Here is a 57,671-nt window from a genome sequence, read left to right as displayed (position 1 = left end):
AGCTATCGAAGTATTTAGGATCAGGCCAGAAGTGAACAGATGTACCGCTATTGCGATGACCACAAGTGCCAGTCACAGTCAGTTCTGTTACTGCATGACCACCTTCTAAGGCAATTTCGTGCACTTGCCCTTCACGGCGAACGGTCACTTCTACACGTTTAGACAGTGCGTTTACTACCGAGATACCAACCCCGTGCAAACCACCTGAAAACTTGTAGTTGTTGTTTGAGAATTTACCGCCTGAGTGGAGCTTAGTTAAAATCAGCTCAACACCCGAGATCCCTTTTTCAGGGTGAATATCAACCGGCATACCACGGCCGTCATCGGTAACTTCTAATGATTGGTCAGCATGAAGCACGACTTTAATTTTCTTAGCGTGCCCCGCTAATGCTTCATCGACCGAGTTATCAATGACTTCTTGTGCAAGGTGGTTCGGTCTTTCTGTCTCTGTATACATACCTGGGCGGTGTCGCACAGGATCGAGACCTTCAAGTACCTCGAGGTCTTTTGCATTATATTGTTCAGTCATAATACGGAGTTTACTCAAAAAGTTTGCGTCAGTTCGCGGGCTCTAGTTTCACTAAAGCAAAATTATTACTATGAACCTTCATAGTAGAGCGAACGAGCGAAGTATTGGGGAATATAGTCTGGAAGCTGAGTAATGATGTCAAGCTAGTTCAAAAACTAAGACATCAAACTATGATATTTCACCATTGATAGATGAAATAACAGGCAAACAAGAGAAAATCACTCTGTTGGTGAAACAGGTTAAAGGTTTAGAAAGGTGACAATTTGTTGTGGGTAGCGCTCAAAATCAACAAAGCTATGATCACCACCCTCTTCTACTGTTTGTGTTGCACCTTGGTACTTCTCTACCGCTTGTCGGTAATCCAGAACTTCGTCTTCCGTTTGCTGAAGTAACCAGAAGTCACTCGGCTTAGCGAGAGCCGGAACCTCTAATGCCTTCAGTTCATCAATGTGTTTTGTTTCTAACACATATCGTTCATCTGTGTATGGGTTTACTTGCTCACCTAAATAATCAGCAAGAAGCTCATACGGCTTCACTGCTGGGTTTACCACCACCGCTTTGAAACCATAGTGACTATTCAGCCATGTTGAAAGATAACCACCCAACGAGCTACCGACTAACGCGATCTGATATTGATCTTTATATTGCTCCACCAGCTGCTGCAAATGAAGTGCAGCTTGTTGAGGGAAGCTCGGCAGTTGAGGGGTAACGACTTTAATATCCGTACGGTGCTGAGCACAGTAATCCGCCATCACATTCGCTTTGTGAGAACGTGACGAACTGTTAAAACCGTGAATATAGAGCAGCAGTGATGGCTTACCGGCTTGCTCATTAGAATCAGACATTAGTATCCTCCAGCAGCAAAATCAGGTAGGAATTGCCCATGAGGTAAACGGCGAACTTCTGTCGTAACCGTGCCATCTTGGTGTAATTCAATCTCTCGCCAGCCTGGAGATAATGTATCAACAGCAAAGTCGTTCGAGTTTGGTTTGAATTGAACACAAGTCGATGGGGTTGCCATGACTTGTACACCATGATGATTGCGATTCATGTCTTGATGAACGTGACCACAAAGTACCGCTTTCACATTGGTATGCTGTTGAACCACATCCCAAAACTGCTCAGCATCTTTCAAGTTGTGCTGGTCAAGCCATGCACTACCCACCAGTAAAGGGTGGTGATGCAAAAGAACCAAGGTATTTCGCTCGGGGAACTCAGAGAGCTTTTGTTCCAGCAGATCAAGTTGTTGATCGCTCAAACGCCCATGCGGCACACCAACCACTTGAGAATCCAGCATGACCATCTGCCAGTTATCGCCTAGCAGAACATGATCAACACATTGAATTTGTGGCGATGGCAATACACTGCCCATATTAGGTTTGAAGTCGTGATTCCCTGGCAACCAGTAACATGGTTTTGCCAAAGGTTGAATGCCCGACTCAAACTTTTGGTACGATTCAGCACTGTGGTCCTGCGAAATATCGCCGGTAGCTAAGATCGCTTGATAGTCAAAGTTGTGGCTAACAATGCCATCGACTACAGCACGAAAGCTATCTTGTGTGTTGATGCTTAATAAGCTGCCATTGCTCGGTGCAAATAAATGCGTGTCCGTTAGCTGCACAAGCTTAATACTGCTCTCATCAAATTTTGAAGTGTGTGATAATTCCAAAATAACAAATCCAGATACGTTACTGTTTAGACTTTAAAAGTGTTCTTAAAATAGGCTCAATTAAAAAGGAATTGGCGTGCGGCTGATACCAGTTTTTAAACAAAACGTTAACCATTCCCCAAGAAATTTATTCAATTGAAATTTCTCATCCTTTTGCAGAAGCTTAGTGTTGGGATAGTCATATTTCGCTTTGACACGTGAAAAATCCCCGCTAGCGCACACTTCTGCAACTCGAGCGTCGTGATATAGCCTGACAGACATTTTTGGCAAAGGAAACACTGGCATCGCGTCACTCTGACATATATCTATTAATGTGGTGTATTTTGTGACCTCATTCACTGTCAATTGATACACCATATTAACGGCTTGGTAACAGCGAACGTCACCAACCTCATGCCCAACCGGTAACAAAGCGTTAAGTTTGGCATAATTGGTTTCGTAAACTCGCATCAATTCAGCAAGATCAACATGATACGGTTTTTTGACCGCTATATTTGGCATAACGTTAATCTATCCACTCTGACTGTAATTCTTGGTAGTTCAATTGTAGCCACTGCAGCGCAATGATCGTGGCCCCGTTTTCAAACACACCCTCTTTTACTAACTGATAAGCCGCCTCGCGACTCATCACTTGCACGCGAATATCTTCACCTTCGTAGTCCAATCCGTGTACACCCTTTGCTGTAGTGGCATCAACGCAACCAACAAAGACGTCGAGTTTTTCTGAACAGCCTCCAGATGAAGGGTAATACGAAGTAATCGGTAATACAGATCCGACTTCGACTCCAGCCTCTTCCATTGCTTCGCGACGAGCGACATCTTGTGGGGATTCGTCCGTATCAATGATCCCAGCAACAATTTCGTATTGCCACGGGTTCTGATGCTCTAAAGCGCCAACACGGATCTGCTCCACGATCACAACTTCATCGCGGGCAGGATCGTAAGGTAACAAAGCGGCGGCATGACCACGCTCAAACATCTCGCGTTCTATTGGTTGGCTCCAACCTCCCTCAAACAACTTATGCTTGAATGTGTATTTAACCATTTTGAAAAAACCACGAAACAGCGTCTCTTTTGAGACTATTTCCACATCTTGCGGAGTAAACTCATGTCGTTGATTGTCATACTGTTGCATTTGGTACCTCACTAAGTGATCTTTACAGTTTACTCATTGTCCGAGTTAACTACCAAGGATTAGGTTCAACTTTTTATATAAATTTTATAATTAAAGTTAAGTTTTAAAAAATAAATATTGCACAAGTGGACAGTTAAATGTAAAAAAGTGCAAAGTTTCGAGTAAATTACCACCAAATTGGGTTAAACTCTTTTAAAGAAAATTCCATTAAAGGCAGGAATAGGAAAATGAAAAAACTGCTTCCACTATTTATCAGTGCAGCAATTGGCAGCCTGAGTTCGTCAGCTTTTGCTGATACGCTAGCTGAAGTTTACGACCAAGCAAAACAGAACGATCCACAACTTCTTCGTTCAGCAGCGCAGCGCGATGCCGCTTTTGAAGCAGTAACGTCAAGCCGTAGCTCTTTGTTACCGCAAATCAATCTAAACGCGAACTACGATATTAATCGTGGTGAACGTGATTACGATTCAACAGGCAACTCAAATATTGACAACAATAATTGGGGTGTTGGTGTTGGCTTCACACAAGAGCTTTACCAACGTTCTTCTTGGATCACGCTAGATACAGCTGAGAAAACTGCTCGTCAATCTGATTCAGCGTACGCGGCAGAGCAACAAGCTTTGATCCTTCGTGTTGCGACAGCATACTTCGAAGTACTTCGAGCTCAGGATAATCTAGAGTTTGTTCGTGCAGAAAAAGCCGCGGTTGCTCGTCAACTAGAGCAAACTAAGCAACGTTTTGAAGTAGGTCTTTCAGCAATCACCGATGTACATGATGCGCAAGCTCAGTACGATGGCGTTTTAGCTGACGAAGTTTTAGCAGAGAACACTCTGATTAATAACTACGAAGGTCTACGTGAGATTACAGGTCAGGAACACTCTAACCTAAGCATCCTAGATACTGATCGTTTCTCGGCAAGCAAGTCTTCTGAATCAGCTGCAGCACTCGTTGAACAAGCACAAGAGAAAAACCTGAGTCTATTGGCATCGCGTATTTCTCAAGACATCGCTAAAGACAACATCTCTCTAGCAAGCTCTGGTCATCTACCTAGTCTAACATTAGATGGTAGCTACGCATTTGCAGGTCAAACTGATACCGCTAATACTCCAACAGGAAATGGCGACTACGACCAAGATAACCTAAACATTGGTTTGAACTTAGTTGTTCCTCTATACACCGGTGGTAGCACAACTTCTTTGACTAAACAGGCTGAATACAACTACGTTGCAGCAAGTGAAGATCTAGAAGCAACTTACCGTAGCGTTGTAAAAGACGTGCGTGCATTCAACAACAACATCACAGCTTCGATCGGTGCTCTACGCGCTTACGAACAATCTGTGGTTTCAGCTCAGTCTGCTCTAGAAGCAACAGAAGCTGGTTTTGATGTGGGTACTCGTACTATCGTTGACGTACTAGATTCGACTCGTCGTCTATACGATGCGAACAAAAACCTTTCAGATGCTCGTTACAACTACATCCTAAGTGTTCTTCAGCTTCGTCAAGCGGTTGGTACACTAAGCGAACAAGACATCGTTGATGTAAATGCAGGTCTAAAAGTAGCAAGCAAGTAATTAATTAATTAATTAATTATGAAATCCTAATTTAAGACTCTAATCAGAGTCTTAAATAAAGTGACTAGATTACCGTTACAAAAATGCCGCTCATTGAGCGGCATTTTTATTATCTATCAAAAGCTAGATTTATCGTCTGACTATAAGCTTGAGGCTAAAGGTTTGATACTCGAAGGCTAAGGGTTAACCTCGGCCACCTTTAATCGCTTTGATGATTTCAGTCGTAGAGCAACCATCTTCAAAGTTAAGCACTTTAACTTCGCCACCAGCCGCAATCACTTCCGCACCGCCAGCGATATCTTCAGGTTTATAATCACCACCTTTCACCAAAATGCTTGGCAATACTTCAGAGATCAAACGTTGAGGCGTATCTTCAGAAAAAGGAACAACCCAATCAACCGCACCTAAACCAGCCAATACCGCCATACGACGATCGGTTGGGTTCACTGGGCGACCAGGGCCTTTCAAACGTTTCACTGAGTCATCCGTATTAACGGCAACGATCAAACGATCGCCTAACTCAGCTGCGTGGTTCATGTAAGAGACATGTCCAGCATGAAGAATATCAAAGCAGCCATTGGTCATAACCACTTTCTCGCCTTTCGCACGAGCTCGCTTAACCGCTTCAACTAGGGCAGCTTCAGAGATCACACCGTAATCTGTGTCTTGGCTACCATGAATTGCTTCAGCTAGCTCTATCGTGGATAACGTTGACGTACCTAGCTTACCAACAACGACACCAGCTGCAGCGTTCGCTAGTGCACACGCCTCATCCAATGGCTTGCCAGCAGCAACAGACGCAGCCAGTACTGAGATAACGGTATCGCCAGCACCAGTAACGTCATAAACTTCTTTCGCTTGAGTAGGCAAATGGAATGGTGCCTGACCTTTACGAAGCAGCGTCATACCATGCTCACTGCGAGTCACCAACAAAGCTTCAAAGTCGTACTTTTCAATCAAGGCGATGCCTTTCTCAATAAGATCTTCTTCAGACTTAACCTTGCCTGCAACCAACTCAAATTCCGACATGTTTGGCGTAAGCAAAGTTGCACCACGGTAACGTTCTAAATCAGCGCCTTTCGGGTCGATGAATACTGGAACATTGGCCGCACGAGCTTTTTGGATAAAGCTCTGTACGTGCTCAAGTGCACCTTTCGCGTAATCAGATAGGATGACCGAACGTACATTAGGTAGCGCTTGTTCCATGCGAGACAAGACCAACTCAGGATCCGTATTCTCAAATTTGTCTTCAAAATCAAGACGAATCAGTTGCTGACCTCGGCTCATCACTCGTAGTTTAGTGATGGTTGGGTAATCGTCCAACTCAACAAAGTCGCACTTAACATTGAGCGCACCTAAGGTATTTTTTAACACCTCAGCGGGTTCATCTTTACCAGTCAAACCAACGACATGAGCATGACCACCAAGAGAAGCAATATTCATTGCTACGTTGGCAGCACCACCTGGGCGCTCCTCGTTATTTTCTACTTTCACAACGGGTACAGGTGCTTCTGGTGAAATACGGCCAGTTGGGCCATACCAGTAACGATCAAGCATTACATCACCGACAATAAGAACACCTGATTGGCTGTAGTCAGGTAGAATTGGTTTCATTATTGATCTCCAAAAATCAAATCTGGCTAGAGTCTAGCACACTGATTACAGAGGCTAAACCATAGAAAAATTAGCAAACGCTTACCGAAATAGACACGGTGTCATGCAAGCAATAACTAGGGTTAAACTTCCATCCATTGCTTCCATGCTTGAATAACATGTTGTCTTTCACTTTCAAACTTATCAATCGCCACGTCTGCATCTAGGTTGAGTAAGTTTCGGTGATGAATTTCATCACGCAGTGTCGTATACGCATTGGTTAATACAACGCCTTGTTGCTCATCCATAATCCCTTGCGACAACAAGCTTTCAAAGATTCGCACATTGTCACACCAACGAGTGAGCTTAGGTTTTTCGTTGCTGTATCTCAACACTAAGTATTGAGCTAAGAACTCGACGTCAGTAATACCACCTGCATCCTGTTTAAGCATAAATCGGTCAGCTTTTTTTCCGCCTAAATGCCCGCGCATCTTCTCACGCATATCCACAACAGACTTTTTAAGCGTCGCTTCATCACGCGGTAAGCACAACACCTCGTGGCGCGTTTTGTTAAACGCAGACGCCAATAGCTCATCGCCATAGATCATACGAGCGCGAGTCAGAGCTTGATGCTCCCATGTCCAAGCGTCTTGGTGCTGATACTCATCAAACGCATCTGTAGGGCTAACCAACAGGCCAGACGCACCTGAAGGACGTAAACGTGTGTCGACCTCATACAAAATACCAGAAGCGGTTCTCGTCGAGAAAATATGGATGATGCGCTGTGCCAATCTTAGGTAAAACTGGCGTCCATCAATCTCTTTCTTACCATCAGTATAGATGTGTACCGGACAGTCGTGCATGAACACAATATCAAGATCGGAGTTATAGCCCAGCTCCCAACCGCCGACCTTGCCATAGCCGACAACCGCAAAACCGCGCCCTTCTCGGTCTTTCACATGAGTGGGTTCACCGAACTTAGCTGACACTTGCAGCCACGCTTGGTTAACACCTGCCTCAACAATCGCTTCCGCTAAATAGGTAAGGTGATCACTGACCTTCATTACAGGTAAAGCGCCCGCAATATCTGCGGCAGCAATTCTCAGAATACAAGTCTGCTTAAACTGACGCAGACCTTCCATCTGCTGCTCCATATCGTCTTCAGGAATACGAGCAAGATAATCACGCAACTCTGTTTTATACGACTCTAATGGCACAGGGTTATAGAGTTGCTGAGGGTCGATAAGTTCATCTAAAAGAATAGGATAACGACCAAGCTGCTCCGAGATCATCGGGCTGGCGGTACATAAACGAACGAGCTGAGTCAGAGCAGCAGGATGTTCATCAAGTAGCTCTAAATACGTGGTTCGAGTGACTATCTTTTGCAGCAGATGCAATACTCTAGATAAACCAAACTCGGCATCTTTGGCGGTATACAAGGCTTGGAATACTTTAGGCATCAAACGGTTGAGAACTTCGCGTCCACGAGGGCCAAGGGTTTTCTTAGCCAAATCCGCCTTAAATTGAATGATCGTTTTAGCCGCTTGAGGTGGGCTAGCTACCGCTATGTCATGTTCTAATACATGCTCAATCACATCCGGCTTATGAGCCATATCCCACAACTCACTAAAGTGACTCGCAATTGGATTGGCGTCTTCTTCTTCGACCCCAATCAAGTCTTCAAATACGGTGTGTACATTCGCCATATGCGCACGAGTCGCGTCAATCAAACCATCCCAATCAGCAAATTGCATCGCTATCGCTAGCTGTAATTGCTCTTGCTCGCTGTCAGGCAGGGTCTGGGTCTGCTTATCGCCCATCGCTTGCAACAGATTTTCAAGGCGACGTAAAAACAGGTAAGCATCACGTAAATGACCCACCTCTTCAGTTTCTAGCAAACTCAGAGCTTCAATCGCACCTAGCGTTTCAAGTAGACCTCGTCCACGAAGGCTTGGCTCACGACCGCCCCTGATCAGCTGAAAGACTTGAGCGATGAACTCCACTTCACGGATGCCACCAGAACCCAGTTTGATGTTGTTCGATAAGCCACGACGACGAACCTCACTGCCAATCATCGACTTCATGCGTCTTAACGATTGAATGGCACTGAAGTCGATATAACGACGAAACACAAATGGGCGTAACATCTGGCGAAGTTCTTGGTACTGAGGATACATTTCACAGCCCATGACTCGCGCCTTAACCATCGCGTAGCGTTCCCAGTCACGACCTTGCTCTTGGTAATAGTCTTCCAGCGCAGCATAGCTCATCACCAATGGGCCGCTCTCACCGAATGGACGCAGGCGCATGTCGACGCGATAACAGAACCCATCAAACGTTTGTTGATCGAGCGCCTTGATAATGCGCTGCCCTAGGCGAGTGAAAAACTGGGCGTTAGCGATACTTCGTCGCGCACCTTGTGTTTCACCATTTTCAGGGTAAGTAAAAATCAGGTCGATATCCGAAGAGAAGTTAAGCTCTCCGCCACCGAGCTTGCCCATGCCAATGATCAGCATAGGTTGTGCTTCGCCTTGTTCATTGCAAGGAGTGCCCCACTCCTTACAGCAAATGTCGTATTGCCATTGGTAGGTCTCGAAGATCATCGCCTCAGCCAACATCGATAAATTGCTTAAGCTCTGCTCAAGTTGCCAAGAACCCATAAAGTCGCGCCAAGCAATGTAGGTCATTTCTCGGTTGCGGAATTGACGCAACACTCGTTGGCCACTCATTTCATCAGCACAACCAGAAAGAAGCTCTGCTAATCGCTCACGATACCCTTGAGCACGTTCATTGCACTTAAGCATGTCCGGTAAAGCGCTCGATAAAACCGAATCACGCTGCAGGCATTCACCAATGAAGCCGCTCAAACCTAATACATACTTAAGATCGTCAACAAGTGGCTCAGGCCACGCATTAATGGCTTCACTTTGATGTTCTAGTAAATGCTCAAAAGCAGACTGCGAATGAGTGACGAGTTGAGGAGGCAATGGCATGTTTCTTCCTTGTGTAAGCTGTACGCTGAACGTTCGGGTTATCGGCTCAGTTCTTCAATAACGGGTTTTCATAACTAAAGGTAAGTTATACCAAAGTTACGCCAATAAAAAACGCCCACATTAGCAATGTGGGCGTTTTATCGATTAACTTATCTGGTTGAGCTTATATCTGAGAAAAGGTCTCAGAGAATAAGCCTTTACGGGTAGGACCAAGTGCCAAGGATTAAACCTTAAACTGCTTAATCTTGCCGTCGAGTTCTTGTGCGTTACTTTCCATAAGCTGAGAAGTCTCAAGAAGTTCACCAACGACGACTACAGATGCTTCAACAAGCTCACGAACATTAGTCAGGTTGACGCTCATCTCTTCAGCCACACTGCTCTGTTGACCCGCTGCTGTTGCGATCTGGAAGTTCATATCATTGATTTGGTTTACTTGGCTCACGATGCCGTCCAGCTCAGACCCGGCATTAGTCACCAGATCCACACCTTCAGCCGCTTCCACAACACTCTTTTCCATCAGCTCTACCGCAGAATTGGCACTGCTTTGTAGGTGGCTGATCATGTCCTGAATTTCTACTGTCGCTTGTTGGGTACGCTGTGCAAGGTTACGAACCTCATCAGCAACCACAGCAAAACCGCGACCCGCTTCACCCGCACGCGCCGCTTCAATCGCTGCGTTTAATGCCAGTAAGTTGGTTTGTTCTGAAATGCCTTGGATAGTGCCAACAACGCTACCAATTGAGTCAACACGCTCTTCGACTTGGTTTACCGCTGCAGCAGAGGCTGCGATGTCTGAAGAAAGCTCACTCATCTTAGAGACAGAACCCTGAACGAACTTCTGACCCGTCAATGCTTGGCCTGATGCTTGTTCAGTCAATGAAGAAGCACTTTGTGCATGCTCAGCTACAGTTTGTACGGTAGAAGTCATTTCGCTCATAGCTGTCGCTAACTGATCGATTTCATTGAACTCTTCTTGAGCCGAGTCTTTGGTTTCTGACATGCTGATTGTCATCACTTCCGTCAGAGCAAACAGCTCATCTGAAGACGCAATCTGAGCTTTAACCATGTCGTGCAACTGAACTCGTGTTTTCTCTAGTTCACGAGCTACATCGCCGTATTCATCTTTACAATCCATATGAATGGGCACTGACAGGTTCTTATCTGCCATAGTTTTGATTGCATCATTTAAGTATTGAGTTTGGCGCAACATAACGCGCGCCGCGGCTAATAGAAGAACCACAAACACAATGATCATCAAGGCTGTTTGCCAAGCCACTTGAACTAGGTAAGTCTCGTAATGCTGCTGTGCAACTTGAGCATTGTTCGTTACTGCAAGCAATGAATCGTAAAACGTGCTCGCGTCCCATAGCTGCTTCGAAATGATCAAGATAGTGCTGAATATCATCAGCATGACCATTTTTGGAACGAGACGAACGTCAGAGATTACCCTTTCCCACGGCTTGAATGACAGTTTAGTCATTGTCAGTTCTCCATTAACTCTTATATATTGATGGCTTCTATATCCGCGAGATGGCTATTTCAGTCAAAGTTCGCGATTTATTTTGAGCCTCGTATGAATGTTAAATAGTATCAAAGACACAACCAAGCCGATGAGCTTATTATCACTGATTCTCTCTTTCTTAGCGTTATTTGTGATCTCAGGCTTATTGTTTGCACCGATTGATAAAGAATCGAAACAAGTCCTTATCGGCCTCGATTTTATAATCTGTAGTGTTTTTCTTTTTCAGCTCACAATTGATCTATTCAGATCACAAAACAAGAAAGAATACCTAAAAGTACACTGGATCGATTTCTTAGCAAGCATCCCGATGGTCGAGCCGCTTCGTTTCGCTCGCATTTTTCAGATCTTGCGTGTAATTCTCGTTCTGCGCTCGGGTAAACGGGTTTTCAGAGAGCTATTTCGCAATCGAAAAGAGACCACTCTAGCTTCGATCATTCTGCTGCTGGTCATTCTCTTAACCATAGGTGCAGGAACAATACTTCTGTTAGAACACAAAGATCCTAATGCCAACATTACCACTGGCCAAGATGCTTTATGGTGGGCTTTCGTTACCATCAGTACTGTGGGGTATGGCGACCATTATCCAGTAACGAGTTCAGGAAAATTAGTGGCGTCTTTGGTTATTATTTGTGGCGTGGGTGTGTTTGGTATGATTTCAGGCTTGATTACTTCTTTAATCACCTCTCCTACTCATCATGAGAATCAAAGGGCTGAAAACAAAGAGAAGCATCTTGAAAAGATCATAGAGCAGCAACAGAAAATCCTCGAACGACTAGAGAAGCTCGAGCAACAAACAAAAAAATAGGGCCGAAGCCCTATTTAAAAATTCATACTTATCTTGATACCGGCAGTGAGTCTAGTCTTGCCAGTATGGCTCAACTTCGACACTGATTTGGCGCGTCTGCTCCATAGCATGCAGGATAGACACCTCTTGACGAGCCAACCAACGCTCTAGCTGAACCTTCTCATCGCCTTCTAACTTGTCAGTTAACGGCTCTAATGTTTTAAGTGCCAGCAAGTCATCAATGCCTTGCACCATATCGGCCCATGGCAAACGGAAGCTGTTGCGCTCATCGTCGTCATACAAACTCGCGAAACCGACACCAGAATATAGATTGCGCATCAAACGGTATTGTTGATCAATGTACGCTTGGCTGGTCATAACTCGCTCTGGCGGGAAAGCTTCCATCAAGTCTGCCCATGTACGATCGAGTTGCTGCACGGAAAACCATTCGATACCACGACCCATTTGCTCACGCGCTTTCTCATCTAAGAATGGCTGCCAACCACGAGACAAGATCCAACGGCTTAGGTCTAGCAACAAACCGGTATAACGAGCAGAGCTCAATAAGGTAAGCAGGTCTTCACGATCAGGAAGCTGTTCCTGCATCTCTTTCAGCTCAGCCACTAAGAACTTGCGCGCATCAAGTTTACGCAGCACGTGGCCTTTATCTTCCAGTAAGTCTTCGAAGTGGTCATAGCTTTTCAGCCAATCGAGCTCTTGCTCAAGCCACTTTAGTTCCTGACGTAAAATAGCACTCGCGCGTCTTGGCACGATGCCGCCATAAATAGTGAAGGTTTGACGGATAAAACTCAGCGAGTGACTGATCTCATGTAGCGCTTCAATTGATTGGCGCTCGGTGAAGATCTGCTCGTGATAATGCCAATGAGCGAGAGCATGCTCTAAAGATTGAATGAAACACGATTCAACGGTATCCGTTTTGCCAGTATCAACTAATGTCAAAGGAGTAACTTCATCTCCTTGATAACCTTGAGCAAGACGATAGCCCTTAGCCGCTTTGCTAAGGTTGCCTAAGCGCATGCCGCCTTGCTCGCAGAATTGACGAGACAAAGTAAACAGAGCATCGGTTTGACCTGATTTAAGTTCTAATTCGACTTCGCAAATGGGTTCTTGTAGGCCACCAGACTCGACAAAACCTTGGTCAAATGCCACTTCGACTTGGCTGCCATCAGGCATACCCACCAGCCACTGTTCACGAGTGAAGTTGGTAGAGAACAAAGGCGTCAGCTCTGCTTGTAAGGTTTCAATGTCCTTACCTGCTGGCCAAATATCCTCAGGATGTAAGGATAACTTAGGCTCATTGCTGTCGTGTTCTGCGTTGTATTCTGGTCTTTGATGCAGGCCAGCAACCACACGACCTGCGGTCTTAACGGTTTGTACAAACACGTCATCAAAACGTCGAATGCGCAAGCCTGTATCGTGCTTGCGTAGCCAGTTGTCAGGGGTGTCAAAGTAGATGTTACCTAGCTCACGACAACTGTGCTGAAGTACTTTAGTTTCAGCAATTTTATTGCGTAAAGTCTCTGAAAAATCAGGAGAAACAAAAAACTTCAGTTCTATCTCGGTTTCCATAGTTATACCTTTCTGTGAAGATAGGGACAGGATATTGCCAATTTGAAAAGTCAGCAAGTCAGAAATATCGCCCTTATGATGATCTAAAACAGTTTTAATGAGACATTGATTAGGTTAACATGCGCGACTTTGTAGCCATCGCTTAACATTTCACCATGAATATGGTGTATGTTGTTTTAAGGTTATTATTTATTAGGTTGGATGACCATGCCAGTAAATACAATTATGGGGTTATTTGCAAAGTCCCCAATTAAACCTTTGCAGCGTCACGTAGTATGCGTGAACGAATGTTGTTCTCACCTAGTTAATTTCTTTGAAGTTTCTTCAAAAGGTGACTGGGAGAAAGCTTCTGAAATTCGAGCTCAGATTTCTCACCTTGAGAAAGAAGCTGACGTACTAAAACGTGAAATTCGCCTTAAACTTCCTCGCGGTTTGTTTATGCCAGTTGATCGCACCGACATGTTGGAGCTTTTAACTCAACAAGACAAACTAGCAAACCTAGCGAAAGACATTGCTGGCCGTGTATATGGTCGTCAACTTGTCATTCCTGCTCCAATGCAACAGAACTTCATCGCTTACGTTAAACGTTGTCTAGATGCAGCGAACCAAGCACAAAACGTAATCAATGAATTAGACGAATTGCTTGAAACGGGCTTTAAAGGCCGTGAAGTAACACTCGTTGCTGAAATGATTCATCAATTAGATGTAATTGAAGATGACACGGACGCGATGCAGATCGAACTACGCCAACAATTGATGGCGATAGAAGAAGGTCTGAATCCAGTTGACATCATGTTCTTGTACAAGATTCTTGAATGGGTTGGTGGTATTGCAGATCAAGCACAGCGTGTTGGCGCTCGTCTTGAAGTAATGCTTTCTCGATCTTAAATCATACGTTAACCATATAACGAAGAGCACTTTTTAACCAAACCACTTATGCGCTGAGTATTCCTCTCGCTGAGCGGTTTTTTGCGTCTAAATTTGTTCCGCTTGTTATCAAACAACTAGGTATTACGATGGATATCCTTGCTAACTACGGCACTGTCCTGATTATTGTTGCAGCAGCTTTCGGTTTCTTGATGGCTATTGGTATTGGTGCAAATGACGTTGCGAATGCAATGGGCACTTCAGTAGGCTCTAAAGCTCTAACCGTTAAACAAGCGATCATTATCGCAATGATCTTTGAATTCGCAGGTGCTTACCTTGCGGGCGGCGAAGTAACAGACACGATCCGTAAAGGTGTTATCGAAACGTCTCTATTCGCTCATCAACCTGATGTACTTGTGTACGGCATGATGTCTGCACTACTAGCTGCTGGTACATGGTTGCTTCTAGCATCATACATGGGCTGGCCAGTATCAACGACTCACTCAATCATCGGTGCAATCATCGGTTTCGCTTGTGTGTCTGTAGGTACAGAAGCAGTAGACTGGAACAGCGTTCAAGGTATTGTGGGTAGTTGGATTGTCACACCGTTGATTTCCGGCATCTTCGCCTATCTCATTTTTGTAAGTGCCCAACGACTGATATTCGATACAGAAAATCCGTTGTTTAACGCTAAGCGTTTTGTGCCTGTGTACATGTTCATTACGACAATGGTCATTGCACTTGTAACGATCAAAAAAGGTCTTAAGCACGTTGGCCTTCACCTAACCGGCACTGAAGCATGGTTATGGGCAGCAGGTGTTTCTGCTCTCGTCATGATTGGCGGTTACTTATACATTCAGAAGAAATTTGCTAACCGCGAAGAAGACCATGGCTTTGCTGGCGTTGAAGGTATCTTCAGCGTACTTATGGTTATCACAGCTTGTGCAATGGCATTCGCACACGGTTCAAACGACGTAGCTAACGCGATTGGCCCACTGTCTGCTGTTGTTTCAACTGTTGAGCACATGGGTGAAATCTCAGGTAAGAGCACTATCGCATGGTGGATTCTTCCACTAGGTGGTATTGGTATCGTTGTTGGTCTTGCTACCATGGGTCATAAAGTAATGGCGACTGTGGGTACTGGCATTACAGAACTAACACCTAGCCGTGGTTTCGCAGCTCAGCTTGCAACTGCATGTACTGTTGTTCTTGCTTCAGGTACTGGCCTTCCAATCTCAACCACACAAACATTGGTTGGTGCGGTATTAGGTGTAGGTTTTGCTCGTGGTATCGCAGCTCTAAACCTAGGCGTTGTGCGTAACATCGTTGCTTCTTGGATTGTAACGCTACCTGCTGGTGCACTACTTGCAGTTGTGTTCTTCTACGCAATTCAAGCTATGTTCACCATGTAATAGCCCTGACGTTAGTAAATATTAGCGTCAGAAAACGGTGAGCTTCGGTAACGATATGTAAATACCATGTCATTATTGACTCAAACGCACAGAAAGGGAGGCTTTGCCTCCCTTCTTTGTTGCACCGCATAAAGAAACTAAATATTATTTGCTCATTGAGGCTGACTCATACGCCTACCCAATTTGAATCGTTAAGGGATTTACTGTGAAAAAACTGATTAGCTTAGTTTTGCTCGCAATGCTTGCGGCTCCAGCTGCCTTTGCACAAGACCGTTATATTGCTGACAAACTATTTACTTATATGCATTCTGGCCCAAACAACACATTCCGTATTATCGGTAGTGTTGATGCTGGTGAAAAGATTACTTACCTACAAACTAACAAGAGCACGGGTTACACTCAGGTTCAAGACAACCGCGGCCGTAAAGGCTGGGTAGAAAGTAAGTTTGTAAGCACTCAAGAAAGCATGGCTCTGCGCATGCCAAAGCTAGAGAAAGAACTGACTGACGTAAAAGGTAAGCTTGCAAATGCTCGCCAAAGTGCAGACAGCGAGAAAGCTGGCCTAGCGAGCTCTCTAGACTCTCGTAACAAGCAAATTGCTGAACTTGAGCAAAACTACAGCGAGATTAGCCAACAGCTAACGAGCTCTCAAACAGAGAACCGTGAGCTACGCGCTAAGCTAGACACACAAAAAGATGATCTACTACTGAAGTACTTCATGTACGGTGGTGGTGTTGCTGGTATTGGTCTACTTCTTGGACTTATCCTTCCGCACATTATGCCTCGTCGCAGAAAGTCACCAAACGGCTGGTCGTAAGCTGACCGCTTTTCCTGTTTGGTTTATATTGCGCTAAACAGAGTAAATTCAGTATCGAATATCAAAAAAGGAGCACCTCGGTGCTCCTTTTTATTTGTCTTGGTTTCGCGTTCAAATATCCACTCAGTGCGAGAGGAAAGCGAACCCCTATTACACTAGCCTTTCCACTCATACAGAGCTGGGATTTCTATCTTCTGCTGATTAAACTCGATGATCACCGACTGTGGCTTAATCTCTAGCAACTGGATGTCTTGTCCAATCCAATCCCCTTGCGCCACCTCATGACCATTCACTTTGACCCAACGTTTCGTTTCACTACTCGAGTACATATGAGTTTGTAAATCTAACTTTGGTAGCACCCCAGACAAACTACTGCCATGAGATTCTAACTCGATGACTGGAGATTCCATGCTTGTAGCCGGTCTAGAATCCATTGGCTCAGGCGCACTTTGTTGATCTTCCATAATAGACTCAAGCTTCAATGCTAAGTCTGGTGGTAGCTCAGTAAGGTCGAGTCCTTGCAGTAAATCACGGTCTGATTGCAACTCATTACTGCTGTCACGTGAATTTGATTGTGTCGGTGAAGATTCAAAGCTCTCTAAACTAGGTTCTGAACCTAACTCTGAACTGGATTCAGAGACATCAGCAAGTGCAAGCATGGCGTTCGAATCATCCATATCAGCGGTACCGTTGATATTCACTTGTGCATACACCTCTTTACGCGGCAATGCTTTTAACTCGTTACTTGTCGGTGCTGTGCGAATCAAGAATGGCGACTCATCTTGTGTGACTGCCACGGTTTCATTGGTTACTGGTGCCTTTGAAGCGATCGTTTTATCCTCAGGCTTCGGAGGCATTGATTCAGTAGACTGGCTGAGTACTTGAGCTGGGGAAGTATAAGATTGATAAACCAACGCCCCACCGACCAACAAAGAAGGAACTAATAGCAGAAGAAGCCCTATGGCGAGCGACGAACCTCTCTTTTTACTGATAGCCACAGCAGAATTAGGTACATGATGGCTTTGGTAGCCTCTAAGCTCGGATTGTTTGAGCTCTTGCATAATGCGTGACATTAGCTAGCTCCTCCGTCGAGTGACATCAACTTAGGTGAATCCAGTTGAGCTAACCTTTGCAATCTTGCCAATGTACGTTTGCCCGCAATACCGTCCACAGACATCCCCTGCCAAGTTTGAAAGGCTTCGACTTTCATTTTTAATTCATTATCAAACACATCATTTCCTGAGACGACTTCACCTAACACTTCAGACAACAGTAAATCCAATAATGTTACGGCTTCGCCTTGATAACCCTCTTTTAGGGTTTCTCTCAGTGGTTGTTTCCAAATAGCGACATAATCGCCTTGCCACACTTGCTCTAACGAGCGCTTAGGCATCACCAACAACTTCTCGTTAATGAGTAGTTCAACCGAGTCGTCAGACTCTCCATAAAGCACGGCGAATACCGACTCTTGTTTGAGTTCAAGGTTGAGAACTACAGGTACCCCAAGATCCAATAAATCCGTTAGGTTGGCCTGTTGTTGCTCACACACGAACACACTCTGAGGTTCACTTAAACACAAACCATCACGCAAAGAGGATTGATATCCCCATAAGGTATAGAGATCTTTAATCGCAAGAGAACGGTTAGTCCCCTGCATTAAATGCTGTTGAATATCTTGTGGTAATGCAAACTTTGAAGGCTTCGGCTCTGCCGCTAACTTCGCCGTATCTGCCACCAATGAGCGTTGTGCATGTGCCAGCACTTCGGTTTTAGCTTCGTTTGAAGTGTTAGTCGATAGCCATGACGCTATGTATGACGGGGCAAAATTAAAAGTAGTAAAGGCTAAGCCAATGCTTAACGTCGCTAAACCGGCATATTTGAGTAGTTTTGGCGCCACGGTAACCGCGTGCTGTTTTTCAACATGATACACATCAGCCTGAAAAGCCATGATCTGCTGACAAGCTCGGTTAACCGTCTCATTAGAGGGCGTTTGCTCACCATCATGAAAAGCCAATTGCAGGGCTTTATCACACACCAAATTGATCAGTCTTGGGATACCATGAGTATATTGAGCGATCAGCTTGATAGAACGATTCGAAAACAACATCTGCTCGCCACCTGCCGTTTCCAAACGAAACGCGATGTACTTGCCAGTCTCTTCAGTATTAAGAGGCAGTAAGTGATAACGACCTGTAATGCGCTGTGCAAGCTGGCGTAGCTGAGTGGTCTGTAAATGCTGTTGCAATTCCGGTTGACCAACCAACAGCACTTTTAACAACTTACGACTGTCTGTTTCTAGATTGGTTAGAAGGCGTAGCTGCTCCAACACATCGGCTGCGAGATGTTGGGCCTCGTCAATAACCAGTAAGGTTTGAATACCTTCAGCATGGTTATCCAACAGGAAATAATGAATCGCTTGGCTAAGCTGTTTTAGCGATGCTCGTTCAGGGTACTCGACCTCGAACTCATCACAAATCGCTTCCAGTAAATCCGTATTGGAAAACGTAGGGTTAAGTATAAGGCCAGCTTGAGTCTGATTATCGAGTGATGACAACATCGCTTTGGCGACCGTTGTTTTTCCGGTACCCACTTCACCAGTAAGCATCGCAAAGCCCCCACCCTCGCCTAAACCGGCTTGTAGGTTCTGCATCGCTTCTTGGTGACGTTGACTCAAAAACAAATAGCGAGAATTTGGTACAATCGAAAATGGCATCTCAACGAAGCCAAAATATTCCTTATACATGTGCTGCCCTATAATTACGATTAATGGAAAGTACCATTGCTCGCAGTAAAGTCCAGCAGTGATAAAACATTTCGAGGTGATAAGTTGCAAATATACGATAGCCTACCAAAAGAGCGTGGGCTACAACGCTACCTAGTCGGTGGAGCGGTACGCGATAAGCTGCTCAATATTGATAGCTATGATAGAGATTGGGTCGTGGTAGGAAGTACCCCTCAAGAAATGGAAAGCCTTGGCTTTACTGCTGTCGGGAAAGATTTCCCTGTATTCTTACACCCAAAAACCAAAGAAGAGCACGCACTGGCTCGTACTGAGAGAAAATCAGGTTCGGGCTACACTGGTTTCGAGTGTTACTTTGCTCCGGACGTGAGTTTGGAAGAAGACCTGATGCGCCGAGATCTCACGATCAACGCCATCGCTCAAGATGATAAAGGCGATCTCTACGATCCTTATCATGGGCAGCAAGATCTTGATGACCGCATTCTAAGACACGTCTCGGACGCTTTTATTGAAGATCCTCTTCGTGTGCTCCGTGTGGCTCGCTTCGCCGCCAAACTTCATCATCTCAATTTTACGATTGCTCCAGAAACTATGGTGATGATGAGTGAGATCGTTCAATCTGGTGAGCTGACACATCTTACGGCAGAACGAGTTTGGCAAGAGTGGCACAAGTCGCTTAGCACGCCACACCCTGAGGTGTTCCTTTCCGTTTTAAGAGAATGTGGCGCATTGGCGGTTGTTTTGCCTGAGATTGACGCTCTATTTGGCGTACCTCAACCTGAAAAATGGCACCCAGAGATCGATACTGGCATTCACACTCTGATGGTTGCTCAGCAAGCTGCGCTATTAAGCTCATCGTTACCAGTACGTTTTGCCGCTCAAGTGCATGACTTGGGTAAAGGCGTCACACCACAAGCCGAATGGCCAAGCCACAAAATGCATTGTCATACTGGTTTGAAGATCATTAAGAAGCTATGTGAAAGAGTAAGAGTGCCTAATGAATTCAGAGACCTCGCGTTGTTAGTGTGTGAGCAACACTCTAATATCCATCGCGCAGGAGAACTCAAACCTACAACTTTCCTCAAGGTTCTGAACAAGTTTGATGTTTGGCGTAAACCAGACAGGCTCAATGACATCTTGCTTTGCTGCCAAGCCGATCATGCTGGCCGTAAAGGATTAGAAGATCAGCCTTACCCTCAGAAAGCGCGTTTTGAAGTGGCTTACCAAGCAGCGCTTCAAGTCGAAGTGAAGTCGATTATTACCGATGGTTTTCAAGGTAAAGATATTCGAGAAGAACAAGAGAAACGCAGAGCTGCCGCGATTGAGAGTGCGTTATCAGAACTTTCTAATAGTTAATCTTCACTACGCCAGTAAACACGCATTAAAAAACCCGCGACTAAGCGGGTTTTTCGTTTCAACTTGTAGGGTGCTGCATAAGCACTTGTTACTGCATCATCAAGAAAGCAAACAGACCAAAACCTAAAATCAGGCGATAGATAACAAACGGTGTCATACCCATACGCGAGATAAGCTTCAAGAAGAAGTGAATACAGATATAAGCACTGATGAAAGACACCGCAACACCCGTTAGTAGAGTGCCAACATGGATTGGGTCACCGCTTGTCACCAACTTAAGACCTAAGTAACCACCAGCTAGAGTGATGATTGGGATAGACATCAAGAAAGAGAATCGAGCAGCGGCTTCACGTGTAAAACCAAGATAAAGCGCGGCCGTAATCGTCGCACCAGAACGCGATGTTCCAGGGATGATCGCCATTGCCTGAGCAAGACCGATAAACAACGCCTTTTTCCAGCCCGCTTGGTATTCGTCATCACGCAGGCTTGAGTTCTTATCCACCCACCATAACAGTAGACCAAAGATGATGGTGGTCGTTGCAATCACCCACGCACTGCGTAAGTAGATCTCAACGATATCTTTCATCAACAAACCAAAGATACATGCAGGAATGGTCGCGAGAATGATCATCCACGCTAGCTTCGCTTCTTTGCTGCGATCGCCCTTAAAAATAGATCCAAAGAAAGCGCCCAAAAGAGACACCACTTCTTTGCGGAAATAAATAACCACGGCAGCCAAAGTACCGACATGGACCGCGACATCAAAAGCCAAACCTTGATCTTCCCAACCTAAAACAGCAGAAGGAAGGATTAAGTGTGCCGAACTGGAAATAGGCAGAAATTCAGTAAAGCCTTGTACCAACGCCAATATAAACGCTTCAAAATAACTCATTACTTACCTTAAAAATTATAGTGTTATGTCTACGACAGAGAGCGAGTCTAATTGCTGCATATTCTGCCATATTTCACCGACGGTTCTTCCGTCTTGCGGGATCACTCTCGCAGGACAAAGATCATAAAGCGGTTGTGTTACAAAAGGATATTTATAGATGTCACTGCGTGGTAATTCTGGATCACTCGCAGAAACCGCCTCACCAAACAGCACAATATCAAGATCGAGTTTACGGTCTTGAAGTTTATGAGCATCTTGGGAGCGACCCCATTTAAACTCAATTTTACGTAACTGTTGTGAAAACTCCGTCAATGACAACGGAGTATCAAGCTCTATCACAAAGTTATAAAACGAGTGGCTTTCAAACCCAACAGGCTCACAGTGATAGATTTTAGAGCATTTAAGGTTAGTCCCTAACGATTGAAGCTCTGTCCATGCCACCTTTGCATGCTTGTCGCGGTCTATGTTCGTGCCAACACCAACATAGGCTATTGTCATGCCTGACCTCTTTCGATGATCACGCCCACTGCTTTTGCTTGAGGCACTGCGCCAGGCTTCGCTAAACGGATTTTAATCCAAGGCACTGAGAACTGAGTCATGATCAATTCAGCCACTTCTTCCGCTACGCGCTCCACTAATAGGAAACGGCCATTCGCAATATGATCCAGCACAGCAGTACTTACCGTCGAGTAGTCCAAAGCATCAACCACATCGTCACTTTTACCCGCAGGACGATTGTCATGAGCCATTTCAATATCAAGCACAAGTTTTTGTTTAATCTCTTGTTCCCAATCGTAAACACCGATCGTTGTAATTACTTCTAGCTGTTCAATGAAAACTTTATCCAGTGCCATGACTTGTCCTTTTAGAGGTCGGATACCCATATGGGGGAAAAAAACGTATTATTTGCGTAATTCCGGATATGATATCAATTACTCTGGGATTGAGCATTATTTTCCCATCGTTAGGCTTATAACCGTTAAGGACAGACATGACCCCTTTGGCTCTCATCATGATCATTGCTGCCTATTTACTAGGTTCAATCTCGAGTGCGGTCTTGATATGCCGAGTTTTAAGGCTCCCTGATCCTCGAACGGTAGGTTCTAACAACCCTGGAGCAACCAATGTTCTGCGTGTTGGCGGTAAAGGCGCAGCTGCTGCTGTCCTTTTGTGTGACATGCTTAAAGGTACCATTCCAGTCTGGCTTGGCTACTACCTCAAAATCGACCCGATCATTTTAGGTGTTGTCGCGATAGCGGCGTGTCTTGGTCATATGTATCCAATCTTCTTCCACTTCAAAGGTGGTAAAGGCGTCGCAACCGCACTCGGAGCCATCGCCCCAATTGGATTCGATTTAACAGGCATGATCATGGCGACTTGGTTAGTGGTAGCATTTTTGTTTCGCTACTCTTCATTGGCGGCACTAGTCACCGTCTTACTTGCGCCTTTCTACGCTTGGTTAGTCAAACCACAATATACGCTGCCCGTAGCCATGCTGTGTTGCTTGATTGTGTTGCGTCACCATCAGAATATCCGCCGTCTTCTCGATGGCAGCGAGCCAAAACTCGGACAAAAAAAATCGGCTTAAACTGTCATGTCTAAGCCGAACCATTTTTAAACCGAGATAAATTCAAACCGACACAAATCTCAGTCGATCAATACTATTCAGTATTTAAGAACTTACAGCAGATGTTTATCTAAAAACGTCTTCAGCATTGTGTTCACAAACTCTGGTTGCTCTAGCGAGCTAATATGACCAGCACCAGGAATCACCACTAACTCACTGCCCGTAATACAGTCATGCATTAGGTATGACTCCAGTGCCGGACGTGGCTTGTCTTCTTGCCCTACAGCAATCAAAACTGGCAGTGCAAAGTTCTCTACCGCTTCAATCATATCGCGACGCCCAAATACCATTCGACCGATTCGCGCGACTTCTTCCGCTGTATCACCCTGAAGTTCAGACAAATGCTGAGTAAAGCTCTCAACCAAAGCTGGTGAGTTTGTTTGAGCATCATTGGCGAAGAACAGTGGAACCACGGCTTCAACAATCGGTTGAGGAACCATTTTGGTTTGAGTAATGGTGTCTAACATGCTGAAGTATTTAGCATGGGCAACTTCTGGCTCTAAACCAACAAAGGTATCCATAAGTACCAAAGACTTGATTCGTGCAGGTGCTAACTCCGCTAATTCTGTTCCCCACATACCGCCAACCGACAGGCCGATAACGGAAAACTCTTCGATTTCTAAATGATCAAGCAGATCCAAAATGTGTTGAGCGTAATCTTTCAGGTTACGCATCGAGTTTGGCGCGGCTTGTGATTCACCATGAGACCAAAGCTCTGGGACGATACAGCGATACTGAGCTTTTAGAGCCTCGACCTGTGGCTGCCACATTGCACTATCCCAAAGGTAGCTGTGACCGAATACAACAACAGGGCCTTGGCCTTCATCTAGGTACGTCATCGACTGGTTATCTACAGTGAACTTATTCATTTTCTTCCCTAATCTCTATCAGCAATTATTTATCGACATATCGTCGGTAAGCTAGGATATAAAAACGGCCGCACAAGGCGACCGTTTATCGAAATACTATGATTTCTTACGCAATTGGCTCTAGTTGGTCAATTGGCCAACGCGGCGTGGCATGAACAGACAAATCAGCCGTTTCACCATTTTTAAGGCGTTGCATACCAGCGTAAGCAATCATCGCACCGTTATCAGTACAGAACTCAGTTCGTGGGTAGTAAACCTCACCACCGATTTTCTTCGCCAGCGCTTCAAGCTCAATACGTAGCTGTTTGTTGGCACTTACGCCACCAGCAATCACTATACGTTTCATGCCCGTTTCCGCCAAGGCACGCTTACATTTAATTACCAAGGTCGCACAAACGGCTTCTTGGAAAGCGTAAGCGATATCAGCACGTGTCTGATCGTCGTTGTCATTCGCACGAATGGTGTTCGCAGCAAATGTCTTTAGACCAGAAAAGCTCATATCGAGTCCTGGACGATCGGTCATTGGACGCGGGAACTTAAAACGACCTGGTGTGCCTTTTTCTGCTAAACGAGACAGCAATGGACCACCTGGGTAATCTAAGCCCATCAACTTCGCGGTTTTATCAAATGCTTCACCGGCAGCATCATCAATCGATTCACCAAGAATTCGATACTCGCCGATGCCTTTCACTTCTACCATCATGGTATGTCCGCCAGAAACCAGCAGAGCGACAAATGGGAATGGTGGCGGGTTATCTTCTAGCATCGGAGCAAGAAGGTGACCTTCCATGTGGTGAACAGGTACAGCTGGCACACCCCAAGCATAAGCGATACTGCGACCAATGGTTGCACCAACCAGTAGAGCGCCGACTAAACCAGGCCCTGCAGTGTAAGCCACACCATCAATGTCTTTTGACGTGAGATTCGCTTCAGCCAATGCCGCTTTAATCAGTGGAATGGTCTTTTTTACGTGGTCACGCGATGCCAACTCAGGAACCACACCACCATAATCGGCGTGCAGTTTAACTTGACTGTATAATTGATGAGAAAGCAGGCCTTGCTCATCATCATAAATCGCAATTCCTGTCTCATCACAAGAGGTTTCAATACCAATAATGCGCATAATTTTCTCGGCACGCTTTCGTCTAAAATGGGAAATTAGCGCAATATTACCCTGCCTAAGCTCTTCAAACAAATATTGTACAGACTATAATCGACAAAGTGCTTTACAAAGCCACTGTGATCGGATTAAAATTCCGCACCATTTTTGATCAAGCTGGTTAATGGCCAAACGCGAATAGAGAGTTAGCTCGATGGGTAACTTCTCTGATTTGGTACTGAGTGACCAGCGATAATGAATAACCCCTGAGGTGAAAGGCATATGCCAATAGTTAAAGTACGTGAAAACGAACCGTTCGACGTTGCACTACGTCGTTTCAAGCGCTCTTGTGAAAAAGCAGGTATCCTTTCTGAAGTGCGTCGTCGTGAGCATTACGAAAAGCCAACTACAGTTCGCAAACGCGCTAAAGCAGCAGCTCAAAAGCGTCACGCTAAGAAGCTAGCTCGCGAAAACGCACGTCGCGTTCGCCTGTACTAATAACTTAATCCATAAGGACTGAGTTATGGCTCTTATTGAACAACTCAAAGAAGAGCAAAAATTAGCGATGAAAGCCAAGGACAAACCGCGCCTTGGCACTATCCGCTTAGCTCTTTCAGCAATTAAGCAACGTGAAGTTGACGAACGGATCACTCTGAACGACGACGACATAATTGCTATATTAGTTAAAATGGTTAAGCAACGTCGCGATTCTGTTGCTCAATATGAATCAGCAAATCGTCAAGATCTTGCTGACGTGGAAAAAGCAGAAATTACTGTACTTGAAGGCTTTATGCCTCAACCGTTAACTGAAGAAGAAGTTGTTGCACTACTTGATAGCGCAATCGCGGAAGCTCAACCTGCGGGCATGCAAGACATGAGTAAAGTAATGGCTATCTTGAAACCACAAATTCAAGGGCGTGCAGATATGGGAAAAGTTAGTGGTTTAGTTCGTTCTAAACTCGCTTAATCCCAAATCAAATTGCAACAAGCCGTGCAATCCTTCGGAACGCACGGCTTGTTTGTATCTGTAACCTATTCAAACTATTATTATCCACACTCTCAGTTAGTGCATTTTTCTAAGGTTTTATGGCAGGACACATCCCGCGTAGTTTCATCGATGATCTCCTAGCGCGTCTCGACATTGTCGACATTGTGGACGCACGCGTGAAACTTAAGAAAAAAGGCAAAAACTATGGTGCTTGTTGTCCATTTCACAACGAGAAGACCCCTTCTTTTAGCGTAAGCCAAGAAAAACAGTTTTATCACTGCTTTGGTTGTGGCGTGCATGGCAATGCCATCGACTTCATTATGGAGTTCGAACGTCTCGACTTTGTTGAAGCCATTGAAGAACTTGCCTCATTTTTAGGCCTTGATGTTCCTAGAGAACAGCGCAGTGGTGAAATATCCACGGCACCAAGAGCCAACAGCGAACAAAAACGTAACCTCTACGATTTGATGGGCGGCATCAGTAATTTTTACCGCTCTCAACTGAAAATCTCAGCTAACAAGCCTGCGATTGATTACCTAAAGAATCGTGGACTGTCTGGTGAAATCGTCCAGAAGTTTGGCATTGGCTACGTCGCTGATGAATGGGACTTGGTTCGTAAGAATTTTGGGCAACAAAAAGAAGCCCAAGACATGCTCGTTACTGGCGGCATGTTGATAGAAAACGATAAAGGTAACCGATACGACCGATTCCGTGGACGTGTCATGTTCCCGATTCGTGATCGTCGTGGTCGAGTGATTGGTTTTGGTGGTCGTGTCTTAGAAGACGGCACACCGAAATACCTGAACTCACCAGAAACGCCTATCTTCCATAAAGGCAAAGAGCTTTACGGCCTTTATGAAGTGCTGCAAGCCTACCGTGAACCGCCGCAAATACTTGTGGTTGAAGGTTACATGGATGTCGTGGCATTAGCGCAATATGGTGTTGATTACTCAGTGGCATCCCTGGGCACCTCGACAACCGGTGACCATGTTCAAATGTTGTTCCGCCAAACCAGCACAGTGGTTTGTTGTTATGACGGTGACCGAGCAGGTAAAGAAGCAGCGTGGCGTGCACTCGAAAATGCGCTTGAATACCTGAAAACAGGTAACACGCTCAAGTTTCTGTTTTTACCCGACGGCGAAGACCCAGATAGCTATATAAGAGAGAATGGCCAAGAGGCCTTCGAACAACTGGTACAGAATGCGACACCGCTTTCGACTTACTTGTTCGACAATCTTATTGAGATACACAAGTTGAACTTGGGAACAACGGAAGGGAAATCGGCACTGCGAGCACACGCAAGCGCCTTGATTAACAAAATCCCTGACAGTTATTTCCAAGAACTGCTCGAAAAATTATTGGATGAGCGTACTGGATTTGATAACCAACTGAGACGAGCTCGTGTTCATACTAAGAACCCGACACCTCAGCCGCATAAAGAGCTGAAACGCACTCCAATGCGAGAAGTTATCGCTTTGCTTATCCAAAATCCGAGCTATGCTGATATGGTACCGGATTTATCAAGTGTCAAAGGCTTACAGTTGCCTGGACTAAGTTTATTCGTCGAAGTACTTGATAAATGCCACGCGCATCCCCATATCAACACAGGCCAATTATTAGAGCATTGGCGACACAATAAACATGAGGCTCTTCTGTCTCGTCTCGCGAGCTGGGAAATCCCCCTCGACGAAGACAATCAAGAAGACATATTTTTAGATTCATTGGACAACATACTTGCCCAGTGCGTTGAAAAACAAATTGAAAACCTGCAGGCCAAAGCAAGAAGCGTCGGTTTATCAGCCGAAGAAAAAAGGGAGCTACTAGCTTTAATGCTAGATCTAAAAGCGTAACCCTGTTTGATTAGTCAGCATTTAATAAATTTGTTAACATAATTGGTTTGCATTTGAGAATGCAACGTCCTTCACCAGACCTGAAGTTGGATATCATCTATGGATCAAAATCCGCAGTCACAGCTTAAATTACTTGTTATTAAAGGCAAGGAACAAGGCTATCTGACCTACGCCGAAGTAAACGACCACCTACCTGCAGAAATCGTGGATTCTGAACAGGTAGAAGACATCATTCAAATGATCAACGACATGGGTATCAAGGTAGTAGAAACTGCACCTGACGCTGATGATCTAGCTCTTAATGATGACGATGCCAATATAGATGAAGATGCAGCTGAAGCTGCTGCTGCTGCGCTTTCAAGCGTAGAAAGCGAGATTGGCCGTACTACTGACCCAGTTCGCATGTACATGCGTGAAATGGGTACGGTTGAGCTACTGACTCGTGAAGGCGAGATCGACATTGCGAAGCGCATTGAAGATGGTATTAATACCGTTCAACTATCTGTTGCTGAATACCCAGGTACAATTCCATACATCTTGGAACAGTTTGACCGCGTACTCGCTGAAGAGATTCGTTTAACAGACCTAATCAATGGCTTTGTTGACCCAGACGACGATGGCACAGCTGCGCCAACGGCGACTCACATCGGTTCAGAACTTGCTAAAACTGATCTAGAAGACGAAGACAAAGAAGAAGCAGAAGACGACGAGGAAGAAGAAGAGGAAGATACAGGTATTGATCCTGAACTTGCTCTTGAGAAGTTCACAGCACTTCGCACTAGCTACCAAAACCGTCAACTAGCAATCAATGAATACGGCCATGAAAGCCCGAAAGCGACACTTGCAACGACAATGATGCAAGACGTATTCAAAGAGTTCCGTCTAACGCCAAAACAGTTTGATTACCTAGTAAACGAACTGCGTACTTCAATGGATCGCGTACGTACTCAAGAACGCCTAATCATGCGTCAAACGGTTGAGTACGGCAAAATGCCGAAGAAATCTTTCATTGCTCTATTTACAGGCAATGAATCTAGCGAAGCATGGTTGGACGAAGTGTTAGCTTCAGACAAACCATACGCGGAAAAGATCAAACGAAACGAGAACGATATCCGTCGCTCAATCCAAAAACTGGATATGATCGAGAAAGAGACATCTCTTACTGTTCAAAGCATTAAAGATATCAGCCGTCGTATGTCTATCGGTGAAGCGAAAGCTCGTCGTGCGAAGAAAGAGATGGTTGAAGCCAACTTACGTCTAGTAATCTCGATTGCTAAGAAGTACACAAACCGTGGCCTACAATTCCTGGATCTAATCCAAGAAGGTAACATCGGTCTGATGAAAGCTGTAGATAAGTTTGAATACCGTCGTGGTTACAAATTCTCTACTTACGCTACTTGGTGGATCCGTCAAGCAATCACTCGTTCGATTGCCGACCAAGCTCGTACTATCCGTATTCCGGTTCACATGATCGAAACGATCAACAAACTAAACCGTATCTCTCGTCAAATGCTACAAGAGATGGGTCGTGAACCACTTCCGGAAGAACTGGCTGAGCGCATGCAAATGCCTGAAGACAAGATCCGTAAAGTGCTGAAAATCGCTAAAGAGCCAATCTCAATGGAGACACCAATCGGTGACGACGAAGATTCGCACCTAGGTGATTTCATCGAGGATACAACTCTAGAACTTCCTTTAGATTCTGCAACGGCAACAAGCCTACGCGGCGCAACTAAAGACGTTCTTGCGGGCCTAACACCTCGTGAAGCGAAAGTACTGCGTATGCGTTTCGGTATCGACATGAACACTGACCACACTCTTGAAGAGGTTGGTAAACAGTTCGACGTAACTCGTGAACGTATCCGTCAGATCGAAGCGAAAGCACTGCGTAAACTTCGTCACCCAAGCCGCTCAGAAACTCTGCGTAGCTTCCTAGACGAGTAATTACACGCCTTAGTGTGGTTAGCTTTTAAGCATAAAATAGAAAAGGTGAGCGTTGGCTCACCTTTTTTGTGCCTGCGTGATTTAAGTGGCTAAGATGTAAGCGGAATTGCCCCTTATAGTGTCTAGACACCACTGAATGGTTCCCCTATAATCTATGCCCTACGGCCCCTTAGCTCAGTGGTTAGAGCGCACGACTCATAATCGTTCGGTCCCCAGTTCAAATCTGGGAGGGGCCACCAAATTAGAAAAGCCAGAACAGTTCATGCTGCTCTGGCTTTTTGCTTTTCTAGATCTGTACAACTCACTGCTGTATTTCCTACAAATAACGAATCGTCCCGCACACAATTCCAATTGCCTTGATGTGACTAAGCTTACTTTTCTTTTATAAAAAAGACGGCAATATGAACGTACATAAATCGTTCAATAGTTCAGGGAAGAAACATGAAAGACGAAACACTCTCGATTCACTTCGGCTACGAAACCGATCCAACAACCAAATCGGTTGCGACTCCTATTTACCAAACCGTTGCTTATGAATTCGATGATGCACAACACGGCGCCGACCTGTTTAACCTTGCGGTGCCGGGCAATATCTACACTCGTATAATGAACCCAACCAACGATGTGTTGGAAAAACGCATGGCAGCCTTAGAAGGCGGGATTGCAGGCTTAGTCGTGAGTGCGGGCAGTGCCGCAATCAACTATGCGATTCAGACGTTGGCACAGATCGGTGACAACATCGTTTCAACCCCTCAGCTTTACGGCGGTACTTACACCCTATTTGCTCACATGCTACCAAACCAAGGCATAGAGGTTCGCTTTGCCAAAGACGATAAACCTGAAAGCTTAGCTGCGTTAATCGATGAAAAAACCAAGGCGGTTTACTGTGAAAGTATAGGTAACCCAGCAGGTAATATCATCGACTTAGAACGTGTCGCAGAGCTTGCTCACGCACAGGGTGTACCTGTGATTGTTGATAACACAGTAGCGACTCCAGTGCTGTGTAAGCCTATCGATTTTGGTGCCGATATCGTGGTGCACTCGCTAACAAAGTACGTTGGTGGTCACGGAACAACATTGGGTGGCGTGATTGTCGATTCTGGTAAATTCCCATGGGCAGAGCACAAAGATCGCTTCCCAGTCTTTAATCAGCCAGAACCTTCTTACCACGGTGTGGTTTATACCGAAGCCTTTGGCGAAGCCGCGTTTATTGGTCGCGCTCGAACGGTGCCACTACGCAATACAGGCGCAGCACTGTCACCCATGAATGCTTTCATGTTAATGCAAGGCTTGGAGACGTTGTCGTTACGTATGGAGCGACACACAGAGAATGCACTGAAAGTAGCTGAGTACCTTCAGCAACATGAGAAAGTGAGTTGGGTGAGCTACGCTGGTTTAGCAACGTCTGAGTTCTATCCGCTGGCTGAGAAATACATGCAAGGTAAGCCGTCTGCCATTTTATCTTTTGGCTTGAAAGATGGTTATGAAGCAGGTGTTCGTTTCTATGATGCGCTACAAATCTTCAAGCGCTTGGTGAACATCGGCGATGCCAAGTCTCTTGCTTGTCACCCTGCTTCTACAACACACCGTCAATTAAGCGAAGCGGAACAAAAACAAGCGGGTGTATCACCAGAGATGATTCGCCTCTCGGTAGGTATTGAACACATTGACGATATCTTTGCTGATCTAGAGCAAGCCCTTAATACTTAATGCTTAATGCTTAATGCCGTTAAAACTAGATCTAACGCTGATCGTTAACTAACAGGCACAAAAAAGCCCATCACAGGATGGGCTTCTTATTATCTAATTTTCTTAGATAGGCTAACGATTACTCAACCGTTACTGCTTTCGCAAGGTTACGAGGTTGGTCAACATCGGTACCCTTGATTAGCGCCACGTGGTAAGACAACAGCTGCATCGGTACTGTGTAGTAGATAGGTGCTGTTACTTCACTTACGTGAGGCATCTTGATGATCTTCATGTTCTCATCGCTTTCAAAGCCCGCATCTTCATCAGCGAATACGTAAAGTAGACCGCCACGAGCACGTACTTCTTCAACGTTTGATTTCAGCTTCTCTAGCAAATCATTGCTTGGTGCAATAACGACAACTGGCATATCTGCATCGATAAGAGCCAAAGGACCGTGCTTAAGCTCACCAGCTGCATAGGCTTCTGCGTGAATGTAAGAGATCTCTTTTAACTTAAGAGACGCTTCCATTGCGATTGGGTAGAACTCACCACGACCTAGGAACAATGTGTGATGCTTATCTGCAAAATCAGGTGCTAGTGCTTCAATCTCTTTATCAAATGCCAATGCTTTTTCAATATCAGCAGGCAATTGATGTAGTGCTTGAACGATTTCAGCTTCTTTCTCTTCATTGATGCGACCTTGTAGACGACCAATTGAAGTCACCATCATCAGCATAGCCGCTAGCTGTGTTGTGAAGGCTTTAGTTGAAGCAACACCGATTTCAGTACCTGCGCGAGTCATGAACGCAAAATCAGATTCACGAACTAGCGAAGAACCCGCTACGTTACAGATAGTCATTGCTGACATGTAACCCTTCTCTTTTGCAAGACGAAGTGCAGCAAGCGTATCCGCCGTTTCACCAGACTGAGACAGAGTCACCAATAGGCTGTTCGGGCGAACAACGAAATCACGGTAACGGAATTCAGAAGCAATCTCTACATCACAGCTTACGCCTGCTAGAGACTCAAACCAGTAACGAGCTGCCATGCCTGAGTTGTAAGACGTACCACATGCGATGATCTGCACGTGTTCTACCTTGCTTAGGATCTCTTCAGCTTTAACACCGATTGCATTAGTGATTACAGAAGCGTCAGAGATGCGGCCTTCCATCGTGTTGATTAATGCAGTTGGCTGCTCAAAGATCTCTTTTTGCATGAAGTGACGGTATTGACCTTTATCACCAGCATCGTGCTCTGCGTTTGATTCAACGATGTCACGCTCAACACGCTCGCCCGCCACATCAAATACCGTAACATCACGACGAGTAACCTCAGCAACATCACCCTCTTCTAGATACATGAAGCGGCGAGTTACGCTTAATAGTGCAAGCTGGTCAGATGCTAGGAAGTTTTCACCAACACCAAAACCGATAACGATCGGGCTACCTGAACGAGCTACAACGATACGGCTAGGATCTTTGCGATCAACCGCCACCGTGCCATATGCACCGTCTAATTGTTTCGCTGTCTTTTGAAGCGCTTCAACCAATGAATCAGAAGTACGAAGTTCCCATTCAACCAAGTGAGCGATAACTTCAGTATCCGTTTGTGAAGTAAACACGTAACCACGCTCTTGAAGAAGAGCACGCAGTGCTTCGTGGTTTTCGATAATACCATTGTGTACAACAGCAATATCACCAGACATGTGTGGGTGTGCATTCGCTTCAGACGGCTCACCGTGTGTTGCCCAACGTGTATGAGCGATACCAGTACCGCCAATGACATGTTGCTGATCGACTGCGTCTGCTAGCTCTTGTACTTTACCAAGGCGGCGTACACGAGTTAGGTTAGATTCAGTATCGACTACAGCGACACCCGCAGAATCGTAGCCTCGGTATTCTAGGCGGCGAAGGCCTTCTACTAAGATTTCGGCTACATCACGTTGTGCTACTGCACCAACAATTCCACACATAGTTTTACTCCATCAATTTCGTTTATTCCTACTGGCAGCAAGCAAAGGCCATATCTTTCATTAAGATCAATTATAGGAAGGTAAATGCATAATAGTTAAAATTAGGTTTAAGCAGGATCAGTTAGGATCACTCGAACGTCATGTGATTCAATACTTGCTTGGAATTCTTTGTCCAAATCTGTATCGGTAATCAAAATATCGATGTGTTCCCACGCTAATTCCAAATTAGGGATCTTTCGTCCCACTTTTTCAGACTCAACCATCACGATCACTTCTCGTGACACTTCAGCCATAACTTTGCTCAGGCCAATCAATTCATTGAACGTGGTCGTGCCTCTATCAAGGTCGATACCATCAGCTCCAATAAACAATTGGTCAAAATCGTAAGCACGAAGTACTGACTCCGCGACTTTGCCTTGGAAAGAATCCGAATGGGTATCCCAAGTACCACCCGTCATTAATAACGTTGGTTCGCTTTCAAGCTCATTAAGCGCATTAGCAACGTGCAATGAATTGGTCATAACAACCAAACCACGCTTAGTATTAAGCTGCTGAATCAAGGCGCCGGTAGTGCTGCCACTGTCGATGACAATGCGATTATGGTCGCGAATCAAATCTGCAGCGGCTTTTGCTAATGAAATCTTTCGAGTCGAAACTTTTTGACCCAGTTCTTCGTTCACAACCTCTTTCGGTAATGAAATCGCACCACCATAACGGCGTAAAAGCTGACCGTTTTTCTCTAAAGACGCCAAGTCCTTTCTAATCGTGACCTCTGAGGTTTCGAACTTAGCGGATAATTCATCAACACTAACCTCCCCCTTTTCATTCACTAGATTAGAAATTGCATGTCTTCTGAGCTGGGTGTTTCGTTTCGACATTTAGAAAAGGCCATTAAGTTTCGATATGAAACATATTATAGTTACAACGAAACTATTTAGTCTATTTATTTTGATCCAAAAAATTAATAAATAGCGATGAAACCTTGTCCTAAGACAATTGTTAAGCAGTGATATTGAACTCATTAGGTGGTAGAATCCGCACCCGAAAAGAAAAAAAATTACAAAACTGACCGTTATTTTTCTGCAACTTTCACCTGATATATTGGTGTAAGTCACAGAAACCCGACGTTGAATCAAAATCTTTTAGTCATAAAATGACTAAAATTGATGAAAGACTTACAACTCTGAAGGACATATTGGAAGTCCCGCGCTTTTACACAACAGGCACAAAATGTTGATGTAGCGGACCAATCTTCAGAACTTAAATAAATTTCAAATTGTAACAATACTTACCGGAGAGTACCTTCCATGAAAAAGACCAAAATCGTATGTACGATTGGCCCTAAAACTGAATCTGTAGAGAAGCTAACTGAACTAGTAGATGCTGGCATGAACGTTATGCGTCTTAACTTCTCTCACGGTGATTTCGCAGAACACGGCACTCGTATCGCGAACTTCCGTAAAGTAATGGAAAACAAAGGTGAGCAACTTGCTATCCTTCTAGATACTAAAGGTCCTGAAATCCGTACTATCAAACTTGAAGATGGTAACGACGTAGATCTAGTAGCTGGTCAAGAGTTCACTTTCACAACTGACGCAACAGTTGTTGGTAACAAAGACGTAGTAGCAGTAACTTACCTAGGTTTCGCTAAAGACCTAACTGCAGGTAACACTATCCTTGTTGATGACGGCCTAATCGAAATGGAAGTTATCGCAACAACAGAAACTGAAGTTAAGTGTAAAGTTCTTAACAACGGTGCTCTAGGCGAAAACAAAGGTGTTAACCTTCCTGGCGTTTCTGTTCAACTTCCAGCTCTTTCTGAGAAAGACAAAGCTGACCTTAAGTTTGGTTGTGAGCAAGGCGTTGATTTCGTAGCTGCTTCTTTCATCCGTAAAGAAGACGATGTTAAAGAAATCCGTGAGCTTCTAAACGCTAACGGTGGCGAAAACATCCACATCATTTCTAAGATTGAAAACCAAGAAGGTGTAGATAACTTCGATTCAATCCTTGAAGCTTCTGACGGCATCATGGTTGCTCGTGGTGACCTAGGTGTTGAAATCCCAGCTGAAGAAGTAATCTTCGCTCAGAAAATGATGATCGAGAAGTGTAACCGTGCACGTAAGATGGTTATCACTGCAACTCAAATGCTTGACTCTATGATCAGCAACCCACGTCCAACTCGCGCAGAAGCGGGTGACGTTGCGAACGCAATCATGGATGGTACTGATGCAGTAATGCTTTCTGGTGAAACTGCTAAAGGTAAGTACCCAGTTGAAGCTGTTACTATCATGGCTCAAATCGCGAACCGCACTGATTCAGCTCTTAAAGCTGAACTAGGTTCTCGTCTAGACAGCCCACGTCTACGCATCACTGAAGCAGTATGTAAAGGCGCGGTAGACACTGCTGAGAAGCTAGCTGCTCCTCTAATCGTTGTTGCAACTGAAGGCGGTAAGTCTGCACGTTCAGTACGTAAGTACTTCCCAACTGCAAACATCCTTGCTCTAACAACTAACGAAAAGACAGCTGCACAGCTAGTTCTTACTAAAGGTGTTAAGCCAGTTCTTGTTGACTCTATCGAGAACACAGACGCTTTCTACATCAACGGTAAAGAAATCGCTCTACAATCTGGCCTAGGTAACAAAGGCGACATCGTAGTTATGGTTTCTGGTGCTCTAGTAGCTTCTGGTACTACAAACACAGCGTCTGTTCACGTTCTATAATCGAGAACAGCAACGCAATAAAATATAAAAGAGGGCTTCGGCCCTCTTTTTTTATGAAACAATATCTTGCCTAACTTTTCAGTACGCTGTATTATCAAGACATAATAGAACTACGTACTGTTAACTTCCAATTGACTCTTTCTAAGAGACGGATTAGCAGACTAGAAATCAAATATATACATGAGGTTTGTAATGTCTAGTCCTACTCTCACTGATAAAGTATCGAAAATGATTCGCCAAGATATCCTGAATGGTGAATTACTCCCTGGCCAAAAACTCGTTGTTGCTGATCTAAAAAGTAGATACAACGTGGGCGCATCGCCAATTCGTGAAGCTTTAGTACAATTGTCTTGGAGCAAGTACGTAAAACTAGAGCCACAAAAAGGCTGCTGGGTATCTCCGGTATCAAAGAAAGAGCTTAACGATTTATACGAAAGCCTTCGTGTTGTCTCTTCAGTTTTGCTTAAAAAAGCTATTTCATCAGGCGATGAGAGCTGGGAATTAGAAGTACTGACGTCTTACCATAAACTGTCTAAAATCCAATATGTGGCAGAAGAGTTTGACTGCGCTGAGTGGGAAGAACGTCACCAACAGTTCCATATATCATTGCTTGAAGGCGCGGATTCAGAGAACATGTTTAAGTTCTTTGATGACTTGATCAACCAAGTTAAGCGTTATCGTTTCCTAGTCCTGTCGGCTGAAACGGTGACAGACGACCTGTTCAATATCGATGAACACGAAATGATCATGAAGCTGGTACTGGCTAAAAATGTCGATCAAGCGACAGAGCTACTGGATCAACACCTGTTAAGCTCAATGAAACGAATTGAAGAAGTTATCGAAGCGGCATAAAGCCAAGATAGATTCTAACCATATAAAAACGGAGCCCAATGGCTCCGTTTTACTTTACTGTTACTGTTACTGTTACTGTTACTGTTACTGTTACTCAAACTATACAGTCGTTAATAACTACCAACCAAAAAACTCTTTGTGATGAGTATTGAGTAACAGCACCATAGGTAAAAAATACAACGCACTCAGCTGAAAACCAAGAATGGCTAATGTGCCTATGGTTAACCTCACTAAAAAATCGACAAACATACCACGCCTCTTTTCACTCGACAGTATGATCCCCAAATGCTTGCTCCAGCTAACCTAATTCGACTACTACGCTTCAAATCATTGATAAAGCGAGCTAATCCATTGAATTAAGTTAACGGTGTCATCCTTCTACTACTGGTAAACACTCTATTTATTGCACCGTTTGATACGATGAAATCTGAAGTACAGCCATTTGCTTATTGTTCAGTTTAGCTCAAATTATCGCCAGCATTAGACTTTAGTCTAACCAGTTAATGTTTGTGACACAGTTCTTTCCAAAGCGAGATTTTCAAGATTATTCAATGCTAAGAGCAGTTAAATTGCTCATTCAATTGAGATAAGTGAAGAGGGATAAGTGGAGAAGAATGAAGGTTTCATGGGTATTCAAAACACGATTGAATACAGAGAATTAAGCGACATCAGCATGGCTTGGGCACAAAGACACTGTATTGCGACCTGATGATTTAGATTCGTAAAGCCCAACATCGGCACATTTGTACGAACGAGTACTGTTACTGGTTAAATCCGTAAAGCCGACGCTGACTGTAATTTTCGTCCCCGCGGCGAGTTCTATCTCTATTCTTAAGCGATCCAATACGCGCTTCGCTTCTGACAGAGACGTGTGTGGCATCAACAATGCGAACTCCTCTCCCCCAACACGAGCAACAAAGTCAGTACTGCGAAGGCTATCTTGCAAAAGCTTAGCAACACCAGCAATCACACGGTCGCCTTCGTCATGACCAAGCTCGTCATTGATTCGCTTGAAATTATCAATATCAACCAAGGCTAAACAAGTCGTCGCTTCGTTAGGGTAACGCTCAACCAAGCGAGAATAGTAAGCGAGCTGTTCTTCGAACTTGCGACGGTTCCAGAGATTACTCAAAGAGTCTCGCTCGCTTAGAACGCGTAGACGGACTTCAAGCTCTTTTCTCACCGAGATGTCGACCAGTGACGTAATGTAGTAACTGATTTTACCCGAGTTGTTTTTGACCGCGTGAACTCGCATGATCGCAGTAAAAGGAATACGAAGTTTGTTCTTACACAACACTTCCCCTTCCCAAACTTCTTCTTGCTCGAGGTGCTGCCAGATTGAATCACTAGAGAGTGTCTGCACGGTATTTTCCAGCAGCAGTTGTAAGGCATTATGTCCGATGACTTGTTTTTTACTGTATCCCGTTATGTTTTCAAATTCGTTATTGATCATCATGGCGCGATGTTGCTTGTCAGAGATCATCACCGCCGACATGCCATTCAATGCCGCTCGCGCCAACTTACTTTCCAAGCTACGTCGTCGATAGTGAGTCACAAGATAAGCGAACGGAAAAGCAAAGATCAAAACAGTAAAGAGTACGATGATCTCTTCATGAGCAAGATCGTTGAGATCGCGCTCGGCACGATCAAGAAGCTGATTTTCATTGAGTTGAATCAGAAGGTACATCTTTTGATTATTCGCGAGCCTGACGGTGTTGAACGCGAACAGGTTACCATCTTCAAAAACATAGCCCATTTGTTCACGAGAGATCGCCTCCCACGTCTTAGGGGCAATGTTTTTCAGGTTGAAGCCTTTCCTCTCAGGGACAGAGTCACCGAAAAGCTTACTGCTGTTGTTACTCGCGATGTAATAACCCGCTTCATTAACCACTTCGGCTCTAAAGTCGTAATCAGGCGAAAAGTTGAGGCGTGAAGAGAGCCCCCAAACATCAAGGTTGATAACAAGATAGCCGACTCGTTTTTCAGGCGTTTCTACCGGTGTAAAAACACGTAATACCGGAACATAAGGATAAGAAAGTTCACCATGTTCGGTCTCAAGTTCGATTCCCCAAACACCAATTTCTTCACTTTCCAGTTCTTGTGCAAACTGATAATAACTAGAATCCGATCGGTCTTGTAGTTGTTGCGGTAAAGTCACGCCTCCCGTCATCGAAGAGTAATTCACGCGTACTAATTCCTTGCCTGCAATGTCTAGCAAGTGAATTTGGGTGTACCATTTTTGATTCACTAAAACAGATTGCCACACCTCTTCAAGGAGGCCTTTGGTTTGCTGAGACGGGGAAGTGGCAAAGTTGACGAGGCTTTGGCTATGGCTGAGTAGCTCCATCACGGACACTAATTGAGCCTTTAAAAGATTGTAGTCTCGCTCGGCATACACCAATTGATGCAGGGCTTGCTTAGCAGCATCATCAAAACTCTGTTGTTTCACTTCTTGGTAGCGTTGCAAGTAATAAAGACCTACAGCAGAAGACAGTGCGACAGAGATAATCAGCAATGTAATTATGGCTTTTTTATTTCTCATTGCTAACTCAGGTGAATGGAATGCAGCGCGGGATTATAGCACTCTAAATAATGAACAAAATAAAAGCCGCTTAAAAAAGCGGCTTTAAAACTGTTTTTCCAATAACGATCGCTTACGCTTTCAGTGCGCGCTCACCGCGAGCAATGCCAACGACACCACTACGAGCTACTTCAAGCACTTCCGTTACTTCAGACAATGCCTGAATGAAAGCATCAAGCTTCTCGCTAGTACCGGCCATTTGCACCGTGTATTGCGAAGCCGTTACATCAACAATCTGACCACGGAAAATATCCGCTGTACGTTTTACTTCAGCACGAGCAAAGCCGCTAGCACGTACTTTTACCATCAGAAGTTCACGCTCGATATGCTCAAGCTCAGACACTTCTTGTACTTTAAGTACGTCGATTAACTTGTGTAACTGTTTTTGGATCTGCTCAAGCTGCATTTCGCTTGAGTTAGTGGTGACATTCAGACGAGAAAGCGTTGGATCATCCGTAGGAGATACATTCAAAGACTCGATGTTGTAGCCACGCTGAGAAAACAAGCCAACCACTCGAGAAAGTGCACCTGGTTGGTTTTCCATTAATAGTGAAAGGATGTGTCTCATATTATGTTCTCTCCGTTTTGCTTAGCCACATGTTATCCATACCCTCGCCTTTAATCTGCATTGGGTATACGTGCTCGGTGTCATCCACACTGATGTCGACAAATACCAGACGGTCTTTCATCGCTAGTGCTTTTTCCAAACCTGATTCCAGTTCATCCGGAGAGGAAATACGCATACCAACGTGGCCATAAGCCTCTGCAATCGCAGCGAAATCAGGAACAGAGTCCATATATGAGTTAGAGTGACGACCTTGATAAACAATGTCTTGCCACTGTTTTACCATTCCTAAGAAACGGTTGTTCAGGTTAATGATCTTAACCGGAATATTGTATTGAAGCGCTGTCGATAGCTCTTGGATATTCATCTGAATACTGCCGTCACCCGTGACAACAACCACTTCTTCATCTGGTTTAGCGAACTTAACGCCCATACCCGCAGGTAGACCAAAGCCCATCGTGCCTAAGCCACCTGAGTTAATCCAACGGCGTGGCTTATCGAACGGATAGTACAACGCAGCAAACATTTGGTGCTGACCAACATCCGAGGCAACATACGCATCGCCATTGGTTACTTTATGAAGTGTTTCAATAACTTGTTGTGGCTTAATGCGCTCAGAAGATTTGTCATACGCTAAGCAATCTCGTTCTTGCCATTGCTTGATTTCGCTCCACCAGCTTTCCATCGCTTGTGCGTCATTGGTGCCGCCTTGCTCAACAAGCAGGTTAACCATGCTCTCTAGTACTTTCTCAGCTGAACCTACAATCGGTAGATCCACTTTTACGTTTTTAGAGATAGAAGATGGGTCGATATCAATGTGCATGATCTTCGCATCAGGGCAGTACTTGTCTAAGTTGTTGGTGGTACGGTCATCGAAACGTACGCCGATACCAAAGATCAAGTCAGCATTGTGCATCGCCATATTGGCTTCATACAAACCATGCATACCCAACATACCCAAAGAGTTTTTATGGGTACCTGGGAAAGCCCCAAGCCCCATCAGGGTACTTACGACAGGTAAATTCAGTGCTTCTGCCAATTTTAACAATGGCTTATCTGCCTCAGAAATAATCGCACCACCACCGACGTAAAGCACCGGTTTTTTCGCTTCAAGAAGTGCCTTTAATGCCTTCTTGATCTGTCCTTTATGCCCAGTAAGCGTTGGGTTATACGAACGCATTTTGATCGTTTCTGGGTATTCATAAGGAAGTTTGATTTGTGGGTTTAGAATATCTTTCGGCAAATCGATAACTACAGGACCTGGACGTCCTGTCGTCGAAATATAGAATGCTTTTTTAACAACGTCTGGGATGTCTTCCGCTTTCTTTACTAGGAAGCTATGTTTAACGATCGGACGGGATACACCCACGATGTCACACTCTTGGAAGGCGTCGTTACCAATCAAGCTATTTGGTACGTTACCAGAAATAACAATCATTGGGATTGAGTCCATGTACGCCGTTGCAATACCCGTTACGGTATTGGTCGCGCCCGGACCAGAACATACAAGTACCACACCCGGTTTACCGGTCGAACGAGTATAGCCATCTGCCATGTGGGTAGCGGCTTGTTCGTGTCGTACTAATACGTGTTTAATTTCAGCAGTTTTTGCATGCAGGGCATCATAGATATCAAGTACAGAACCACCTGGGTAACCAAAGATTTGTTCTACACCCTCTTCAATAAGAGACTGCACCACCATCTCAGCGCCGGATAACATTGCTGTTTCAGGTTTCGTTGTCATATTGCTCTCCTCACCAGTTTCCAATCACATTTGGTGAACATGTTGGGCTGGTTTTACATAGTCTAGGGCTTATTCGTAGCCTAATTCGAAATACTTCCACTTTTTCGGCTATGGCTGTCTGTCGTGATAACAACAAACAGTAATACGAAACAACTTTAACGCTTTATTATCATCTGGTCTAACACCTGTTATCCGACAATCATGTCAAAAAACCAACTATTAGCTGAAAGCATCAAATAAAACCCAAACCAAACCTTATATTTAGATTTAAAAACCAATTAACACCTAAAAAAAAGAGCTTAATATTCAAATGAATTGCAAATAATCGATTAATTACGCCCTTATTGGTGTGCGCTTTCGCACATTGTGCTGTGTCAGTAGGCATAAAAAATCCCCCTAAAAATGCAATCACATTCGTAGGGGGATTTTTAAACAACTGAAAATTTATCTCAGTAGAAAACTACTTATCTTTCGGCTTTTCAATGTACATTTCTTCGATTTCGTCTTGATACTTATCGTTGATAACCTTACGACGCAATTTCTGAGTTGGTGTCAGCTCGCCATCATCCATAGAGAACGCTTTTGGTAACAGCTTGAATTTCTTCACTTGCTCAAACTTCGCTAGCTCTTGTTGTAGGTCATTCACGCGCTTCTCTAACATCTCAACAATTTGGTGGTGCTTAATAAGCTCAACACGGTCGTGATACTTGATGTTAAGTTCTTTGGCGTACTCTTCTAGCGAGTCATAACAAGGAACAATCAGTGCAGAAACGAATTTGCGCGTATCAGCGATAACGGCAATCTGTTCGATAAAGTGATCTTTACCAATCGCGCCTTCCACCACTTGCGGTGCAATGTACTTGCCGCCAGAGGTTTTCATCAGCTCCTTGATACGGTCAGTAATGAACAGGTTTCCATTTTCATCAAAATGACCTGCATCACCGGTTTTCAGAAAGCCGTGCTCATCAAAAGTCTTAGCAGTCTCTTCTGGCATCTTGTAGTAGCCGCGCATTACCATTGGGCCACGAACAAGGATCTCGTTCTTCGCACCAATTTTCACTTCTGCGCCTGGCATCGACATACCAATCGAATCAGGGTTAAAACAACGATCATCCCAGCATGATACCGTCGCCGTTGTTTCCGTCATGCCATAACCAAGTTTTACGTTGATACCGATAGCATGGAAGAAGCGACCAATAGTTTCATCTAGCTTCGCGCCACCACATGGCATGAAGTTGATGTTACCACCTAGCAATGCTCGCAGTTTAGAGAGCACAAGCTTATCGGCTAGTGCATGGCTCTTCTTCAGCATTAACGATGGTGTACGACCTTCTTGGTGACAAACAGAGAGCTTAGCTCCCATATTCACAGCCCAAGTAAAGAGCACTTTACGGATAAACGGGGCTTTAGATACCTTCTCGTGAATCGCTGAGAAGATCTTCTCGTAGAAGCGAGGAACCGCAGACATAACCGTAGGCTTAACATCGCTCAACGCGTCACGAACTTGCATGGTGTCTTGTAGATAGCAGTTGGTTGCGCCTTTATAAAGGACATAGAAAGTCCAAGCGCGCTCAAATACATGTGATAGCGGTAAGAAACACAGTGAGACATCGTCTTTAGTCAGGCTAAGACGCTCATCGTGGCCTTCTAGTTGATAGCCAATATTGGTGTAATCAAGCATTACGCCTTTAGGCTGGCCTGTAGTACCAGAGGTATAGATGAGGGTGAGTAGATCATCCATGCTTGCAGCTGCAAGACGATCGTCAAGTTCAACTTGTTGAGCTTCAACACCACGCGCCATAAAATCTTGCCAAGACACAGCAAAACTGTGTTCTTGAGTATCGATGTCAGCAGACATAGCAACGATGATTTCAAGCTGTTCACACTCTTCAAAGATGTTAACAGCAGCATCAAATTGAGCTTGCTCACCAACAAATAAGATCTTCACATCCGCATTCTGGATAATGTAAGAAGACTGTGCAGCGGTGTTCGTTGGGTAAATCGGTACTGTCACAAGACGAGCTTGTAGGGATGCAAAATCTGCCACAGTCCACTGAGGCATATTATTGGAATAGATACCGATCTTATCTTGAACTCTCAATCCTTGAGCCAACAATGCTAATGAAAGCGTATCGATTTGCTGTCCAAATTTTTCCCAGCTAATACCTTGCCATACATTGTCTACTTTGTGCTTCAAAGCTGTACGGTTGCCACCTTGGGCAATCTGGTCACGAAGTCTTTTTACGATATGAAAATCTAAATTGGCCATCTCTTTACCTTTGGCTTACACCTGTAAGCTTTTTTGAGCGCACAAGTGTACCTCTGATCATGGAAAAGGCAACTGATGAAGCTCAAAGTTATAAGTAATAGTACGTCTCACGCTAAGTTTTCTATCAACAAAAATAGCAGGTACAAAAAAGCCCTAAGCCAGAGTCCCAGCTTAGGGCTTACAAATCATAGGGATTAGTGCTTAGTTAAGCGCCACGACTTCGCCACAGATCATCATTAACTGATCTCGTAACCAAATGTGTCCTTTATCCTTTTCACTTGATTCGTGCCAGCTTAGGAAGCCAGAAATTGCCGCATTATCGAATGGGAAATCTAGAATCTGAAGCTGATCTTTGTTCGCTGCATGCTCAACCATCCAACGAGGTGCAATCGTCACAAGCTCAGATTGACCAACAACGTAAAGTACGTTGCTTAAGCTCGTACCTTCGTAGAAAGGCGTGCAATCTAGGTCACGGTACGCTTGCTCAGAGAAGCTACGTTGACCATGGATGCGAGACAGTTTTGCGTGCTTTTCGTTAAGCAGCTCAGCAGCTGAAACTTCGCCATTGATGCGAGGGTGAGAAGCAGAAGCAACCACAACCAACTCATCTTGGAAGATTTCAGTGCTTGAGAAGCCTTGCTCATCAAAGCGAGCGTAATCAATCACGAAGTCGATTTCTTGGTAGCGCATACGCTCAGAAAGTTGACGATCGAATTCAGCGTCCATGTGCAGTTTTACACTCGGCGCTTGGTCGTTGATTGTCGACATGATCTTAGGAGCAAAACGCATATCACATGGGCTGCAAATCGCAAGTTTAAACAGGCGAGAAGAAGACTCAGGAGAGAACACAGAACTTGGTAGTTCGTTGCGTACTAATTGTAGAGCTTGGCGGATTGGACCAAACAGTTGACGAGCACGTTGAGTCGGCTGAATACCACGACCTTGACGCATGAATAGTTCGTCGTTAAACATCACTTTTAAGCGAGCAACTGCGTTACTTACCGCTGGCTGAGACATACCCAGATTGTGAGCTGCACGCGTAATGTTTTGCTCTTGCATTACTGCATCAAATACAGTCAAAAGGTTTAAGTCTACTCCACGAAGTGTGCTTTCCATTCTGTAGCTTGCAATTGCACTCATTGCGTCTTTTTCTCTAACATTCAAGTTGCCTCTTGTCGGTTCGACAGCGTTAAATTGGTAATGGTATGGGAATAGATAACCACTAATTCTTATATTTATCAGACCGATGTTTTTCGGATTACCACTACTATTAACCAATACTTCGCACGCTACCAACAAGATTGATAAAGAATAATTTTATTTTACCTTAATGATTAAATAACATCTAAAAATCAGTTATTTATGGAGTTATAAAAAAACATAAAATGCTGCACTTATGAGTTTCATTTCGACTTATTTAGCTGTTCTATCGTTTGGTTACATTTGTTACAATTTATTGAACCCGTGAATTGTTTGGCTAGTTGATTCAGAAATAACACTTATGAGTTAGGTGAGCGATGCATAACTTGGGAAATCGACCTTGTCCCAAAGCTGCTTTCTTAGGTCTTCCTGATTCGACCAATTCCCTGCTAATACCCACTCTGCAATCGCACTGGCGACGTCGGGATAAGTGACCACCTCAGCCTGTTTTTCATTGAGCCACTCACGCAACGTCGCCGCATCCAAAAAGCTCATAGTTTGCGCCAGCCCTAATGCCTCAAGTGTGGCGACATTACTTTGTTGTTCAAACTGTCCTTCAAGCGGTTTAAGGAGTAACTTTTTACCCAAAGTTAAGGCTTCAGATGGCAATTCAAAACCACCATTAGCCACCACTCCTGAGCACTGGTTGAGGTCGAATTGGAAGCCGGCATGACTGAGTGGTTTGAACTCAATATTTTCCACTCGGCTTTGCTCAATCACATTCGGGTGATAGCAGACAAAGTTGTGAGAAATAAACTTCATCAGAAGCTCTGAAATCGCCTCTAGATCTTCAAACGGTAAGTAGACCAAAGTGAAGTCTTGCGGTGCTTTGGTTTTCTGATCACCCGTGAGCGTGTGAACGATTGGTGGCAATATTGGCTGTTCAAAGTGGTACCAATGCAAACCAATAGCATGCTCTGTTGGTGCAAAATGCTGAATAACCGAATGTTCAATCCAGTTGCCCCCTTCTTTAGGCACATCATAACGGAACGCATTTTGGTGGCTTATCCCAATACACGGGACACCTTGTCTTTTCGCCGCCCAAGCGGTCACTGGCTCAAAGTCGTTAAGCACTAAATCATAAGGTGTCAGATCGATCTGCTTCATTTCCTTAAGGAATCGCCACATACTATTTTTAATGAAGGTCTTGGAGTATTTAACCTTCCCTTGCTCACTGTAAAAGGTCAGTCCATGGCGGGTTTGATAATTGCCAAATTCTTCCATAGAAAAGTATTTACTCTCATCCCGCCCAGAAAACAGGAAGTCGACATCAATATTATGCTGGCGAAACGCGACAGCCATTGCTCTTGCACGAGCGATGTGACCATTCCCAGTGCCTTGTACGCCATATAAAATTTTCATTCAGGGTCCTTGAAGATTAACAATTCGAGATCGGTTGTCTTTGCCTGTGTCTTTTTAATATGAACAACAGAACAAACAGCCATACGACTAAGCGCTATAAAATGAAGTGAATGGCTAGGCTTGTACACGCCATACCTAACGCAGCACCAATTAAGACATCCGTTAAAAAGTGCACACCGAGTAGGATTCGAGAGCCAGCAATCGCTGTCGCCCAAATCAAACTAAAGAGATAGAGACTTGGATAGAAATGTCCGATTAGAGTCGCCATAACAAATGCAGCAGCGGAATGCCCAGAAGGCAGGCTGTATTTATCTGATGGCACAATGTGAGAGTGAAGCAGTGAAGAGAATTCAGCAGGTCTACGACGCTTGAGGGTGTTCTTAGCTAACCAATAAATCGGCAGCTCTATCGCAAAAGCGGCGAGACCAACCATTAAAAATTCACGACCGGTATAGCCATCAGCTAACAGCGCAATCAGAGCGATCAACACATATAGGTGACCATCCCCAGTATGAGACACCGCTTTACTCAGGGTTGCATGTTGCCCGCTATAACGGTTCTTCAAACAGAAAACAGAAAATGCCACATCCCAGCGGACAATAGGTTCGATAGTACGCATACGATCTCCTTAACAATCCTTATTCAGTTAAGGCTCAAGGTATGCCCCTGAAATGACAATTAAGTGACGTTTTAAATGAACTAAAATGAATTTTGAAGTGAATGACTAACCGAAACCGTGAGCCGTGAGCATGCAGATACAAATAAAGCGACTCAAGGTCGCTTTATTGTTCTTAGGATAGGTAATAACCGATATCTATCTCGTTTCTAGTCCGTTAGCGGCTCATGTTTTTTCACCAAGCCAAAGTCAGCCAAGATGGCGTAAGCGGCAGGGATCATGAACAGTACTAATAAGGTCGAAGCAAAAATACCAAATACGATCGAGATAACCAGCGGCTGAATAACCTGTGCCTGTAAACTGGTTTCCGTTAATAGTGGAAGCAAGCCTGCGGCGGTAGTCATTGATGTCAAAAATACCGCACGAAAACGCTCGCGACTGGCTTTCACAACAGAGTCATGCACGCTATCGCCCTCATCCACGTGATGGCGAATATATTGCACCAACAAGATGGAATCATTGACCACGATTCCGGCAAGCGACACAAAGCCCATCATGCTCGGCATACTTAACGCGTGTCCTAACAGCCAGTGACCAACCACCACACCAATGAAGGCCAGTGGAATCGCTAACATGACGACCACAGGTTCCAAGTAGCTTCGGAACTGATAACTCAGAATCGCAAACACACCGAATAGACCCAGCAAGAACCCTTTACCCATCGAAGCTCCTGTCTTAGCAGCGTCTTTGGCTTCACCTTCAAAATCAAAGCGTAAGCCTGGGTACTTTTGAATAAGCTTGGCGGCTTCATCCTTTTGGAACTGAGCCAAAATCGCTGAAGAGCTCGCCTTCTTATTATCAATATCACCAAAGATACTGATGGTTCTCAGCCCATCGATACGCTGGATTCGCACGTAGTTGCGTTGAAAATCTAACGTTGCCAATGTCGCTAGCGGAATCTGACTGCCATCTGCGGTAATGATTGGGAAGTTAGCCAGTTGCTGTAAATCGCCAGCCTGTTCTTTATCAAGACGCACCTCAATTGAAATGTTCTCAACCCCAATCTGAATCTCATCCGCAGTCTGACCAAAGAAGGCCGCACGTAATTGGGAAGCGATCATCTGCCCATTCACATTGTAGGTTTCAGCACCTGGGCGCAGTTTAACTAAGATCTCTTCCTTACCCATGCGCATGTCATCAAGAACACCGTGCACACCATCAAACTGATTGAGGTACTCCTGAATATCTAAAGAAGCCGATTTCAACGCGGCAAGATCATCATGTTTGGCGCGGATCTCGATGGCACGACCACCCGGCCCCATGGTGGGTTGTTTAAAGACTAACGAGATAGGATCAGCCAAGTCACCGATGTCTTCTCGCCACGCATCAATGAAATCATCGATAACGGTGTTGCGGCTCTCTGCACCGCGCAAGTCTAAGCGCACGGTTGCTAAATGTGGGCCTGATTCATTGGCATCCGCATTAGCATTGAATTGGCTGGTGATATGCTCAACCAATTTATTACCGCCCTCAACTTCTTCACTCCACTGCGCATTCAAACGTTCAGCAGAAGCGACAATTTTGTCGACGACTCTCTCGGTTTGAGACAATGATGCGCCAGGTGGAAGAATAATACGTGCTTCGGCAATATCGCCATCCAACTCAGGGAAGGGCTGGAATTTGACAACACCACCCGCAATCAAGGAAATAGATAGCAACAGCAGAGTTATCACACCGCCCATAAAGGCATAGCGGAATGTCACGACCTTCTCGACCATGTTCATCAAGGTTGTATTGCGGAAGTTCTCAAATTTCTCTAACAACACGACTTTGAAGCGCAGCGCTGGCTTGTCATTTTTTTCTTTGTGTAATGAATGAGATAAGTGATTTGGTAGAATAAGAAACGCTTCGATTAAACTTAGCGACAACACCAAGATAAGTACCTGTGGCACTGCTTTAAGCACCGCGCCCATTTCCCCATCAAGGAAGAGTAAGCTACCGAAAATACACACTGTGGTTAAGAAAGAAGATAAGACCCCGGGGAGCACTTTCTTAACACCGTTGTACACCGCATCATCAACGTTTTGCCCCCTATCTAAATGGGAGGCTATCGATTCGGCAATCACGATGGCATCATCCATCATAATACCAATCGCCATTAATAGGCCGACCAATGACATGATGTTGATCGAGAGGCCAAGGTTGGCCATTAAGAACAAGCCACCAAGGAAGGCGACGGGTAAACCGGCCGCAACCCAGAATGAATATCGCAAACTGAAGAACAACCACATGGTGGCAAACACCAGCACAATACCTTGCCAACCGTTACGTACCATCATGGTTAGACGATCCCAAAGTACCGATGAGAGATCATTGGTCATTTGCAATGTCACACCATCAGGGGCAATCGCGCTTTGATCTTCAACGAATCGGGTGACGTTTTCTTTGATTCGTAGCGCATCATCTTCTTTATTCTTGCTGATCTTCAATAGCGCAGACGGCTTACCATCAAACAGAACCTTCTGTTCATCCAGTTCAAAGCGGTCGGTGATCTTGGCAATATCCCTCAAACGGATCACTGATCCATTCGGCGCAGAACCAACCACGATACTCTCTAATTCAACTGGCGTGATGCGTCTTTCATCAAAACGAATCAAGAAATTTTTGTCTGGTGTTTCAACGTTACCACTCGGTAGCTTTACATTCTGACGACCAATTTGGTCTGCGATATCGCCGACACTCAAACCTAGCTGACGAATGGCTTGGGTATCCAGTTCGACACGATATTGGTGATCCGAGAAACCACTGACTTCGACCAAAGAGACATCATAGTCGAGCTTCATGGTACGTTTGAGATCTTCGGCGTAAGCCTTGAGTTCAGGCCATGAGGTTTCGGCTGTAATCGCGATATCAACTACCGGCTCATTCCAATCCAACTCTTGAACAACTGGAGATTCAATCTCGCTCGGGAAGTCATTGATCGAGTTGATCTGAGTTTGCACATCCACCAGCATTCGACCGATGTCTGCTTTCTCATTAAGCTTCAAAATCAGACGAGCACTGCCTTCTATCGCCTCACATTGAGTTTCTTCAATGTTGGCTAGGCCATCGACGGCATCTTCCATTCGCACACACAAGCTCTCTTCCACTTCTTGTGGTGATGCACCGGGATAAACGATCGCCGCCATAATGTAAGGTGGATCATAGGCAGGAAAGGTTTCGCGCTTGATGGTTGATAATGAGGCTAAACCCATGATCAACAAACCAAGCATCAATAAGTTTGCAGCCGTCGGGTGTCGGGAGAAGAACCGAATCATGACGCATTCTCCTGCACATCCGCTGCTAATTCAGTAGGCTTTGACTCTTTGAGCAGCATGCCTTCAATCGCAGGTAAAACGTCATTGAGAATTAACTTATCGCCAGCGTGCAGTTCACCGTCCACCACCACTTGGTTATCTCGGCGATAAAGCACTTCAACATTCACCACTTGTAAGCGCTGGCTGTCATCCATCAGGTAAACCTTATCACCGTGCAGAGCTCGCTCAGGGACAACCCAACGAAGGTTGGCCAAGCCTTCAATCTCTGCTTTGACGAACATGCCGTTAACCAAAGGCGTTGCACTGCTTGGCTGTAGAGCTGAATAGTCTTGACCAATTTCAAGAATGATCCCAGCTGTCGCTTGGTTCTCATCAACGGTTTCACTGATTCTTGCCACCTTGGCAGGCCAACTGAGGTTAAGGCTGCCACTGTTTAGCTGAATACTTGCTTTGATCGGCGCTTCATAAGGGTTTGGTATGCCTGCGGCATCACGAGGGAATTGAGTAAAACTTGAGGCTAAAGTTTGCATATCGTGAATAGAGAGTTGCGCCTCAACTTCCATAACCTTAATCCCGTGAGCAACAAACATCTCTTGCTGAAGATTAACCACTTGGTTTTGTTCGATATCGACCTGCGCAATTCTCATCGCTCTAGGCAGGGTGATGGTTGTTTTATCCAAAGAGCGTTGCGCCTCTTTTACCTTAGAGACATTCACCTTAATCACGGCTTCCGCGACACGCTTTTCATCTGGCATCAACGCAATTTGGTTATCGATATCCAATACAAGCTTCTGTTGAGACAACGCACTTTGCTGCTGGAGATCGACATCAGATTGAGAGGTGAGCCCTTTCTTGCGCAGATCTTGTTTACGTTGCAGCTCTTTATTGCTGATCACTAAGCGGTTCTTTTCGATCTTTAGAGTCTGCTTAAGGTTATCTTCTTCTTGGTTCAACTTAGCTAATGAGGTCTGGCTTGATTTAAGATCCGCTTCGGCTTGTACCAACTTCAACTCATAATCTAAGGGATCGATCTTAAGTACCTCAGTACCCGCAGGAATAATCTGCCCTTTCTCTAGGTCTGGATGTCGATAAACAATCTGCCCAGTCACCTCAGCAATGGCTTTCCATTCAACCTTAGGCACCACCTTGCCAAAGCCCACCGCCAACGGCGCGATCATTTGTTGTTCTAAACTGACGGTTTCGACTAAACGAGCTCGATCGCCCGCGGGTTTAGTCGGCAGATCTGGTTTTAGATTAATCGCAGCCACAAGACTGATAACACCAACCGCTAGAGCCGGAAAGAATAGGAGCTTTTTACTTATTTTCATTATTTTGGTTCCTGCTCAGGTGAAGGGCTAGATACATTGATAAAGCCTTCGGTCATCAATTGAATGTTGTGTTCGATTAGGCGGTTAAGAAAGGCTTCATTAAGCTCAATACCGTGGATCGCTAACAAAGGTGGCGGTGCGATAAAAGGGAATACCATCAAGCTTATATACGAAACGCGACACAGTTTTGGATCCATGTTTTGTTTCAAGATGCCCTGCGCAACTAACTTTTCAAAGATGACATCTTGCGCTGGCTTAGCCACATCAAGAAAGACCTTCTCTAGCAACTCTCTTTGAACTTCTGAGGGTGGCATATTCATCACTTGAGCAATCAAGCGAGGAAACTTCGGCACCTTAACCATCTCTTTGTAGTAAGTCCGCATTAGGTCGAGAAAGTTCTCATGACTGCTCTCTTCAACCAACTTCTGCATTTGCAATTGCATAGGACGCAGCGTTTCACGCAGCATAGCTTCAAACAAGCCCGCTTTATTACCAAAGTAATAACGGATCATCGCGATGTTCACGCCTGCACGCTCGGCAATTAAGCGCGTCGACACCTTATCGTATGGTTGGACAACAAACAGATCACGAGCATGTTCTATGAGTAGTTGTCGCACATCCAAATTCTGTTGAGGCCGCCCTGCTTTGCGTGCTGTCATCACTTTGACCTACTCTATAATTAATCATCTGATTAATTATAGAGATAAATAGATGCAACTGTAGAAGATTAATTACTCACTATTTAATCAAATGATTAATTAAATCGAACCATACTTTTAATTCTGTTGGTGAATCGTTCCATTAAAAAGATTTACTACAAAGTTTTAACCTACACATCAGCCAAACGATAAACTAACCCGCCAATACAAAACCACCAATCAGTCGATTTCGCCAACACCAAGATAAAAAACAGCACAAACCAAACCAAAACACTGCCAATGTACGCTGATATTGGATTTTCTTGTTTGACGCTCAGAATAAATTACGGTAAATATGGTGTTAACAGTTTATTTACGGATATTTGTGTAATGATTTTTTCTTCTTCTCGACTGCTGAAACTTCTCCTTATCGTGAACCAATCGCGCGGGTAAGTTGTGGGTCAAGAACTACACAAATATTAAAACCCGCGCTGAGCGGGTTTTTTTGTAACTGGCACTTTTAAAAGAACATCATTCTTAATAATAATTTGGATAGCAATCGATTCATTATCGATATAAGGAAGCACCCATGAACGATCAAGTAATAATTTTTGATACTACCTTACGTGACGGCGAGCAAGCATTGGCTGCAAGCCTTACGGTAAAAGAGAAGTTACAGATCGCTTATGCTCTTGAGAGACTGGGTGTAGATGTTATCGAAGCTGGCTTCCCTATCTCTTCTCCAGGTGATTTTGAGTCAGTACAAACCATCGCTAAACACATCAAAGACAGCCGAATTTGTGCACTTTCTCGTGCCGTAGCGAAAGATATCGATGCCGCAGCAGAAGCGCTTAAAGTTGCTGACCAGTTCCGTATCCATACCTTCATTTCTACATCAACGGTTCACGTGCAAGACAAATTGCGCCGTAGCTACGACGATGTAGTAGAGATGGCAGTAAAAGCCGTCAAACACGCTCGTAACTACACCGATGATGTTGAGTTCTCTTGTGAAGATGCCGGTCGTACCCCTATCGACAACCTATGCCGTATGGTTGAAGCCGCGATTAACGCAGGCGCGAAAACCATCAACATTCCAGACACGGTAGGCTATACAGTACCGAATGAGTTTGGCGGCATCATCAAAACGCTATTCGATCGCGTACCAAATATCGACCAAGCTATCATCTCAGTTCACTGTCACGATGACTTAGGTATGTCGGTTGCAAACTCAATCGCTGCTGTGCAAGCGGGCGCTCGCCAAATTGAAGGCACAATCAATGGTATTGGCGAACGTGCGGGTAACTGTTCTTTAGAAGAAATTGCAATGATCATCAAAACTCGCCAAGAGCTTTTGGGTGTTCATACTGGCTTGGATCATAAAGAGATTCACCGTACCAGTAAGTTGGTTAGCCAGCTTTGCCACATGCCAATTCAAGACAACAAAGCTATTGTCGGCGCTAACGCATTCAGCCACTCTTCTGGCATTCACCAAGATGGTATGCTCAAGAACAAGAACACTTACGAGATCATGACGCCTGAGTCTATTGGCTTGAAAAACAAAGCCTTGAACCTAACAAGCCGTAGTGGCCGAGCAGCGGTTAAGAGCCACATGGACGCGATGGGTTATAAAGATAATGAGTACAACCTAGATTCATTGTACGAAGACTTCTTGAAGCTTGCTGACCGTAAAGGACAAGTGTTCGATTACGACCTAGAAGCATTGATGCACTTCGCGAATCTACGTGATGAAGATGACTTCTATAAACTTAACTACCTAAGCGTACAATCTGGTAGTGTTATGTCTACCACCAGCATCAAACTGCAATGTGGTGATGAAGAGAAATGCGAAGCTGCTGTCGGCAATGGCCCGGTTGATGCTTTATACCAATGTATCTACCGCTTAACAGGCTACGAAATCGCGTTGGATAAATTCGACCTTACTGCAAAAGGTGAAGGCGAAGATGGCTTAGGTCAAGCGGACATCATTGCTAACTATAAAGGCCGTAAGTACCACGGTACGGGCGTTTCAACCGATATCGTTGAAGCTTCTGGTCAAGCGTTGCTACACGTTATCAATAGCATTCAACGCGCAGACACCATTGCTGAAATGAAGCAGCAAAAATTCGCGACAGTTTAATACTCCAATAACAGAGCCCTAGAGCCGATGTTGTTGGCTTTAGGGACAAAATTTAAAACGAGCCAAACAGCTCAGTAACAAGAATTAAAGGATTAACATGACAGATAAATCATACAAAATTGCCGTACTACCTGGTGATGGCATTGGCCCAGAAGTAATGCAACAAGCACACAAAGTGCTAGACGCGATTGAAAAGAAACACGCAATTAGCTTTTCTCGCGAAGAGTATGATGTTGGTGGTATCGCGATTGATAACCACGGCTGTCCACTTCCAGAAGCAACCGTTGCAGGCTGTGAAGAATCTGACGCGGTACTTTTTGGTTCTGTCGGCGGTCCTAAATGGGAACACCTTCCACCAAACGACCAACCTGAGCGTGGTGCCCTACTTCCGCTACGTAAACATTTCCAACTGTTCTGTAATCTACGTCCTGCACAAATCCACAAGGGTTTAGAGTCTTTCTCTCCTTTACGTGCTGATATCTCAGGCAATGGTTTCGATATCGTTGTTGTTCGTGAACTAACGGGCGGTATCTATTTCGGTCAACCAAAAGGCCGTGAAGGCGAAGGCGCAACTGAAAAAGCGTTTGATACTGAAGTTTATCACCGTTACGAAATCGAACGTATTGCAAAGATTGCGTTTGAATCTGCTCGTCTACGTAACAAAAATGTTTACTCAATCGATAAAGCGAACGTTCTACAGAGTTCTATCTTATGGCGTGAAGTAGTTGAAGAAGTTGCGAAAGACTACCCAGACGTGAAACTGAGCCACATGTACATCGATAACGCGACCATGCAGCTAATCAAAGATCCATCTCAGTTTGACGTGATGCTTTGTTCGAACATCTTTGGTGACATCATCTCTGATGAGTGTGCAATGATCACTGGCTCTATGGGCATGCTTCCTTCTGCAAGCTTGAACGAAAGCAACTTCGGCCTATACGAACCAGCGGGCGGCAGTGCGCCAGACATCGCAGGTAAGAACATCGCGAACCCAGTAGCGCAAATTCTTTCTGCAGCACTAATGCTTCGTTACAGCCTAGGCGAAGAAGCCGCAGCGCAAGACATCGAAACGGCGGTATCTAAAGCACTTTCTGCAGGCGAGCTAACTGCTGACCTTGCAGGCAAAAACCAAGCGCTGACTACCTCAGAAATGGGTGACAAGATCGCTGAGTACATCTTAGCTTCATAAGCTAGAGACTTAAATTAGAAGCAAGTACATAAGAATAATATCAAGCCAAGTCAGCTTAAATAGCATGACTTGGCTAGAAACAAACACTGGGACTGATGCTCCCAAGGAAGAAAAGCTATGTCGACAAACCAGCAAGCAAAAACCTTATACGAAAAAGTTTATGACGCTCACGTTGCGGTTGCAGCGAAGGGCGAAACGCCAATTCTTTATATCGATCGCCACTTAGTCCATGAAGTAACGTCGCCACAAGCCTTTGATGGTCTGCGTGAAAAAGGCCGTAAAGTTCGCCAAGTAGGCAAAACTTTTGCGACGATGGATCACAACGTATCGACACAAACCAAAGACATCAACGCTTCTGGTGAGATGGCTCGTATCCAAATGGAAACGCTATCGAAAAACTGTGAAGAGTTTGGTGTCACGCTTTACGATCTAAACCACAAATACCAAGGTATTGTGCACGTAATGGGCCCTGAGCTAGGTATTACTCTGCCGGGCATGACCATCGTATGTGGTGACTCACACACGGCAACACACGGTGCATTTGGTTCATTAGCATTCGGTATCGGTACTTCAGAAGTAGAGCACGTTCTAGCAACTCAAACGCTAAAACAAGCTCGCGCTAAAACGATGAAGATCGAAGTAAAAGGCAAAGTCGCTGAAGGCATTACCGCAAAAGATATCGTACTAGCTATCATCGGCAAGACAACAGCCGCTGGCGGTACAGGCTATGTGGTTGAATTCTGTGGTGAGGCCATTACTGACCTTACAATGGAAGGTCGTATGACGGTATGTAACATGGCGATCGAGCTTGGCGCTAAAGCGGGTCTAATTGCTCCTGATACAACCACTTATGAATATATCAAAGGTCGCAAGTTCTCTCCTGAGGGCGAAGACTTAGAAGCCGCTATTGAATACTGGAACACATTGAAAACCGATGCTGATGCAGAGTTCGATGCGGTTGTAACGCTAGAAGCTGCAGACATCAAACCACAAGTCACTTGGGGAACCAACCCTGGCCAGGTTATTTCGGTAGACACACCAATCCCTGCACCAGAAAGCTTTGCAGACCCTGTTGAAAAGGCATCTGCAGAAAAAGCGCTGGCTTACATGGGTCTTGAAGCGGGTAAATCTCTATCGGATTACAACGTCGATAAAGTCTTCGTAGGTTCTTGTACTAACTCGCGTATCGAAGACATGCGTGCAGCTGCAGCAGTAGCAAAAGGCCGCCAAGTAGCGAAACATGTTCAAGCATTGATCGTTCCGGGTTCTGAGCAAGTAAAAGCACAAGCTGAAGCTGAAGGTCTAGATAAGATCTTTATCGAAGCAGGCTTTGAATGGCGCCTACCGGGTTGCTCTATGTGTCTTGCAATGAACAACGACCGTCTAGGTCCACAAGAGCGCTGTGCTTCTACATCAAACCGTAACTTTGAAGGTCGCCAAGGCCGTGATGGTCGTACGCACCTAGTTAGCCCAGCAATGGCAGCTGCAGCTGCAATCGCTGGTCACTTTGTCGATATTCGTGAACTTTAATTAGAGGATTTAACATGTCAGGTTTTCAACAACACACCGGATTAGTCGTTCCTCTAGATACGGCCAACATCGATACTGATGCGATCATTCCAAAGCAGTTTCTACAGAAAGTGAA

At 44.8% G+C, this 57,671-nt stretch carries 46 protein-coding genes and 1 tRNA gene (2 of these 47 cut by a window edge); 19 read left to right on the top strand and 28 right to left on the bottom strand.

Annotated features, from left to right (window positions below):
* The 5 genes from parE to nudF form a co-directional block, all read right to left on the bottom strand.
* Positions 1-529: the beginning of a DNA topoisomerase IV subunit B gene (parE, locus tag BCT49_RS06895; protein WP_017106834.1), read on the bottom strand. It extends 1,352 nt beyond the left edge of the window; the window shows 529 of its 1,881 coding nt (coding positions 1-529); its start codon is at positions 527-529; the stop codon falls past the left edge of the window.
* Positions 530-768: 239 nt separating this feature from the next.
* Positions 769-1,374, bottom strand: a complete 606-nt coding sequence (yqiA, locus tag BCT49_RS06890) for an esterase YqiA (protein ID WP_102269520.1) — start codon at positions 1,372-1,374, stop codon at positions 769-771.
* A complete protein-coding gene (gene cpdA, locus BCT49_RS06885) occupies positions 1,374-2,198 on the bottom strand; it encodes a 3',5'-cyclic-AMP phosphodiesterase (protein WP_017106836.1) in 825 nt (274 codons plus the stop codon). The genes yqiA and cpdA overlap by 1 nt, the downstream gene beginning before the upstream one ends.
* A gap of 60 nt (positions 2,199-2,258) precedes the next feature.
* Positions 2,259-2,699: a DUF1249 family protein gene (locus BCT49_RS06880; RefSeq protein WP_017106837.1), complete on the bottom strand. Its 441-nt coding sequence runs from the start codon at positions 2,697-2,699 to the stop codon at positions 2,259-2,261.
* 4 nt (positions 2,700-2,703) lie between these two features.
* Positions 2,704-3,333 (bottom strand): ADP-ribose diphosphatase, encoded by a 630-nt coding sequence (nudF, locus tag BCT49_RS06875; protein ID WP_102434653.1) that lies wholly within the window; start codon positions 3,331-3,333, stop codon positions 2,704-2,706.
* A 227-nt stretch (positions 3,334-3,560) separates the two neighbouring features.
* On the opposite strand from nudF, the gene tolC reads away from it, so the two are divergent.
* Positions 3,561-4,904 (top strand): outer membrane channel protein TolC, encoded by a 1,344-nt coding sequence (gene tolC, locus BCT49_RS06870; RefSeq protein WP_102434652.1) that lies wholly within the window; start codon positions 3,561-3,563, stop codon positions 4,902-4,904.
* A gap of 183 nt (positions 4,905-5,087) precedes the next feature.
* Here the strand turns inward: tolC and hldE are convergent, their stop codons facing one another.
* From hldE to BCT49_RS06855, 3 genes are all read right to left on the bottom strand, one after another.
* Positions 5,088-6,518, bottom strand: a complete 1,431-nt coding sequence (hldE, locus tag BCT49_RS06865; RefSeq protein ID WP_102434651.1) for a bifunctional D-glycero-beta-D-manno-heptose-7-phosphate kinase/D-glycero-beta-D-manno-heptose 1-phosphate adenylyltransferase HldE — start codon at positions 6,516-6,518, stop codon at positions 5,088-5,090.
* Positions 6,519-6,640: 122 nt separating this feature from the next.
* Positions 6,641-9,490: a bifunctional [glutamate--ammonia ligase]-adenylyl-L-tyrosine phosphorylase/[glutamate--ammonia-ligase] adenylyltransferase gene (glnE, locus tag BCT49_RS06860; protein WP_102434650.1), complete on the bottom strand. Its 2,850-nt coding sequence runs from the start codon at positions 9,488-9,490 to the stop codon at positions 6,641-6,643.
* A 223-nt stretch (positions 9,491-9,713) separates the two neighbouring features.
* Complete coding sequence (locus tag BCT49_RS06855) at positions 9,714-10,970, bottom strand: methyl-accepting chemotaxis protein (protein ID WP_102327053.1); 1,257 nt, start codon at positions 10,968-10,970, stop codon at positions 9,714-9,716.
* A gap of 97 nt (positions 10,971-11,067) precedes the next feature.
* Here BCT49_RS06855 and BCT49_RS06850 point away from each other — a divergent pair, with 97 nt between their 5' ends.
* A complete protein-coding gene (locus BCT49_RS06850; RefSeq protein WP_017106843.1) occupies positions 11,068-11,817 on the top strand; it encodes a potassium channel family protein in 750 nt (249 codons plus the stop codon).
* 51 nt (positions 11,818-11,868) lie between these two features.
* On the opposite strand, the gene BCT49_RS06845 is transcribed toward BCT49_RS06850, so the two are convergent.
* Positions 11,869-13,386 (bottom strand): inorganic triphosphatase, encoded by a 1,518-nt coding sequence (locus tag BCT49_RS06845; RefSeq protein ID WP_102434649.1) that lies wholly within the window; start codon positions 13,384-13,386, stop codon positions 11,869-11,871.
* Between the two features lie 207 nt (positions 13,387-13,593).
* On the opposite strand from BCT49_RS06845, the gene BCT49_RS06840 reads away from it, so the two are divergent.
* From BCT49_RS06840 to BCT49_RS06830, 3 genes are all read left to right on the top strand, one after another.
* Positions 13,594-14,274 carry a TIGR00153 family protein gene (locus BCT49_RS06840; RefSeq protein WP_192889926.1) on the top strand — a complete coding sequence of 227 codons (681 nt, stop codon included), beginning with the start codon at positions 13,594-13,596 and terminating at the stop codon, positions 14,272-14,274.
* Positions 14,275-14,402: 128 nt separating this feature from the next.
* Positions 14,403-15,665, top strand: a complete 1,263-nt coding sequence (locus BCT49_RS06835) for an inorganic phosphate transporter (RefSeq protein ID WP_017080239.1) — start codon at positions 14,403-14,405, stop codon at positions 15,663-15,665.
* Positions 15,666-15,870: 205 nt separating this feature from the next.
* Positions 15,871-16,482: a TIGR04211 family SH3 domain-containing protein gene (locus BCT49_RS06830; protein WP_017080238.1), complete on the top strand. Its 612-nt coding sequence runs from the start codon at positions 15,871-15,873 to the stop codon at positions 16,480-16,482.
* 155 nt (positions 16,483-16,637) lie between these two features.
* Here the strand turns inward: BCT49_RS06830 and BCT49_RS06825 are convergent, their stop codons facing one another.
* Both BCT49_RS06825 and BCT49_RS06820 read right to left on the bottom strand, forming a co-directional pair.
* A complete protein-coding gene (locus BCT49_RS06825) occupies positions 16,638-17,555 on the bottom strand; it encodes a general secretion pathway protein GspB (RefSeq protein ID WP_102434647.1) in 918 nt (305 codons plus the stop codon).
* Entirely contained in the window at positions 17,555-19,225 is a 1,671-nt protein-coding gene (locus BCT49_RS06820) for an ExeA family protein (protein WP_198595831.1), read from the bottom strand. Before BCT49_RS06820 ends, BCT49_RS06825 begins: the two co-directional genes overlap by 1 nt.
* A gap of 36 nt (positions 19,226-19,261) precedes the next feature.
* On the opposite strand from BCT49_RS06820, the gene BCT49_RS06815 reads away from it, so the two are divergent.
* Positions 19,262-20,578: a multifunctional CCA addition/repair protein gene (locus BCT49_RS06815; protein ID WP_102434646.1), complete on the top strand. Its 1,317-nt coding sequence runs from the start codon at positions 19,262-19,264 to the stop codon at positions 20,576-20,578.
* A gap of 88 nt (positions 20,579-20,666) precedes the next feature.
* Here the strand turns inward: BCT49_RS06815 and BCT49_RS06810 are convergent, their stop codons facing one another.
* From BCT49_RS06810 to folB, 3 genes are read right to left on the bottom strand one after another with little or no spacing between them, the layout of a single operon-like run.
* Positions 20,667-21,470 (bottom strand): undecaprenyl-diphosphate phosphatase, encoded by an 804-nt coding sequence (locus BCT49_RS06810; RefSeq protein ID WP_102434645.1) that lies wholly within the window; start codon positions 21,468-21,470, stop codon positions 20,667-20,669.
* Positions 21,471-21,485: 15 nt separating this feature from the next.
* Positions 21,486-21,968: a 2-amino-4-hydroxy-6-hydroxymethyldihydropteridine diphosphokinase gene (gene folK, locus BCT49_RS06805; protein WP_102434644.1), complete on the bottom strand. Its 483-nt coding sequence runs from the start codon at positions 21,966-21,968 to the stop codon at positions 21,486-21,488.
* Complete coding sequence (folB, locus tag BCT49_RS06800) at positions 21,965-22,324, bottom strand: dihydroneopterin aldolase (protein WP_004735969.1); 360 nt, start codon at positions 22,322-22,324, stop codon at positions 21,965-21,967. Before folB ends, folK begins: the two co-directional genes overlap by 4 nt.
* Positions 22,325-22,461: 137 nt before the next feature.
* Here folB and plsY point away from each other — a divergent pair, with 137 nt between their 5' ends.
* Entirely contained in the window at positions 22,462-23,058 is a 597-nt protein-coding gene (gene plsY, locus BCT49_RS06795; RefSeq protein WP_009847793.1) for a glycerol-3-phosphate 1-O-acyltransferase PlsY, read from the top strand.
* A gap of 92 nt (positions 23,059-23,150) precedes the next feature.
* Here the strand turns inward: plsY and BCT49_RS06790 are convergent, their stop codons facing one another.
* Together BCT49_RS06790 and tsaD are read right to left on the bottom strand one after the other, a co-directional pair.
* Entirely contained in the window at positions 23,151-23,966 is an 816-nt protein-coding gene (locus BCT49_RS06790; protein WP_102434643.1) for an alpha/beta fold hydrolase, read from the bottom strand.
* Positions 23,967-24,072: 106 nt separating this feature from the next.
* Positions 24,073-25,089: a tRNA (adenosine(37)-N6)-threonylcarbamoyltransferase complex transferase subunit TsaD gene (gene tsaD, locus BCT49_RS06785; RefSeq protein WP_010434613.1), complete on the bottom strand. Its 1,017-nt coding sequence runs from the start codon at positions 25,087-25,089 to the stop codon at positions 24,073-24,075.
* A gap of 258 nt (positions 25,090-25,347) precedes the next feature.
* Here tsaD and rpsU point away from each other — a divergent pair, with 258 nt between their 5' ends.
* The 6 genes from rpsU (at position 25,348) to BCT49_RS06755 (ending at position 31,557) form a co-directional block, all read left to right on the top strand.
* On the top strand, positions 25,348-25,563 hold the full coding sequence (gene rpsU, locus BCT49_RS06780) for a 30S ribosomal protein S21 (protein WP_004396009.1): 216 nt from the start codon (positions 25,348-25,350) through the stop codon (positions 25,561-25,563).
* Between the two features lie 25 nt (positions 25,564-25,588).
* Positions 25,589-26,032, top strand: coding sequence for a GatB/YqeY domain-containing protein (locus BCT49_RS06775; protein ID WP_102434642.1), 444 nt, complete (start codon positions 25,589-25,591; stop codon positions 26,030-26,032).
* 119 nt (positions 26,033-26,151) lie between these two features.
* On the top strand, positions 26,152-27,903 hold the full coding sequence (dnaG, locus tag BCT49_RS06770; protein ID WP_017102947.1) for a DNA primase: 1,752 nt from the start codon (positions 26,152-26,154) through the stop codon (positions 27,901-27,903).
* Between the two features lie 99 nt (positions 27,904-28,002).
* Positions 28,003-29,847, top strand: coding sequence for an RNA polymerase sigma factor RpoD (gene rpoD / locus BCT49_RS06765; protein ID WP_017106853.1), 1,845 nt, complete (start codon positions 28,003-28,005; stop codon positions 29,845-29,847).
* Between the two features lie 163 nt (positions 29,848-30,010).
* Positions 30,011-30,086, top strand: a tRNA-Ile gene (locus BCT49_RS06760).
* Between the two features lie 202 nt (positions 30,087-30,288).
* Positions 30,289-31,557: an O-acetylhomoserine aminocarboxypropyltransferase/cysteine synthase family protein gene (locus BCT49_RS06755; RefSeq protein WP_102434641.1), complete on the top strand. Its 1,269-nt coding sequence runs from the start codon at positions 30,289-30,291 to the stop codon at positions 31,555-31,557.
* 118 nt (positions 31,558-31,675) lie between these two features.
* Here the strand turns inward: BCT49_RS06755 and glmS are convergent, their stop codons facing one another.
* Together glmS and BCT49_RS06745 are read right to left on the bottom strand one after the other, a co-directional pair.
* Positions 31,676-33,508, bottom strand: coding sequence for a glutamine--fructose-6-phosphate transaminase (isomerizing) (gene glmS, locus BCT49_RS06750; protein WP_102434640.1), 1,833 nt, complete (start codon positions 33,506-33,508; stop codon positions 31,676-31,678).
* A gap of 107 nt (positions 33,509-33,615) precedes the next feature.
* A complete protein-coding gene (locus tag BCT49_RS06745; protein WP_102434639.1) occupies positions 33,616-34,386 on the bottom strand; it encodes a DeoR/GlpR family DNA-binding transcription regulator in 771 nt (256 codons plus the stop codon).
* A 429-nt stretch (positions 34,387-34,815) separates the two neighbouring features.
* Between BCT49_RS06745 and pykF the strand changes: the two genes are divergently transcribed.
* Positions 34,816-36,228: a pyruvate kinase PykF gene (pykF, locus tag BCT49_RS06740; RefSeq protein WP_017104457.1), complete on the top strand. Its 1,413-nt coding sequence runs from the start codon at positions 34,816-34,818 to the stop codon at positions 36,226-36,228.
* Between the two features lie 180 nt (positions 36,229-36,408).
* Positions 36,409-37,080 (top strand): GntR family transcriptional regulator, encoded by a 672-nt coding sequence (locus BCT49_RS06735; RefSeq protein WP_102434638.1) that lies wholly within the window; start codon positions 36,409-36,411, stop codon positions 37,078-37,080.
* 658 nt (positions 37,081-37,738) lie between these two features.
* Here the strand turns inward: BCT49_RS06735 and BCT49_RS06725 are convergent.
* From BCT49_RS06725 to BCT49_RS06680, 10 genes are all read right to left on the bottom strand, one after another.
* Positions 37,739-39,622, bottom strand: a complete 1,884-nt coding sequence (locus BCT49_RS06725; protein ID WP_102434636.1) for a sensor domain-containing diguanylate cyclase — start codon at positions 39,620-39,622, stop codon at positions 37,739-37,741.
* 112 nt (positions 39,623-39,734) lie between these two features.
* Positions 39,735-40,229 carry an acetolactate synthase small subunit gene (ilvN, locus tag BCT49_RS06720; RefSeq protein WP_004735875.1) on the bottom strand — a complete coding sequence of 165 codons (495 nt, stop codon included), beginning with the start codon at positions 40,227-40,229 and terminating at the stop codon, positions 39,735-39,737.
* 1 nt (position 40,230) lies between these two features.
* Positions 40,231-41,970, bottom strand: coding sequence for an acetolactate synthase 3 large subunit (locus BCT49_RS06715; protein ID WP_102434635.1), 1,740 nt, complete (start codon positions 41,968-41,970; stop codon positions 40,231-40,233).
* Between the two features lie 460 nt (positions 41,971-42,430).
* Positions 42,431-44,239 carry an AMP-dependent synthetase/ligase gene (locus tag BCT49_RS06710; protein ID WP_102434634.1) on the bottom strand — a complete coding sequence of 603 codons (1,809 nt, stop codon included), beginning with the start codon at positions 44,237-44,239 and terminating at the stop codon, positions 42,431-42,433.
* A gap of 201 nt (positions 44,240-44,440) precedes the next feature.
* The gene (leuO, locus tag BCT49_RS06705; protein WP_102434633.1) at positions 44,441-45,379 is read right to left on the bottom strand and encodes a transcriptional regulator LeuO; all 939 of its coding nucleotides are present in this window, start codon (positions 45,377-45,379) and stop codon (positions 44,441-44,443) included.
* Positions 45,380-45,745: 366 nt separating this feature from the next.
* The gene (locus tag BCT49_RS06700; RefSeq protein WP_102434632.1) at positions 45,746-46,801 is read right to left on the bottom strand and encodes an MJ1255/VC2487 family glycosyltransferase; all 1,056 of its coding nucleotides are present in this window, start codon (positions 46,799-46,801) and stop codon (positions 45,746-45,748) included.
* 94 nt (positions 46,802-46,895) lie between these two features.
* Positions 46,896-47,420, bottom strand: a complete 525-nt coding sequence (locus tag BCT49_RS06695) for a phosphatase PAP2 family protein (RefSeq protein ID WP_102434631.1) — start codon at positions 47,418-47,420, stop codon at positions 46,896-46,898.
* Between the two features lie 206 nt (positions 47,421-47,626).
* Positions 47,627-50,734, bottom strand: a complete 3,108-nt coding sequence (locus tag BCT49_RS06690) for an efflux RND transporter permease subunit (protein ID WP_102434630.1) — start codon at positions 50,732-50,734, stop codon at positions 47,627-47,629.
* On the bottom strand, positions 50,731-52,062 hold the full coding sequence (locus BCT49_RS06685) for an efflux RND transporter periplasmic adaptor subunit (RefSeq protein WP_102434629.1): 1,332 nt from the start codon (positions 52,060-52,062) through the stop codon (positions 50,731-50,733). Before BCT49_RS06685 ends, BCT49_RS06690 begins: the two co-directional genes overlap by 4 nt.
* The gene (locus BCT49_RS06680; protein ID WP_102434628.1) at positions 52,062-52,721 is read right to left on the bottom strand and encodes a TetR/AcrR family transcriptional regulator; all 660 of its coding nucleotides are present in this window, start codon (positions 52,719-52,721) and stop codon (positions 52,062-52,064) included. Before BCT49_RS06680 ends, BCT49_RS06685 begins: the two co-directional genes overlap by 1 nt.
* A gap of 568 nt (positions 52,722-53,289) precedes the next feature.
* Here BCT49_RS06680 and leuA point away from each other — a divergent pair.
* The 4 genes from leuA to leuD form a co-directional block, all read left to right on the top strand.
* On the top strand, positions 53,290-54,837 hold the full coding sequence (leuA, locus tag BCT49_RS06675; protein WP_009847816.1) for a 2-isopropylmalate synthase: 1,548 nt from the start codon (positions 53,290-53,292) through the stop codon (positions 54,835-54,837).
* Positions 54,838-54,934: 97 nt separating this feature from the next.
* Positions 54,935-56,026: a 3-isopropylmalate dehydrogenase gene (leuB, locus tag BCT49_RS06670; RefSeq protein WP_017109323.1), complete on the top strand. Its 1,092-nt coding sequence runs from the start codon at positions 54,935-54,937 to the stop codon at positions 56,024-56,026.
* A 117-nt stretch (positions 56,027-56,143) separates the two neighbouring features.
* Entirely contained in the window at positions 56,144-57,556 is a 1,413-nt protein-coding gene (leuC, locus tag BCT49_RS06665) for a 3-isopropylmalate dehydratase large subunit (protein ID WP_102434627.1), read from the top strand.
* Positions 57,557-57,570: 14 nt separating this feature from the next.
* Positions 57,571-57,671: the 5' end (the start) of a 3-isopropylmalate dehydratase small subunit gene (gene leuD / locus BCT49_RS06660; RefSeq protein ID WP_065113140.1), read on the top strand. Its footprint extends 502 nt past the window's final position; the window shows 101 of its 603 coding nt (coding positions 1-101); it begins with the start codon at positions 57,571-57,573; its stop codon lies off the right edge, out of view.

The organism is Vibrio lentus (genome assembly GCF_002875945.1).
GTDB classification, from domain to species: domain Bacteria; phylum Pseudomonadota; class Gammaproteobacteria; order Enterobacterales; family Vibrionaceae; genus Vibrio; species Vibrio apostichopi.
The sequence above is the reverse complement of the archived record's forward strand: the minus strand, read 5'-3'. Positions and strand labels throughout refer to the sequence as shown.

Coding starts and splice junctions, on each gene's coding strand:
- yqiA (WP_102269520.1), bottom strand. CDS start 1,374: ATGTCTGATTCTAATGAGCAAGCCGGTAAGCCATCACTGCTGCTCTAT.
- BCT49_RS06880 (WP_017106837.1), bottom strand. CDS start 2,699: ATGCCAAATATAGCGGTCAAAAAACCGTATCATGTTGATCTTGCTGAA.
- nudF (WP_102434653.1), bottom strand. CDS start 3,333: ATGCAACAGTATGACAATCAACGACATGAGTTTACTCCGCAAGATGTG.
- tolC (WP_102434652.1), top strand. CDS start 3,561: ATGAAAAAACTGCTTCCACTATTTATCAGTGCAGCAATTGGCAGCCTG.
- hldE (WP_102434651.1), bottom strand. CDS start 6,518: ATGAAACCAATTCTACCTGACTACAGCCAATCAGGTGTTCTTATTGTC.
- glnE (WP_102434650.1), bottom strand. CDS start 9,490: ATGCCATTGCCTCCTCAACTCGTCACTCATTCGCAGTCTGCTTTTGAG.
- BCT49_RS06855 (WP_102327053.1), bottom strand. CDS start 10,970: ATGACTAAACTGTCATTCAAGCCGTGGGAAAGGGTAATCTCTGACGTT.
- BCT49_RS06850 (WP_017106843.1), top strand. CDS start 11,068: ATGTTAAATAGTATCAAAGACACAACCAAGCCGATGAGCTTATTATCA.
- BCT49_RS06845 (WP_102434649.1), bottom strand. CDS start 13,386: ATGGAAACCGAGATAGAACTGAAGTTTTTTGTTTCTCCTGATTTTTCA.
- BCT49_RS06840 (WP_192889926.1), top strand. CDS start 13,594: ATGCCAGTAAATACAATTATGGGGTTATTTGCAAAGTCCCCAATTAAA.
- BCT49_RS06835 (WP_017080239.1), top strand. CDS start 14,403: ATGGATATCCTTGCTAACTACGGCACTGTCCTGATTATTGTTGCAGCA.
- BCT49_RS06825 (WP_102434647.1), bottom strand. CDS start 17,555: ATGTCACGCATTATGCAAGAGCTCAAACAATCCGAGCTTAGAGGCTAC.
- BCT49_RS06820 (WP_198595831.1), bottom strand. CDS start 19,225: ATGTATAAGGAATATTTTGGCTTCGTTGAGATGCCATTTTCGATTGTA.
- BCT49_RS06810 (WP_102434645.1), bottom strand. CDS start 21,470: ATGAGTTATTTTGAAGCGTTTATATTGGCGTTGGTACAAGGCTTTACT.
- folK (WP_102434644.1), bottom strand. CDS start 21,968: ATGACAATAGCCTATGTTGGTGTTGGCACGAACATAGACCGCGACAAG.
- folB (WP_004735969.1), bottom strand. CDS start 22,324: ATGGCACTGGATAAAGTTTTCATTGAACAGCTAGAAGTAATTACAACG.
- plsY (WP_009847793.1), top strand. CDS start 22,462: ATGACCCCTTTGGCTCTCATCATGATCATTGCTGCCTATTTACTAGGT.
- BCT49_RS06790 (WP_102434643.1), bottom strand. CDS start 23,966: ATGAATAAGTTCACTGTAGATAACCAGTCGATGACGTACCTAGATGAA.
- tsaD (WP_010434613.1), bottom strand. CDS start 25,089: ATGCGCATTATTGGTATTGAAACCTCTTGTGATGAGACAGGAATTGCG.
- rpsU (WP_004396009.1), top strand. CDS start 25,348: ATGCCAATAGTTAAAGTACGTGAAAACGAACCGTTCGACGTTGCACTA.
- BCT49_RS06775 (WP_102434642.1), top strand. CDS start 25,589: ATGGCTCTTATTGAACAACTCAAAGAAGAGCAAAAATTAGCGATGAAA.
- dnaG (WP_017102947.1), top strand. CDS start 26,152: ATGGCAGGACACATCCCGCGTAGTTTCATCGATGATCTCCTAGCGCGT.
- rpoD (WP_017106853.1), top strand. CDS start 28,003: ATGGATCAAAATCCGCAGTCACAGCTTAAATTACTTGTTATTAAAGGC.
- BCT49_RS06755 (WP_102434641.1), top strand. CDS start 30,289: ATGAAAGACGAAACACTCTCGATTCACTTCGGCTACGAAACCGATCCA.
- glmS (WP_102434640.1), bottom strand. CDS start 33,508: ATGTGTGGAATTGTTGGTGCAGTAGCACAACGTGATGTAGCCGAAATC.
- BCT49_RS06745 (WP_102434639.1), bottom strand. CDS start 34,386: ATGTCGAAACGAAACACCCAGCTCAGAAGACATGCAATTTCTAATCTA.
- pykF (WP_017104457.1), top strand. CDS start 34,816: ATGAAAAAGACCAAAATCGTATGTACGATTGGCCCTAAAACTGAATCT.
- BCT49_RS06735 (WP_102434638.1), top strand. CDS start 36,409: ATGAGGTTTGTAATGTCTAGTCCTACTCTCACTGATAAAGTATCGAAA.
- BCT49_RS06725 (WP_102434636.1), bottom strand. CDS start 39,622: ATGAGAAATAAAAAAGCCATAATTACATTGCTGATTATCTCTGTCGCA.
- ilvN (WP_004735875.1), bottom strand. CDS start 40,229: ATGAGACACATCCTTTCACTATTAATGGAAAACCAACCAGGTGCACTT.
- BCT49_RS06715 (WP_102434635.1), bottom strand. CDS start 41,970: ATGACAACGAAACCTGAAACAGCAATGTTATCCGGCGCTGAGATGGTG.
- BCT49_RS06710 (WP_102434634.1), bottom strand. CDS start 44,239: ATGGCCAATTTAGATTTTCATATCGTAAAAAGACTTCGTGACCAGATT.
- leuO (WP_102434633.1), bottom strand. CDS start 45,379: ATGAGTGCAATTGCAAGCTACAGAATGGAAAGCACACTTCGTGGAGTA.
- BCT49_RS06700 (WP_102434632.1), bottom strand. CDS start 46,801: ATGAAAATTTTATATGGCGTACAAGGCACTGGGAATGGTCACATCGCT.
- BCT49_RS06695 (WP_102434631.1), bottom strand. CDS start 47,420: ATGCGTACTATCGAACCTATTGTCCGCTGGGATGTGGCATTTTCTGTT.
- BCT49_RS06690 (WP_102434630.1), bottom strand. CDS start 50,734: ATGATTCGGTTCTTCTCCCGACACCCGACGGCTGCAAACTTATTGATG.
- BCT49_RS06685 (WP_102434629.1), bottom strand. CDS start 52,062: ATGAAAATAAGTAAAAAGCTCCTATTCTTTCCGGCTCTAGCGGTTGGT.
- BCT49_RS06680 (WP_102434628.1), bottom strand. CDS start 52,721: ATGACAGCACGCAAAGCAGGGCGGCCTCAACAGAATTTGGATGTGCGA.
- leuA (WP_009847816.1), top strand. CDS start 53,290: ATGAACGATCAAGTAATAATTTTTGATACTACCTTACGTGACGGCGAG.
- leuB (WP_017109323.1), top strand. CDS start 54,935: ATGACAGATAAATCATACAAAATTGCCGTACTACCTGGTGATGGCATT.
- leuC (WP_102434627.1), top strand. CDS start 56,144: ATGTCGACAAACCAGCAAGCAAAAACCTTATACGAAAAAGTTTATGAC.